We start from the raw sequence: 57,671 nt of genomic DNA, 5'->3' as shown, positions 1-57,671 counted from the left end.
CAAAGAGCACTTCAATACCATCAACATTGAGACCTGGAAAACGGGTTTCCAGATTGCTTTGATAGTTAACTAATTGATCGGCTATATCTTTACAACCTCCTGCGATCGCGTCATCGGGCATATCTGAGATATCTTCCCAGTTACGTTCGACCGATTTGGCGTAAGTTGCAGCCGGGGTCGCGTGGGTGATACGTGCGGTAGTGACAACGCCTGTCGACAAGCCTTTTATTTCGGCCAGGTCGACAATGCTTACCAGCTCGTTATTGTCCATAGTAGAGCAGTCACCGCGCTGTACCTTTTCGCCAACACCAATCACGCCTGCATCGCTCTTAACACCTGACATCATAGCGGTCATAGTGCCGGCGGAATCAGGCGTCTGCGCATCGACATTGTAGGTTTTAACTAATGCTGAATAGGGAAATGTTTCAAAACTGAGTTGATGCTCTTCACCGGGGTTACCTGATAATTGACCTTCGAGAATACGTGCAGCTGTTAAGGTGGAGATACCCATTCCGTCACCGACAAAGAGAATGACGTTCTTTGCGCGCTTTTGGTAAGTCTGCTGCAGTTTTTCGGTTATTTCACTATTAGCACTTTGAAACCAAGTGTTTTTTTGATTCTCTGGTACTACTCCAGCTGAAACGCTCGAGCTGATTGCTAAGGTCACTAAGGTCGACACTAAGCTTTTACGGACATCCATATCATCACTCCCTTGGAAGGTCTTTTAGCGACTGCCTTGTTGCAGTTGCTTTGAAATTTATAATTATTTGATGCAATTGTGCCGTGGAATTGTTACATAATCATGACAAAATTATTGCGCTTAGATTAAATGACCAGATTTTCCCTTGATAAAAGTAGAACCCGAACCTTTTGATCAATAATTGCTCAATTGCGTCGGGAGCTGTAAATACTAAATCTGATGATTTTCTATTTATTTATGTGGATTGAAACCGATGCTGGCTGGACATAAAGCGCTGGTGACTGAAATTAACACCTGTTTTTCATGGGTTTTTCGATGCTTAAATAGATCTCTTAATTAATAGGATAAGTATAAGGATCCAGATAAGGGGGGGAACTGATGATATTCTGTAGTAAGGTCGAGCAATGTTTTTTATAAGATTATTTTCGTTTTAATGCAGCGTTATCACGAAACATTACTCTTTAATAAAGAGTAATGTTCCGGATTTTTGCCGCAGGTAAACATGCCCGTTAAGGGCATATAATTAGTCTGCTGTTATTTTTTTGCTTCGACTCTTTGTGCTTGTTTAACCGCTTGTTTTTTAAGACGGTTATTTTCCAGCTGGGCAACAGCGTCGTTGCCGATATGGGTTTGTCCACGCTGTTTGGCTAAACCTACCTGTTTTTCTCGTTGCGCAAAACGCTGCTTTTGTTCAACAGTTAATTGCTCATGACACTGATGGCAGCAAACTCCTTCCTGATACTTATCCGATTTTTTATCGTCTTCGGTGATCGGTAAACGGCAGCCATGGCATTGGTCATATTGGCCTTTTTCCAGCTTGTGATTTACCGAGACACGATTATCAAAGACAAAACATTCACCTTGCCACATACTTTCTTCCTGCGGCACTTCTTCAAGGTATTTTAATACCCCGCCCTCAAGGTGATAAACCTCATCAAAACCTTGCTCTTTTAAATAAGCCGTAGACTTTTCACAGCGAATGCCACCCGTACAAAACATCGCTACTTTTTTATTGACGGCAGGATCTAAGTTATCTTTGACGTATTGCGGGAACTCTCTGAAGTTGGTTGTTTTAGGATCTACGGCATTTTTAAAGGTGCCGATACTGATTTCATAATCGTTACGTGTATCAACGAGAAGCACATCGGGATCGCTGATTAAGGCATTCCAATCTTTTGGTTTGACGTAGCTACCGGCCGTTCTTTTCGGATCGATACCCTCAACGCCCATGGTAACTATCTCTTTTTTGAGCTTAACCTTAGTACGATAGAAGGGGTTTTCCTCGGTAAAAGATTCTTTGGTAGTGAGCTTGTTCAATCGCGGATCTGATTTCAACCAAGCAATCAGTGTATTGATATCTTCACGGCTTCCGGCCACCGTGCCATTGATGCCTTCTTGAGCTAATAATAAAGTGCCTTTGATATTATTGGCTTGCATCATTTTTAATAATGGTGCTTGAATCTCTTGATAATTTTCTAAACTAACAAAACGATATAACGCACAGACAACTGTATTTGACATGGATTTTCCTCGTAGCTAACTGAAACGTAAATTCAGCGCTTGGGTTTAATAAAGACACTATTATACGAAGATTTTTTAAGCCTGTAAGCAAATCCTTGATGATTTGTTAAAACTATTTCTGTTTGCTTATTCCGTTCTTCTATCACTTGGCTGGTGGTGTGTTAAAAAGGTGCTAATATATTAACTGTTATGGGCGTAAGCCTTAGTTTTAATGTAAAAAATAGTGTCAAAATGAATGCCATGCGATGTGCTAAGTACTCACTCAAATTTTTCTAATGTTAAAGAGCGCTTTTATTGAGTTAACTGCTCAAAAATTCTGTAAGGGTGACGAGATAAACAAGATCCTGAATTCAATCTGTTTACAGTAGAATAAAAATTAAACATTTTTAATGGGAAATAACAATGAAAAGATTAATCATGATTTTCATCTGTACGGTAGGCTTATTAACAGCAGCGATGTCAGTAAATGCAGCAAATGCAGCTAAAGTTGGCTTTGGTTTTGACCAGGGATTTGGTGTTGCAGGGCAGTTTAATAATCTCAATGGATTTGTTGGTAATGATGGTATTAGTGGCGATTATTTGCTCAAGCAAGGTACATTTGCCAACGATCTTTCATTTAATTATTATATGGGTGGGGGGGCATTTTATAAATGGCATCATGATGATATTTTTGGTCTACGCGCGCCACTTGGCCTCACTCTGCCTTTTGCGCCGCAATTTGATGTATTTGCACAGATCTCTCCGAATGTAGGCTACAAAGAAAACAAAGAGGAATTACGTTTTGCTTTAAGCGCCGCGATAGGTGTACGTTATGCGTTCTAACTAAGTGCAAGGTATGTCTATGCAGTTTAGTCATATACAGCTTAATCATAAGCATTAAAAATGGGCTGTGAAATAGCGGTTTACACTGATAATCGCTGTTAACTCTAATAAAATAATGCAACCTCACTCAAGTCGAATGGTAGAAAAATTAACAGGGCGAAAGCCCTTTTTTTGTGTCTGTACCGCCCAATGTTAGGTTTTGTTACAAATCAGAGAGGGCAATAAACGCTTCTCAAAAATTGAAAGTGCTAGAATAGCTGCCAGATTTTTTATTTGTTCTGTTTTTTCCGGAGTATATATGAGTACAGTTAACAAAGTATTGATGGCACCCGATGGCCCTGAATTTTCACAACTTGTTCAGGGTTACTGGCGCCTTGGTTCATGGGATATGGATGCACAGGCGCGTCTAACATTTCTTAAGCAGCATATCGAAATGGGCATTAGCACCGTTGATCATGCGGCTATTTATGATGCCGGACATTGCGAAACTTTATTTGGCGAGGCATTAAAGCTTGATCCTTCCATTCGAGAGCAAATTGAAATTGTTTCAAAATTTGGCATTAATGGTATTGCGACCAGCGCCACTGAAAAACGCGTTTCTCATTATGACAGCAGTAAGGCGGGTATTTTAGCATCGACAGAAAACTCTTTACGGCGTTTAGGGGTCGAGCAGTTGGACGCCTTATTAGTACATCGGCCTGATTTTCTGATGGATGCGGATCAGGTAGCCGAAGCATTTAATGAATTAAAACAGAGCGGTAAGGTGAAACACTTTGGTGTGTCCAATTTTACAACCTCGCAGTTTGATTTATTACAATCTCGTTTGGATGCCCCACTGATAACCAATCAGGTTGAATTTAACCCAATCAATTTTGATGTTGTGGCGGATGGTACATTAGATCAGCTGCAGCAACATCGGGTGCGCCCGATGGCATGGTCATGTCTAGCCGGAGGCGCTATTTTCAGTGCACAAACCGAGCAGGTCAAACGTTTACGTGCAACCCTGTCTGAACTCGGCGAAGAGTTAGGTGCCGATTCGATTGATCAGGTGATTTATGCCTGGATATTAAAACACCCATCAAATCCGGTGGCGTTATTGGGGACAGGTAATATTAAACGTGTAAAGGATGCCGCGGCTGCCTTAACCCTGAAAATGAATGCGGAACAGTGGTATCGTGTTTGGGTCGCATCAAAAGGTGTTAATGTGCCCTAGAGGTTTTGCAGTTCGCTGGTGAATCGCGTGAATTTTTTGCGTAATCGCCTTTTTTTACCCTTTTCTGAGCAGCTAAGTCGACTCAGGAAAGGGTCATAATGTGTTCCTTTAATTTTCCTGCACAAATGTTATTAATCTCTTTTTGAAATCATTAATGCTTTGGCTGAGTTGCAGGCCACACTAAAATAAAGACCATCCTAATTTTGCCGCAAATAGCAATAATATGCCCCCCATTACCCGTTCAAAAAGATAACCGTGGCGAACAAATTTAGCCCGCACATGTCGGTGGGAGAAAAATAATGATACCAGCGAAAACCACAATGCGGTGGTAAGCGCTATCCAAAGCCCATAAATACTTTGCACGGCGAGCGGTGTATCAATACTGACGATAGCAGTAAAGATTGCCAAAAAAAACAGGGTCGCTTTAGGGTTTAATAAATTGGTCATAAAGCCGAGCATAAAAGCGCCTTTGTGATGATTTAAGTCCGAGTCAATAACCACTTGAGGATCTGTCTGATTTTGGGCTTTGCTAGCGAGCATATTAAAGCCGATATAGGTTAGATATAACGCACCGGCAATTTTAGCGACCATAAAGGCCGTTTCCGATTGTGTAATAATAAAACCTATTCCCAGCAGGGTATAAAGTACGTGTATTGAAATACCCGTACCAATGCCTAAGCTTGTGATCAGTGCGCTTTTACGGCCAAAGCTGATACTTTGGCGGATCACCACGGCAAAATCTGGGCCCGGTGCAATAACGGCTAGAAAATGGACCAGAGTAAGCATTAAAAACTCATCAATATAAGGTGCGATCATTGTTTCTCCAAAAAGGGCATTCAGGTTAGTATTATTTAAATACTGATCTGAATAAATCTGTATAGAACTTGTCAGTCAATCCGTTAATATTTTATATAACATATTATTATAGTTTCATTTTTTGTTCGTCAATATAAAGCTACTCTGAAGATCCTAATATACTTAAATATAAGGTAATTGATATAAATGTACTCGATAGAGAATTTTCCGAAAGTGATTCTTGGCTTTGCCGCCTATAGTGGCACAGGCAAAACAACATTAATTGAAAAATTGATACCTCTTCTGGTAGCGGACGGGATCAAAATTGGCTTGATTAAGCACAGTCACCACGATATTGAGATGGATAAACCCGGAAAAGACAGTTATCGTTTACGTAAAGCCGGTGCTTCCCAAGTCGTGCTGGCATCACCTTACCGAAGCATTATTTTTAAGGAAAGATTGCAGCAAACTGAGCCTAATTTAATGGAGCAGTTAAATTGTTTGAATATTAATAACTTAGACTTAGTATTAGTTGAAGGTTTTAGGAATGAAAAATTCGCCAAAATTGAGCTGCACCGGCCAGATTTGGGCAAAGCATTACTTTATCCCGATGATTCGAGCATTATTGCTATTGCCTCGGATCAACCGTTGGCAACATCACTGCCTGCCTTAAATATCAATGATATCGAGCAGATAAAAGTTTTTGTGCTGCAATTTTTATCTTTAAAAAGCGTGGATTCAAATAATAAGTGCATAACTTGAACAGGTAGAAAAAAGGGTTCTGCTCGTTAAGCCTGAAAATAAATCCATAGCCAACAGACCTAAAACAGCAAACTTCAAACGCTACCATACCTTTTACCTGAGCCTAAAAGAGCCTAAATTATTAAAAGCGTATGCTTGTGATAAAGACATTAACGTGAGCGAGTTGGTCAGGAACTTAATCAAATAGATTGCGGAAGTGAAAAGTTAAACAAGAAGAGATAGCTCATGGGAGCTATCTCTTTTTGTTAAAGTTGCGCGTAATAGGCTAAATACGGTCGTCGTTATTGAAGGTCTGCATAAAAGTAGTGAAGGCAGCTTTGTCCATCTTGCTATTTTCGAGATCACTGAGGCTGCTACCTGTCAAAGAAGCATCGACTACAGCTGTGGTTATACTTCCTGTGGTTGCGGTGATTGCTGTCACCAATTCGTATTTAAGCTTAAGCGCCAGATCGGTCGCTTTGATAAGGCTGTCTGCTTGAGCATCAAAGTTGTCTTCGACCAGGTTCTTGATTTCTTGATCGCTTAGTTTCATCGGATTATCCCCTTTTAGAATCAGGGTGATATTTTGGGTGGCGTTGACTGCAGCCAAGGCAGCAAGGGTGGCTCGGTCATCATTGGAGAGACTCTCAAGAGAGGGATCCTGTTCAACAAAGAGTGCGAGGGCCTTATTGGTGTCCGTGGTGCGTATCTTGAATTCATTTTCGTCGTAGTAGTTCATGATACCCATGATATTTGATGAGGAAGGTGCCAACTCAGTGGTGCCATCGGTGCGGTTAGCGGTTAGGCTTTGGGTGATTGATTTGACAGAGACACCGGCACGACCGGCATAAGCCTTGCCGCGCAGGAGCTGTGTTTCGGAGTCTGAGCTGGAGAGCGCCTCGGCTTTCCCTAGGAGCGCAAGCGCCTCATTAAAGTTCCCCTCATTAAGGGCAATTATCCCCTTGTCCACATTTACTTGGGCTTCTTCACTGCGTATGACGGAAGAATCGCTATCATTATTACAGCCGAAAAGGGCCAGAAGCAGAGTGATCAATACAAACGTCTGTCTTTTATCTATTTTCATGGTGTGCTCTCTAATATGTGCAAAATTATATTCGAAGTTGGGCCGGATTATATGGCGCAGGGTAAAATAATCAGTTGCCGCCGGCAGCGCCCGTAACGCCTGTAACGAACGTAACGAGAGGAGCCTTTACTGTTATTAAAATTCGATCTGCGGCAACGTACCCTATCACCGGGCTAGCTGTTAGCTGGGCGGAAAAGGAGCAGTCCAGCCCTGCAACTTGTCGGCCCACCGTGAGCTCCGTGGAAAGGCTAGCCGGATCACTGAAGCTGGGCTGCTCGGCGCAATTATTGTCCTGCACTGACCATTCCATGATCAGTTCGTCATCGGGGTCGTGGGCCAGACCTTTCAACATCAAGGTGCGAGGAGCATCAGCCTTAATCTTTTCCGAAGTTGAATCGATCGAGACTCGAGTGGCAACGTTCGCGACGATCTGAATCTTATGGTTTTCAACACTATCTTTGCCAGATCCACCAGCAAGGGCGGTTAATTGAATGTCATACTCACCACTGATATCTGGAGTGAAGGTGCAGTAACGGGTGCTGTTGATATCATCAGCTCCGACGTTGCATTTGGTTACGTTACTGCCTTTGGGTGCTGCGATACTCCATTCCAGAATACGAACAGACTTGCTTAGACTTCCGTCGAGAGTGATCTCACTGTCAATTTTCCCTGTTTCAGGACCTGTCACAACTGCACTGCCATTAGTACCACTAGTACCAAATATGGTATTATAATACGAACAGCTGGGAAAGCAGCCGGTGACAGAGAGCAAGGCGGCTAGTAGCAGCAGGTTTCGCGGTCTAGTTATCTTCATTGTATGTAATTCCTTTTAATTGACGGTAGACTTTTTTATTTAATAAAGAATCAATCTGTAAAAAAGCGACTTAATTTGCCACGCTTTTACTTAAATTCGCCACGCTTTCAATTAAAAGTACACAAATAATTAAAATATGTTCGGAATTTAGGCTCGCCTATCGGAGAAGATGTTTGGCAAGATAATGGGCAACAGCCTCTTCATCGCAGTGACCTATGACTTTATGATCCGGCAAAGCTGATTTTACTTTATGGTGCACACTGCCCATTACCAGACCTTTCCCTGCTATCAACACTCTGGACAGTTGTAGGGGAAGTAAAATAGGATCCATGGGTAGGAATTGTGAGAATAAGGTTTCTGACATCAAATAAACACAGAGGCCTGCCCATTGAAATAATAGTAAATACAATGTCAGACTCAATGTCCAGTGTTAAAAAACATCAATTCATCGGGTGTAATTCCTTCTAACTGACGGAATATATTTTTATTTTATAAATAATTTAGTTGCAAAACAGTGCGTTAAGTTGCCACGTTTTACCTCAAAGTAAACAAACCATTAAAACATGTCCGGAATTTATGTTTGCTTATTCGAGCAGATTTTTGACAAAATAATGGGCAACAGCCTCTTCATCACAGTGACCTATGACTTCATGATTAGGTAACGCTGATTTTATTTTATGGTGCGCACTGCCCATTACCAGCGCTTTTCCTGCCATCAACACTCTGGACAGTTTTAGGGGAAGTAAAATAGGATCCATGGGCAGGAATTGTGATAATGAGGTTTCTGACATCAAATAAACACAAAGGGCTGCCGATGGAAATAATAATAAATACAATTTTAGCCTCAATGTTCAGTGTTAAAAAACATCAGTTTATCGGGTGTAATTATTTTTAATTGATGGTGTGTGTTTTTATTTTATAAATAATTTATTTTCAAAAACTGTGCGTTAAGTTGCCACGTTTTACCTCAAAGTAAAAAACCATTAAAATATGTCCGGAATTTATGTTTGCTTATTCGAGCAGATGTTTGACAAGATAATGCGCAACAGCCTCTTCATCGCAGTGACCTATGATTTCATGATTAGGTAACGCTGATTTTACTTTATGGTGCGCACTGCCCATTACCAGACCTTTTCCCGCCATAGAAAGCATTTCAAAATCATTCATGCCATCACCAAAAGCGATACAGTCTTTTAGTGCATAACCTTTCATTTTAGCAATAGCGTCAAGAGCATGTCCTTTTGACACTCCGCCATCCATCATTTCAAGACAATTGGGTGAAGAAAAAGTGACATGGGTCTGGCCTGGAAATGCCGCTTTGATTTTATTTTCCCAGATAACCAGTTTTTCGTGGTTTTGATCCTGGTGTTTTATAAAAATTTTAGCGATATTTTCCAACGGTGGATTGTTTATATCAAATAGCCCGTATGAAAAATTTTCCTGCTTACAGGGGTTGTTTGGGTCCTCTTTGCTGATTAGCCAGTCATCATTACGGTAGAGGTGAACTTGAATTTCCGGATCACTTTGGAACATTTCAATCATGCCTTTGATGACATCCGGGGCTATATTGCGCTTGAAAATTATTTCATTCTCACAGTTATGCACACGCGCACCATTGGAGGTGATCATAAATGCCGGAATGCCCAGCTGTTTGCGCATATGTGCAACATCAATATGATGACGACCCGTTGCAAAAATAAAGTCAGTGCCCTGGCGATGCAATTGCGTCAATACCTGCTTAGTAAAGGGAAGGATTTGGTGTTCCGATGTCAACAGCGTGCCATCGAGATCTGATGCTGCAATCTTATACATATAAATTCTCGTTTAGGATTCAAGTAGAGGGAGAGTCTTTTTCTATAATACTCAACCTTCTTAACTTTAAAAGCAACTTGCAAATTTTTCCTGAGTCATTTAATCAATAAACGTCAGATTTGATAAGCAGCATTAAGATTTTAAAGCTTTTTGTAGACGAAACTGCGTGGCATTGTCCGTTAACTGTTTGCACTCTTTACCTAATATGTAATTCTCGGTGAAGGTTTCAAATAACAGATTCATAATCGTTGAATTTTCGCTTTCCCCAATAAAGTCTAAAACACACCCAGCCACCTCTGCCGTTGCAAGTTGATTTTTTTTAACCGCTTTACGGATTAAATAGCGCGACAGAGTATCCGGTGAAAAGGATAAAACCGGGAAGTCATTTAAGTAAGGGCTCTTACGAAACATTTTTTTCGCTTGAGCCCAGCTTGCATCTAATAAAATAAACAAGGGTCGCTTGCCATAGGCGGGTGCCGGGTATTCTGTCAAAAGACGCTCGGGTGTACTGTACTCTGCCGGGAATATAACAATCGGCAACCACTTGGGATCCTGCAGTAAATCCAGCAGTTGCTGGTTTGGCTGAGTGCGCGACCAAATATAGGCAAAAGTATCGGGAATTAAGTCTGCAACCAATCGCCCGGTATTACTGGGTTTTAATATTTCATCATCATACATTAACAGTAAAAATGCGCTGTTTGTATTGACGGTTTTTTTTATCGCACAAATGCATAAATAGGGTAATAACATACAGTTTACACAACGTATTGCCTTGCATCCCCGGGCTAAAAAAGGGCGGGTGGATTGGGCAAGTCGGTGCTGATAAAGTTGTTGGATAGCATGGATGTGCATTAAGTTATTAACCTATTTTGATTATACGAAGGAGGGATTATATACCTAAACTATTTGAATCTAAGACCTGTTTTTATTATAGAAAAGTGAATTATATATCCGGGCTATTTAAATCGTCATATTAAGGCAGAGCCGTCATGTGTTATAAAGGGTTATCAGTTGATCAGAGGTTTATTTATGTTGCAGTTACTCCAGCAGTATTTCGGTTTTTCCACCTTTAGAGCAGGTCAGGAAAAAGTGATTCAGGCTTTATTTGCAGGGCACAGTGCTGCCGCCATATTTCCGACCGGCTCAGGTAAGTCTTTATGTTATCAACTCCCTGCACTACATCTGCCGCATTTAACCTTAGTGGTTTCACCACTGCTTGCTTTAATTCAGGATCAACTTGAATTTTTACAGAGCAAAGGGATCAGTGCAGCGAGTATTCACTCCCTGCAAACCCCGGCTGAATCTTCACAGGTTTATAAGGACATCGCGGGCGGGCAGGTGAAAATTTTGTTTATTTCGGTTGAACGATTAAACAGTGAACGTTTCCGTTTGTTTTTGAAGAAGATTCCTATTTCCCTGCTGGTGGTTGATGAAGCGCACTGTATTTCTGAATGGGGACATAACTTTCGACCCGATTATCTGAAGCTCGCATTATATCGCCGTGAATTTAATATCCCGCAAGTATTGTTATTAACGGCCACGGCAACACAGAAAGTGATCGCGGATATGGGCAATAAATTTGCCATTGACGCCGATAATATTACCCTAACGGGATCTTACCGGGCGAATCTAAATTTGTCGGTGTTAGGCGTTGGCAGTTTTGACAAACTCAACACATTGCTACCCTGGCTCGATGATCGTAAGCAGCAAGCGGGCATTATTTATGTGACCCTGCAGAAAACCGCCGAAGAGGTGGCCAAGCAGTTAAGTTCTTCAGGCGTTCCTGCTCAGGCTTACCATGCAGGGATGAATGGCGAGCAACGGCAATCCATACAGCAGCAGTTTATGTCCGGAGAGTTACCCTTAATAGTTGCGACCATTGCATTTGGAATGGGCATTGATAAAAGCGATATCGGTTTTGTTGTCCATTATGATTTACCGAAATCGATCGAGAATTATGCTCAGGAAATTGGCCGTGCCGGGCGTGATGGGCGACCCGCTGATTGTTTAGTGTTGGCCAATAAAAATAATCTTAATACCCTGGAAAATTTTGTTTATGCCGACACTCCGGAGCCCAGTGCGATTGATTTTGTGCTCAATGAAATAGGGCAGACCAACGGGCAGTGGGAGATGGTTATGAACAGCCTCTCCAGCGAATCGAATATTCGTTTATTGACCCTTAAAACATTATTGGTTTATTTAGAATTAGAAGGTCTGCTGCAACCCGCTTATAGTTATTATGCTGAATATAAATACAAGTTATTAGTACCGGAACAGGTCTTATTAGAGCGCTTTAAAGATGAGCGTTATAATTTTGTGCAGGCAATATTACAAAGCTCCAACAAGGCAAGAACCTGGGCGACCATTGATTTTGAAAAGATGCAATCGCTCTACCCGTCGGATCGCAAGCGCGTTATCACGGCGATTGACTACCTTGATCAGCAAGGGCTAATCGAACTGCAGAGCAAGCAGATGACCCAAGTCTATCGTGTTTTCAAAGAAGCATTAAATGGCAATTTACGTGAACTGCTGGTGCAGCGTTTTAATGAGAAAGAAGGCAATGAAGTGCAGCGTATTCATTTTTTACTGGATTTCTTTGCCAGTGACCAGTGCCTGAATTTGCAGCTCGCCCATTATTTCTCAGATAATAATTTACAGCAGCCCTGCGGTCATTGTTCTGTCTGTGCCGGATATCCTGCCATCATGCCTGCTACCCCCGTTTTACTCCCCCTGAAGAAGACTGATTTTGAAGAATTAAGTGCGGAAATTCGCAGAAAATTAGGAAGTCAGACCACTTCAGTGCTATTGGCACGTTTCTTCTGTGGATTAATCACTCCTGTTTTTACGCGCCTGAAAGTGCGCAGTGTTAAGGGTTTTGCAGTGTTAGAAAAATACCGTTTTGGCGAAGTAAAAGCCTGGGTAGAAGAACACCTTTTATAATAATCAGATTCAAAGCGATAAAGCCAAACCACTGAATTTACATATTTACATATTTAACTGGTTTGGCTGGTTATAAAAACTGTTACTGTTGATGAGAGGGCAGATCACCCGTTTCAAATGAATCTGCAAATTCATGATTGCGGTCGCGGTGTTTTCCTTCATCTTCTCTAATACACAGCACTACATCACGCAGGCATGCATCATCATCTAATGCGTAATAATCCTTTGCTATTTTAGGTGCCGGCACATTTTCGACTTCACCCGCATCAATTTTCTGTAAAAATTCGCTGTAACTTTTACAGGCCTCTTCCTCAAAATATCCCACTACGCGATGTCCTGTTTTTGAAGATAAAATATATAAGAAAGTATAGATAATTAAGAAAATGCCTTGTCCAAGCAGGACTAAGGTACGTTCAATCCAAGTCGGTTTAGCGATATCCAGAAAGATCATTAAATGCATCCGTTCATTTTCTGCTTCATCTAATAATTCGCGTATCCATCCCTGATCATCTCGCATTCGGCGCAATGCTTTGAGGTGGTTGAGCATACCCGCCACCATGCCTGGTACGGCTGCAATGGTTTCTAAAATAACCGCGCGTTTTGCATATTTTTTGCCGTAAAAAAGATTGAGCATAAATTTTAAAGATTGGGTTATTTTATATGCAATATATTCAGATACTTTATTAGGTTTTTGATGTGATAATTCAAAGTTAGACATAAGACTCTCTCAGCTTAAGGTTAAAAGTGATCTACTTCAAAATAATCATTTATTTTATCCAGGTCAATAGGCTCAAACAGCCGGGATAAACAGCAAAAAAAACTATTTTAACAATAATTTTTCAGGCGAATAAAAGCTGTAACATTTGCGCTTGGTTTTAAAGGGACAGAAGAAAAGATGTTACAGGGGCAATTGAATTGTTGGTCTTATGTTAATAATATTAGCTTGTTTGTGGCTGTTCTTTTTGACATAAATATATTGATTTAAATCAAACTATTTATACTAATAAGTCGAAAAAGCGCTGTCTAAGCCTTTATTGTTAGCTTTTTTGTAACCCCATAAGCTCCTTGATGAACAATATGGGGCTATCGCCACAAAAATTTGGACGGGTATGACTTATCGTATTGTCATAAAAGAATTATTCACCAATAAGAATAAACTTAACGTAGAATTAGACAGATAAAAACAGTCTGAATCTAATCGCTAAAAATGGTTTAAATGAGAACCTAAATGAAAACCTAAATGAAAACCTAAATGAGAAGTTAAATGGCACATAAAAAAAGAATTTATATCGCATACACAGGCGGCACCATTGGCATGAAACCCTCAAAAGAAGGCTTCATTCCGGTAGCAGGTTATCTTTCAAAAACCATTGCTAATATGCCGGAGTTTTATCATAGCCAAATGCCTGATTTTGAGATTCATGAATATGATCCGTTGATTGATTCAGCCAATGTATCCCCTTCTGTCTGGCAGGATCTTGCGCAGGATATTCAAGCGCGTTACCACGACTTTGATGGTTTTATTATTCTCCATGGTACCGATACCATGGCTTATACCGCTTCGGCATTATCCTTTGTATTTGAAAATTTATCCAAGCCAGTGATTGTGACGGGATCACAAATTCCATTGTCACAATTACGTTCCGATGCGCGCGCTAATTTATTAAACTCTTTGTATATTGCCGCGCATCATCCTATTAATGAAGTCTGTGTTTTTTTTAATAATCAATTGTTTCGCGGTAACCGTGCAAGCAAACAACATGCCGATGGATTTAGTGCTTTTGTTTCTCCTAACCACCCAGTTTTGCTGGAAGCAGGGATTGAAATCAAGAATATTGCCGGTATTACCCAAAAAGCGGTTAATACCCGTTTACGCATTACTGATATTCGTGCGCATTCGATTGCCATTCTGCACCTTTTCCCCGGCTTAGATTGGAATATTCTGGATACTTTATTAAAAAGCCCATTAAAGGCACTTGTACTGTTAACCTATGGGGTGGGAAATGCGCAGCAAGATGAGCAATTATTAGCGATTCTAAAAGAAGCCACGGATCGTGGTATTTTAATTGTTAATTGCAGTCAGTGTTTAAAAGGCAGCGTGAATATGGAGGGTTATGCCACCGGGCATGCACTGAGTGAGGCGGGCGTTATCAGCGGGCTGGATATGACCACAGAAACCGTTATTGCCAAGCTATATTATCTGCTCAGTCAAGAGTTACCAACGAAAGTGATTCGTGAATTGTTAGGGACTAATCTGCGCGGTGAATTAACTTAATTTATTGCATTTTGTACATAAAAAAACCAGCAATACTGCTTAATGCCGATCAGTTAAGAAAAATATATTGATTTTTAGCTGAACGAGATCAAAATCCGATGTACTCAAAATATCGGATTTTTTATGCAACTATCAACAGCACTTTCCCAAATATCACTAAATAACTCCACTGAATGCTGCCTGAAGGGCTAGGCACAGGAATGTGTCTAATGAGGCTCCGTTGGTGACCCAAAAAATACTTAGTCACCTGAATATAAAAATGACGAAGTCGTCGAATTATTGCTCCCACAAAGTAGATCACCGCCTTAGATAAGTCTATTTGAATAAAAGAAATAAAAGCAATATTCAAAACTGGTTTGCGCAGCAGTGAGGCGCTTTTTTTGAATGACGAATTATGTGAAAACAGGTGAGTAATAGATGACAGATTGCCGACTTTCATTCTCTCAAAGATATAATAGACTGGTAAACGAGAAAAAAATTAGGCAGGATGTATTTTCATTTTATGAAAAATGACGTTTTATTTTACCTATACTTTTTGATATTTTATGGCGCTATTCGGGGTGGCCCTTTTGCTTTCTTCTAGACTCCATTTATCATTTATCTCATATCTCTCTTAGCGAGGTCGCTCATGTCCGATCAATCAATGAAAATGTCAGAGCTAATAAGTGCTCTTAGTCATGCACTAGATATGACAGAAGGACAACCACCAGGCCACTGTGTTCGCTCTTGCTGGATAGGAATGCAACTGGGAAAGGCCAGCGGCCTGCAGGATCATCAATTATGGGAGTTGTACTATACAATTTTGTTAAAAGATCTGGGATGCAGCAGTAATGCTGCCCGCATATGCCAACTCTATGCCACTGACGATCTGGATTTTAAACATGATTTCAAATCCGTGGATGGCAGCCTGACACAAGTCCTCAATTTTGTACTGCAGCATACGGGTGTTCAAAAAGGCTTAGCTGAGCGCTTCAAACAGACGTTATCCGTTATGCGTAACGGCACTCAGTGGAGCAAAGAGTTAATGACAACACGCTGTGAGAGAGGTGCTGATATTGCTCGCCAGCTTCGCTTTAACGAATCGGTAGCTGACGGTATCAGAGGGCTGGATGAGCACTGGAACGGCGGGGGACAGCCTTACGGGCTAAAAGGTAACGCCATTGCACTGTATTCCAGAATCGCGTTGTTATCGCAAGTGATCGATGTTTTTTTCACAGGAACAGGCCAAAATGCCTGCCTCACCGAGGTTAAAAAACGCCGCAATAGCTGGTTTGACCCCTCTCTTGTCGACTGTTTTATTAGTATTGCTGATGATACCTTTTGGACAACTCTCGCAAGCACAAACCTTGCTGAGCAGATCATTCAATTAGAACCAGCACAGTTTCGAGTAACGCTGGATGAAGATTACATTGATGAGATAGCGGCCGCTTTCGGGCAAGTAGTCGACTCAAAGAGCCCTTTCACCGCGGGACACAGTAACCGTGTTGCCTTAATTACCGAATTGCTGGCGAAAGAGCTCGGCTATTCAGAAGAGCGCCGCCGATGGTTAAAGCGCGCCGCTTTATTACATGACGTGGGCAAATTAGGCATCAGTAATAGCATCCTTGATAAGCCGGGGAAATTGACTGACGAAGAATTTACCACTATTAAATTGCACCCTGGGTTTACTGGTGAGATTCTTTCACGTATTAGCGCTTTTACAGGGCTTGCAGATGTAGCACAAGCACATCACGAGCGCATGGATGGCAAAGGATATCCTCTTGGCCTGCAAGCCGACCAAATAACATTGGATACCCGTATTATTACAACGGCAGATATATTTGATGCTATTACGGCAGATCGCCCCTATAGAGGACCGATCCCCGTGCCTGATGCACTGAAAATGATGGCGGAGCATCTTGATACGCAAATTGATCGTCGTTGCTATGAGGCGCTTGTAAAGATATCTGATGAGTTGATTTTTACTGATCACTGACCACTATTTTCTGAATTGACAGCACCATGATGCATAACAGTACTTTGGGACTATAAAACCAATTCTTTTGTACAAGAGCCGAAAAAAGCCTTGCTAAATATGCAGTCTTTATTGTGTCGTTGAGAGGGGTACACCTAATGAAAGCAATGGCTATCGTCTTTATTCATATGCAGTGCATTGCTAGCACCACTATCTGCTCAGGCAAGAGTTATCAACGAAAGTGATTGGTGAATTGTTAGGGACTCATCTGGGTGGTGGATTAACGTAAATTTTTGTGTTTTTTGCATCTGAAAAACAGTCTTTGACGGACTTGTGTAAGTCGATATAGGTCAGTTATAGGGGCTTTAATAGATCTAAATTATTGTTTATTTGAATAATTTAGACAGAGAAAATTAACCTGTTACCCGATTTTTACCCAATGATTTTGATAAATACATATTATGGTCGGCTTGTTTAATAATATCTTTGGGCTTAATTTGCGCAAAAGAGTCGGTATAGCTAACACCGATACTGACGGTTGTTATAATCTCTTTACCCTGCAAGAATAAAGGGGTTTGCGCACAGGCAATCCGGACTTTTTCTGCCAGTGCAAGTGCCGTTTTTTTATCTCTGTCGGGGACAAATACAATAAACTCTTCCCCTCCCCATCTTCCTATCACTCCCTTTTCAGCTATTTTTTCTTTAAATAAATTGGCAAATATTTTTAAGACATTATCCCCCTTAGAATGACCATAGGTATCATTAACTCTTTTAAAGTTATCTAAATCGATAAGCATGCAACTCATGGAGTTGACTTTACCGCAATGCTCGTGAATCCATTTGTAGATAGCATCACGATTATAAAGATCCGTCAGCGAATCATGGAAGGCTTTATGGGCAAGTCTTTTTTCTGCCATCACTTTGTCGGTAACATCGACCATAACAACTTCTACAGCAGGCTCTCCTTGCCATTGAATAGCATGATCATAAATATTAAAAAATCGTTTTATTCCATCAAAACGAATATTCTCGATAATATGACTTTCTCCAATTGCCTCTCCCGTGATGACTTTTTGGTATCGTTCAATAGCGCTAGCATGATGTTCGGTGGGGATAAGATCCAATATATTTAGATTTTCAATCACATCCTGAATGGATTTAGCAGCCATTAGTTCAACCCAGACCTGGTTAACAAGCAGAGGTTTAAAATTTCGATGGATCATAACGCCTTGATCAGAATGTTCAACAAGACGTTCATATCTCGATTTATTGATAAGTTGCTGGGCGCTGATCTTTAAAGAGATATCAAAGATTTGTAATTCAAGTGCGGGTTGCTTTTTCCAATTTATTTGCTGCGCCAATACAAACACTGCAATCTTCTGACCCTGTTTTTTGGTGCAATAAAGAACATTACCATGGGTCTCGAAAGAGCCTGAATTTAAACGCTCAGATTTTATTAATATTTCGTCACTATAGTCCGCAGCAATAAATGCTAAGGGATCAGATTGAGCGGAATACATTTCATCCAGAGAAGAAAAACCTAATATATCGATAAAGTTTTGATCGATGCTGACAACTATATTATCTGCGATAATGATTTGTCCGTAGCAAAAAATGTTGTTCATCTCTAGCATTAAAAACCTTCCTGATTATGCACATGCTTTGGCCATTATAGCGGGTATTAACAGCAAGAAGCTCAATAAAAATGGTCATGAATATTTTATAACATTTTTTCTAACATGGTTTTAAATAGGAGCATTTAGCCAATATAAGGCAAAGAGTTACTTGGGTATAATATACTACCAAAACCTTCTAATTAACTTAAATCAATATTTGTTTGCTTCTCTCTTTGCTGGCCTATGGGTGAACAGGTAAATATTTATAACTTATATTCCGTACTTTATTGTTGCAGTAACTAATTTAAAGTGTTTTTGGAATGATCAGAAGATAAAAACTTTATTTAAAACCAAATGTCCTTTGATTATTTGAATTTAAGTCTTAAAAAATATTACAATTATTTATCTACTTCGATCTACCCTCACAAAAACAGAAAAGCCCCGAAAAACGGGGCTCTAATAAAAAATTTTCTGATTTTACATTTTAAAAGTTTGAAAACTAAAAAGGAATATCATCATCGAAATCCATTGATGGCTCATTATATTGAGTCTGCGTCGGTTGCTGTGGTGCTTGTGCTGGTGGACGCTGATTTTGTGCTGGTTGCTGTTGTGTTTGCGCGGGTGGACGCTGATTTTGCGCTGGTTGCTGTGGTGCTTGTGCCGGTGGACGCTGATTTTGCGTTGATTGCTGGTAGGCAGGGGCCATTTGCGGCGCAGGCTGTTGAGTCGGCGCTTGTTGCGGTGCTTTACCCCAGCTTTGTTGCTCTTGCTGTCCGTTATCCTGCTGTCCGTTACCCTGGAAAGGCTGACTACCGGCTTGGGTTGGATTACGCGCATCCATCATATGGATTTCTGACACCACAATCTCGGTTGTATATTTGTCCTGGCCGTCTTGTCCCTGCCATTTACGCGTCTGTAACTTACCTTCGACGTAAATCTTTACACCTTTTTTAAGATATTCTCCACACATTTCACCCAGACGGTTAAATACCGTCAGGCGATGCCATTCTGTTTTTTCTTTGCGCTCGCCGCTTTGTTTATCTTTCCAGCTTTCTGTTGTTGCCAGTGTTAAATTTGCTACTGCATTGCCGTTTGGCATGTAACGCATTTCTGGATCTTTTCCCAGATTACCGACTAAGACTACTTTGTTTACGCTTCGGTTAAACATCTTTTTGCTCCGCTTACTGCTTTATGTTGTAGATTAAGTATTTGCTAAAATTTCTTGCGCTTTGTTCAATGCAAAGACTTGGTTATTTACTTTAATATAAACTGTTTGTTCTTCAACGATGATGACGACTTCTAAGACCCCCTCCAGCATAATTAGCTGTTCAGTCATTAACTGTGCATGAGTTTCATCCTTGATTAATGCTGTAATAGTATGGGTGCGGACTTTACTTGGATTATTCATACCTAATGAGATAAAAAACCAAATTGCCATTAACCCGGCTAAAAATAAAAATAAGCCACTACTACCGAGTAGTTTATAGGAAAATCCCCCTAAAATCCCACCAAAAAAAGCACCTAAAAACTGACAAGTGCTATAGATCCCCATTGCACTACCCTTGGAGCCTGCAGGAGAGACCATTGAGATAAATGCCGGTAATGATGCTTCTAAAAAATTAAAAGCAGTGAAATAAAATAATATGGACACAAACATCCATATAAGTGATTGAGAGTTAAGTGACATTGCAATTAAACTTGCAGCCATTAACAAAATGGCAAACAGATAAAACTGTTTGTTCATTTGCTTGCGGGCAGCCATGATAAGCATAGGCACTATTAATATAAATGAAACTAGTAACGCCGGCAGGTATAAGTGCCAATGTTGTGCTGCAGGTAATTGCATATTCAGCAGTTGCAGGGGTAATACGACAAACATAGCCGTGAGTGCCATGTGTAAAATGAAAATGCCAGCATCTAAACGTAGCAGTTGCGGATCTTTGACTAATTTTGCAAGCAATGCAGGAATGGCAACGGTTTCGCCTCTGGGGGCTTTACTAACCACGTGCGGCACGACAAAATAGACGATAGCAATACCGGTCAGGGCACCGGCTGCAGTAATAAAGAATAAACCCTGTAAGCCAATTATGGGTGCTAAAACAGGACCTGCAACCATTGCCAATGCAAAGGCAAGGCCAATACTGACCCCAATCATGGCCATTGCCTTGGGACGTTGTTCTTCTCTTGTGACATCGGCTGCCAAGGCTAACACCGCACTGGCAATTGCACCTGCACCTTGAATAGCGCGTCCGGCTGTTACACCATAAACCGTTTCTGAATAGCCAGCGATTAAGCTGCCGATAGCAAAAAGCAGTAAACCGATAAAAATAATCGGACGTCGGCCAAATTTGTCAGACAACATGCCCGCGGGAATTTGTAATAATGCCTGTGTTAAACCATAGGCACCAATTGCAAAACCTACCCAGATCGGGGAATAACCAATCAGTTCCTTCCCGTAAATGGCAAAGACCGGCATGATCATAAACAGGCCTAACATACGTAACGCAAACACCACGGAAAGTGAGATGGCGGTGCGTCTTTCTAGAGGGTTTAGTGCATCAGATTGCATTGAACATCCATTTTTAAGGCGATAGGCAGAAATAAATCGGGCGGCAATAATAACATGATAGCAGCGACATAAGCTTTTATTTTTAGCGCATTTGCAGACAATTTTATTTATACTGCAGCGCTTATACCAATTATATTTATGGAGTCATTTTTGCTCAGCTATCGACATTCTTTTCACGCAGGTAATTTTGCGGATGTGTTAAAGCACATTGTTTCCACATCAATTATTGATTATATGCTCAAAAAAGAGAAAGCTTTTTGTTATCTTGATACTCATGCGGGCTGCGGAGCTTATTCATTTCAGTCTCCCGAAGCTTTAAAAACGAAAGAGTTTAATAATGGTATTTTTCCATTATGGGGACGCTCAGATTTGCCCGTTCCCGTAGCGCGTTATATGGAACAAGTTGTTGAATTTAATGCCCAGAGTCAATTAAAACATTATCCTGGCTCACCCAGTATTGCAGTGCAGATGTTACGCGACATAGATCGCTTGTTTTTATTTGAATTACACCCTAATGAATTTATCAATATGTGCGCTAATTTTTCAGGGAACCGGCAAATAAAAATGGCTAAAAGTGATGGTTTACAAGGCCTGATTGCCAATATGCCGCCCAAAGCGCGGCGCGGTTTTATTTTAATTGATCCCTCCTATGAAATTAAAACTGAATATCACCAAGTAGTTGAAACATTAATACAAGCGCACAAGCGTTTTGCAACGGGTACCTATGCACTTTGGTATCCGGTCGTTAACCGTATGACCATTGATAAAATGGAAAAAGCATTAAAAGCATCGGGTATTAAAAATATTCAACTTTTTGAATTGGGTCTTCAGGAAGACTCGGATCAGATGGGCATGACATCCAGCGGCATGATTGTTATTAATCCTCCCTGGACGTTAAAAAAAGAGATGCAGGCATCATTGCCTTTTTTAGCCAAACTATTAGGTTTTGATAATCAGGGCTTTTATCGCATTGAAACTTTAGTTGCAGAATAATAGCTTTCTTTTTTAGCGCTGTTTTTTAAAATGTAATAATGTTTTTAGTTTAGAATAACGCCCGCCTTCTGGTTTATCCTGGATCGCGGATTTGCCTGCTTTTTCAATATCAATAATGCCAGAGCGGTTTAAGGTTATTTTATAACGCTCGAACTGTTCTGTGTACTTACCCTGATCTAATGCAACCACCACATTTATTTGATAGCGTCGCTCAATGGAGGTGGTTTTAATTTTTTCTTTGTTTGAGGATGCCTCATTTTGCTCATAAAGCTTACCGCTACCGCGTTCTAAAAAGCGCGCAAAAGGTAGCAAACTAAAATCAATCGTCTCTTCCAGCGTGTCATAACCCGCTTGGAAACCCTGTCTCACGACTTTGGTTTCAAGACGAAAATGTAATATCTCCGAACTTTGTTTATTCTGCATATTACGTTTTGCCAACAGCTGCCGGGTTTTGATCGGCAGGTTGGCCGTTTTAATATAATCAAGCCAAATTTTTTGTTTTGCCAGTTCTGTTTTATTGGTCGGATCGATTAATGCTCTGGCCCATTTAGGTTTACCTTTACGGATCCACTGCCAGAGAATGTTTTTAAAATCATCCTTGAAAACTTCCCGCACCCCGTAAATAATTGCGAGAATAAACACCATCAAGGAGGTCAGGGTACTAAAAGCACCCTGCGTTTTAATAATTAAGACCAGTACTACACTCATTATTAGCGCGGTAGCAACACCGGTAACAACTTTACGGGTGATATTACCTAATGCTTGAGTGTCCGTCTTAAAAATCACCCCATACTCAATTAAGCGGCGTAATAGGCGCATTTTATTGGCAATCCGGTTAGGATCGTCAAGTGACGCCTGCGAGTTATAGGCTTTTTCTTTGCGATATAAATTTTCATTTTTACAGATCTGCAACAGTGCAAGACGCTCTTCAGTAAATTCGGATAAACGCGGTTTTTTTGCCAACATGCCCAGTAGTCTTTGTTCTGTATACCAGGATAGATAATTATCCACATTGCCAAAAATCGCCCCCAGTTTAGGATCTTTAGGTGCATGGGCACGGGTTTTGCTTAGTATGACGATACTGTGATTGGCAATTTCTTGTGCTGCATTATAAAAATCCCGTAGCTTGTCACTATCATTGATCTTTATTACGTCATGCGTATCGGTATTAAGTGCGGTCAGATATTGATAAGCAAATAGATTCAGGTGGTTTCGATATTCAACAGCGGAATGTTTCATACGACTGGCAAAACGGCTATGTAATAAGGGTAAATGTAAACCTTGAGTAAAATAGGCGCTTCGAGTTCGAACTCCTGCATTGAAATAATCCATTTCCGAAAGCGTATTTTTATTAATACTCATCTCTTTTGGCAGAGAAAAATAAACATCAATACGACGAAACTCACCTTGATCTATCTGATGAGTGAGTTTGATTGATAAACGCTCTTCTTGTTTAAGCCTGATTTTCTTCAATTATTCCTCTCAATATGAATGGCTAACGGGGGGGGATGTCATACCAAAGCGACTTTTTTTACTTCATTTATGTGGGGGTAAAAGGCATGCCAGCCAGATATAAAGCGATGTTTTAGTTTTATTTTTTTAATAAAATGCTGTTATTAAAAAATTAATTACCGGATCCCTTCTATTTTAAAAGTCTTACTTTTGTAAACTCCATCATTATAGCCTTTTCTTTTGACTTAGATAAATTAATAATGCACGAATAGCCTGATTTTGTTGTCAGTTGCTAACCCCGTTAAGTTCCCTTCAGGGCGGCTAACTGATCCACTTGTGATCAGTTTTGCACGCTGAAATGCTCTCTTTTTTAACATTTTATTGCTACAATCGATGGTTTATGAGATTAGGGTTTAACGTATGCAACTGTCATTATTGACTCAACCTATTTACGACCACTTATATGCTGATATCGAGCAGTTCCGTCAGACTTTTGATCTTCCCTGTAATGATCTTAGTTCATTAGACGTACAAGCGGACGCCCTGCATACTTCGTTAATTATTGAAGAATTAACGGAATTGGCCCAGGCCGATTGTAAAATTGAACAAGCTGATGCGATTGTGGACAGTATTTATGTTCTGATGGGACGCTTAGTCCACCGGGGCATAACCGGGGCGAGTGATCATATTGAGATCAGCTATTTGATTGATCTTTTTTTAAATGTCGCCAAACAGCTTAAGATTAATTTTTTACCTTGTTGGGACGAAGTGCATTCAAGCAATATGAGCAAAGTCTGCCGCAGCGCCCAAGAATATCAAGAAACCGAGCAATTTTATGCGGATCAGGGAATTGAATTGGTTGATAGCATTAAGGGGAATTTTATTATCGCCAAATGCGCACAGGATGTGCAATTGTCGGATAAGAAAATACGTCAAGGTAAGGTCTTAAAGTCTGTTTATTACCGCCCGGCTGATTTAGCGCCGCTGGTTTAAAATAATACCCAAAAAGGGTGAAGAGATTAGCGTTGATAACAGCAATCTTTTCACCCTCTTTATTCACAGCTTATGGCTATTTTTATTAACTGGCGCGCAGTTTTTTGGCTGCTGCAACCATGTTTAGTAATGCAGGTTTAACCTCTTCCCAGCGCCTTGTTTTTAAACCGCAATCAGGATTAACCCAAAGCTGCTCTGCCGGAATACGCAGGGCTGCTTTTTTCATTAAACTTACCATCTGCTCAACATCGGGTATGTTGGGAGAATGGATATCATAAACGCCGGGTCCTATCCCATTAGGGTAACTAAACGCTTCAAAAACATCTAATAAAACCATATCCGAGCGAGAGGTTTCAATGGTAATGACATCGGCATCCATTTGTGCTATTGCCGCAATAATATCGTTAAACTCGGAATAACACATGTGGGTGTGAATCTGGGTTTTATCATTAACACCGTTAGCACAGAGTCGAAAGGCTGCGATTGCCCAGTTTAAATATTGCTGCCATTGGGAGCGATGCAGTGGTAATTTTTCACGCAGCGCCGCTTCATCAATCTGGATAATATTAATCCCTGCCTTTTCTAAATCAAGCACTTCCTCGCGAATGGCCAGCGCAATCTGCATACAGGTGGTCTGCAGAGGCTGGTCATCACGCACAAAAGACCAGTTTAAAATAGTGACCGGACCCGTAAGCATGCCTTTTACCTTTTTCTCAGTCAGAGATTGTGCGTAGCTTGACCATTCAACGGTCATTGCCTTAGGACGTGAAACATCACCAAATAAAATCGGCGGTTTAACGCAGCGGGAACCATAGGATTGCACCCAGGCAAATTGGGTGAAAACAAAACCGTCAAGAAGCTCTCCGAAGTATTCAACCATATCATTCCGTTCGGCTTCACCGTGCACTAAGACATCCAGGCCAAGCTGATCTTGCTCATTAATACAAAATTCAATGGATTCTTTAATGCTTTTTTTATATTGTTCTTCATTGATATCTCCTAAACGTTTGGCCTGACGTAATTGCCGAATATCACTGGTTTGCGGGAAAGATCCTATGGTTGTGGTCGGATAGCTGGGTAAATTTAAATAGGATTGCTGTAAAGCTTCCCGTTGCTTTATAGCCAAGTTACGCTGCCCTAATTCAGGCGTGATATTAAGCACTTTGCTTTTAATATCTTGTTTGTGGACTTGAGGGCTTTGACGACGATTTTCAATACAGAGTTTATTATAAGTAAAGGCCGCTTCAACGCTGCTTAAACCGTCATTTAAAGCCCGGCCAATTAAGCTTAATTCCTGTAATTTTTGAACCGCAAAAGCCAGCCAGGATTTAACTTCGTAATCAAGTTTGTCTTCATTATTTAGATCGATGGGGACATGTAATAATGATGAACTGGGTGCCAGCCACAACCTGTCCTGTAATTTCTGATGTATCGGAAGCAATTGATTTAACGTTTGATTAAGATCTGTTTTCCAAATATTACACGCATTGATAATACCCAGAGATAATATTTTATCAGTCCCTAAATAATCTATCGCAGAATCTATTTCATGTGGCGCATTAACCGCATCAAGGTGTAAACCTGCAATGGGCAGTTCACAGGCCAGTTTTAAGTTATTCTTAAGCTCGCCAAAATAAGTGGTTAAAAGAAGCTTAACCTTGGATTGGCCCAATTTCTGATAACTACTCTGCAGTGCTTCCTGCCATTGCTTAGGGATTTCTAAAACTAAAATAGGCTCGTCGATTTGCACCCAGGTAATATTTTTTTCTGCAAATAATGCCAATAATTCAGCGTAAACTTCCAGCAATTCTGGCAGTAGCGTGAGTTTTTGGCTGTTATCTTTTTCTTTGCCTAACCACAGATAGGTTACTGGGCCGATGATCACCGGTTTAACGTTTTTATTAATCTTCTGCAGCGCTTCAATTTGTAGCAGCAGCTGCTTGGCATTTAACAAGAAAGTTGTCTGCGCATCAAACTCCGGAACGATGTAATGATAGTTAGTATTAAACCATTTTGTCATCTCTCCTGCCTGACTCTCACCCGATTGTCCATGGGAGGCAGCGCAGCATTCCTGTGGCTGAGATCGGCCACGGGCCACCCGAAAGTAATTATCTAAACTATTATCCTGCTCACTTTGTTTGGCACGGCTGGGAATATTACCCACTAAAAAACTCATATCAAGTACCTGATCATAAAGAGAGAAGTCCCCGACGGTATATAAATCCAGCGCTAAGTCTTGCTGATCCAGCCAGTTTTGTTGACGTAAATCGGCAGCGCTTGTTTGTAATTGCTGTTCGCTTAATTCGCCACCCCAGAATTTTTCCAGAGCAAATTTAAGCTGACGTTTATTGCCAATACGCGGGAAACCTAAGTGATGTAGTTTAGCCATTATTTTTATCATCCTTTTAAATAGAGCAGACATTGAAGTTGAGAATGATTGTATTTAGAATTAACTATGAAAAATAATGATGATTTATTACAAAACCATGAGGTAAATTCATAATGATTGAGCTGTCGCATTTAAAAATCATGATTGCACTGCACGAAAAAGGCACCCTAACGCAGGCAGCTGAGGCTTTATGTTTAACGCAATCTGCGTTATCTCACCAGATTCGTCACCTTGAAAAAAAGTTAAACGTAAAATTATGGCAGCGTTGTGGGCGTCGCCTGCGTTTAACGCCGGCGGGTGAGTTATTACTTAAAGTTGGCAAACAAACTGTGCCCACTTTAGTGCAAACAGAAATGACCTTGAAAGCAATGGGGCAAGGGTTACAGGGATTGTTGCGAATTGGTGTGGAATGTTATCCGTGCCATGAATGGTTAACCCAAGTGATCGCGCAGTTTTTACACACTCAGCCAAATATTGATATTGATATTATCAGAAAATTTCAATTTTCCGGGATCAACGGATTAATAAACCAACAGGTTGATTTACTAATCACGCCGGATTTTTATGAGCATAAAGAGTTACAATTTCATCCATTATTTGAATATGAACAAGTGCTGATCGTGCCCACAAAACATGCCTTAGCGAAAAAAAATTATATTGTTGCCGCGGATCTATGTGATCAGATGTTATTTACTTTTCCGATAGAAAAGCAGCGCTTAGATATTTTTCAATTATTTTTATGGCCCGATAAGGTTGAGCCTAAAGCACATAAACAAATTGAATCCTTGGCTATTATGCTACAGATGGTTGAACATCAGCGTGGCGTTTGTGTATTACCTGAATGGTTAGCCGACAGTTACAGTCTTCAATATCATGTTAAAAAAATACGTTTGGGTAAAAAAGGTATTTATAAAACACTCTATGCGGCGATTAAAAAAGAAGATCAAAACGTCTCTTATATTAACGCTTTTATTAAACTGGGGATGGATACACGCTAAACCTTATCATGCAAGGATCAGCATAGGGATGTTTTATGCCAATAGAGATGACCTTCATAATTTATTTCTTGAACTATAATGATCTCGGGTTTAAATCATAAAAAAAGGAAATATTATGAAGGATAAAATGCTTACTTTTCTGGCGTTAATGACGGTGTTTGTTGTTGGCTTTTCTTATGCAGCCGGGTCAGATGGCGGTCAAGGCAAGGGTAGTCAAGGTGCGGGTGGTCAAGGCATGGGCAACCTAAGCCAGATGGCCAATAAAATTAATACGCAGGTCAGGTATCGGCTTACCTATCAGGAAATGGATAAAAATACCGATGGGCAAGTGACAGAAGAAGAATACCAAGCTGTTATTGCGCAACGTAGAGAGAAAAATCCTGGTCTGGGCGCAAATCAAAATGCCAATATGTTCACTTTTAAAGAGCTGGATTTGAATGGCGATGCGCAGCTTAGCCAGGAAGAGTTTAATCAGCATCTAGCAATTACTAATAATAGTCGCAGGTTAAAACAATAAAAAGCAGCACTCAAAATAACTGGGCAGTTATGTTCACTTTTGAAGAGCTGGATTTGAATGGCGATGCGCAGCTTAGCTAGGAAGAGTTTAATCAGCATCTAGCAACTACTAATAACCGTCGCAGGGTAAAACAGTAAAAGCAGCGCACTCAAAATAACCGGGCAGTCCACTACCCGGTTATTTTTATATCCATCAAGCTACGTTTACACTAGTAGTAACGGATCTATTATATATTCATGACCTAATTTCATTATGCCCTTAATATTCTTACAAAAAATTCACCACAGACACTTCATCAGACTGCGAAACTTTGTTTCAATTCTTCTTCTTCTTCAACAGAGTTAAAGGAGGAAAACACAAAATAATAACCAGCTTAGTAACTTTTTTCTTAGCCTTTACTCTGTGTAGCGCAGCGTCTCTGTGTCCTCTGTGGTAATACCTTTAATGTTTTTAAAAAATGTACCAGACACATTTTATCATTAAAATCAATAGCTTATTTAAGTCCGAAGGCACTAAGCCCGCTCTTTTAATAAATAAATTAACTCCAGCGCTTTTTTGGGGGTTAACTCATCGGGATTAATGTTGGCCAATAATAGCAGAGCCTGATTCGTTTGCGCGTCATCAAAAGCTAAGGTTGTCTGCAGCGGTTTTTCATTTAAGTTCGCTTGAGGCTGCGAGCCTAATTCTAATTGACGTAATATATTTTTGGCATTACTCACCACCTCTTTTGGCACACCCGCTAATGCGGCAACCTGCAAACCGTAACTTTTATTAGCGGCACCTTCCTGTACTGCATGCAAAAAGGCAATAGCATCACCATGTTCAACGGCATCCAGGTGAACATTGACTAACTCGGGAATATTTTCAGGTAGCTTGGTTAACTCAAAATAATGCGTTGCAAAAAGCGTGTAGGCTTGGATTTTTTTGGCTAATTGTTCAGCACATGCCCAAGCCAGAGATAAACCGTCAAAAGTACTGGTGCCCCGGCCTATTTCATCCATTAATACCAAACTGTTTTTGGTGGCATTATGCAAAATATTAGCCGTTTCGGTCATCTCAACCATAAAAGTGGAACGTCCACTGGCAAGATCATCCGATGCACCAATCCGTGTGAAAATACGATCCACAGGGCCTATTTTTGCCTGCTGAGCAGGGATGAAACTGCCGATATGTGCCATTAATACCATTAGTGCAACCTGGCGCATATAAGTGGATTTTCCGCCCATATTAGGACCCGTAATAATCAGCATACGACGCTTATCATTAAGCATAACCGGATTGGCAATAAAAGGTGTTTTACTCACTTGTTCAACGACCGGATGACGGCCTTCTTCAATCTCAATACCATTTTCAGCTTGTAAGGTAGGGCGCACATAATTGAGTGTCACAGCGCGTTCTGCAAGGTTATTAAGGACATCTAACTCGGCCAGTGCTTGCGCGGTTGACTGTAAATTTTGCAGATGCGGTAATAACAGGTCGATTAACTGCTCATAGAGCTTTTTTTCTAAGGCGAGCGCTTTGCCTCGGCTCGATAAAACCTTATCTTCATGCTCTTTTAATTCAGCAATAATATAACGTTCGGTATTTTTCAGTGTCTGCCGGCGGATGTAGTGGGCAGGAACAATATCTGATTGTGAACGACTGGTTTCTATATAATAACCATGCACACGGTTATAGCCTACTTTTAAGGTGCTGATGCCGGTTGCCTGACGTTCGCGAGTTTCAAGTTGCTCAAGATAATCGGTTGCGCCTTTGGCAAGATTTCGCCACTGGTCTAACTCTTCATTATAACCCTCTTTGATAACCCCACCGTCGCGAATAATAACTGGTGGATTATCAATGACTGCTTTTTCTAATAATGTCAGCAGCTCTGGGTAAAGTCCCATCTCTTTATTGAGCTTACCGACTAATTCAGTTGGCAGGTCTGCGATCAGGTGCTGGAGTTCTGGTAAGAGTGAAAAAGCGGTACGCAAGCGCGTTAAATCGCGTGGACGGGCAGAGCGTAATGCCAATCGGGCAATAACACGTTCAACATCACCAATCTGTTTTAGGGGGTCAGCCAGGGCACTGCTTAGATCCTGTTCGATTAAGGTTTGGATCATCGTTTGGCGGTAAGTTAGCGTATTAAAATTGCGGATCGGTTGATGTATCCAACGTTTTAATAGTCTGCTTCCCATTGGTGTGACGGTGAAATCCAGTACTTCAGCTAAGGTATTATCAAAGCCGCCGGAAAGGTTCTGGGTTAACTCTAAGTTTTTTCGTGTTGCAGCATCTAAAATAACACTGTCAATATTTTTTTCTAACTGGATCGATTGTAAATGTGGCAAACTGGTGCGTTGGGTATCTTTAATATACTGCAGTAACGCGCCTGCGGCACAAAGCGCAACCTCTGCTTTTTCTACACCAAATCCGATTAAATCCTTGGTGGAAAATTGTTGATTTAATATTTTTTTGCTGGTGGCCAGCTCAAATTCCCATTCAGGGCGGCGACGAATGGTTTGTAGGTGCTCTATTAAATCCATATGTTCAAAGTTTTCAGGATATAAAAGCTCGGCAGGATTAAGGCGTTGTAGTTCTGCTTGTAAGGTTTCAGTATGCTGGAATTGATTAATAATAAAACGACCGCTACCAAGATCTAATGACGCAATGCCAAAGCTATTTTGTAACTGGTAGACCGAGCATAATAAATTGTCCTGACGATCGTTAAGTAAAGCTTCATCGGTAACAGTACCCGGCGTGATAATACGCACCAATTTTCGTTCAACAGGCCCTTTTGAAGTGGCTGGATCACCTATTTGCTCGCAAATTGCAATGGATTCTCCCATTGCAATTAATTTTGCTAAATATCCTTCTACACTATGGTATGGAACACCGGCCATGGGTATGGCATTACCACCGGTTTTACCACGTTGGGTTAAAGAAATACCCAGAAGCTGTGAGGCTTTACGTGCATCATCAAAAAATAATTCGTAAAAATCACCCATGCGATAAAAAAGGAGAGTGTCGGGCACTTCGCTCTTGATGGTTAAAAATTGTTGCATCATTGGGGTATGTTGTTGTAATTGTTGCGCACTTAGCGTCATAATGAATACACTTAATAGATGATAACTTTATATAATAAGAACACTTGAATTTACATTTCCAATTGTATTGGATCTTTATTGGAGAAAACTTATGTTCACTGAAAGAACCGTTCAAGAATTAGCGCAAGTCCTAGGCGACAAACTCAACCAGGCTGGGTTCGTTGTCACGACCGCAGAATCCTGTACCGGTGGTGGTGTAGCATACGCTATTACTGAGATTTCTGGAAGTTCACAGTGGTTTGACCGAGGTTTTGTGACCTATAGCGATCAAGCGAAAATACAGATGTTAGGCGTCGAAAAATCGGTGATTAAAGGCTTTGGCGCAGTTTCTGAGCAGGTGGTTGAAGCAATGGCTGTTGGTGCGGTAACCCATTCTGATGCGGATATCGCGGTGGCCATTAGTGGGATTGCAGGGCCTGAAGGTGGCAGCGATGAAAAACCCGTTGGCACTGTGTGCATCTCTTGGTATAACGTTCATTCGACCAGTAAAACTGAAACATATTTATTTACCGGCGACCGTTCTGAAGTTCGAACGCAGGCGATACGCCTCGCATTACTTGGTTTAATTGAGGCCATTGATATAGAATGATTAGGCGAATACACTGATTACACTGGACGGATGATAAAAACATAAAAAGCACTTGATACTGTGTAAATCAACAGTATACTTAGTCCCAAATACTGAGTGCATATACAGTTAAATAAAAGCATGATCACACAAATCTGGAGATAAAATGAGTCAGGATAAAAACAAAGATAAAGCATTAGCCGCAGCCCTTGGACAAATTGAAAAACAATTTGGTAAAGGTTCAATCATGCGTTTAGGTGATGATGCAGCATCGATGGAAATTGATTCTGTTTCAACTGGCTCATTAAGTTTGGATGTTGCGTTGGGTATAGGTGGCTTGCCCTACGGCCGTTGTGTTGAAGTTTATGGTCCGGAGAGTTCGGGTAAGACAACCCTAACCTTACAAGTTATTGCCGAAGCGCAAAAACAAGGTAAAACCTGTGCATTTATTGATGCCGAACATGCACTTGATCCGACTTATGCCAAAAAACTCGGCGTGGATGTTGACAACCTGCTTATCTCTCAGCCGGATACCGGTGAGCAAGCATTAGAAATCTGTGACATGCTGGTGCGCTCTGGTGCAGTAGGTGTGGTGGTGGTAGATTCCGTTGCCGCGTTAACACCTAAAGCTGAGATTGAAGGCGATATGGGTGATTCACACATGGGTCTGCAAGCACGTTTAATGTCGCAAGCATTACGTAAATTAACCGGGAACATCAAACAGACCAATACTATGGTTATTTTCATTAACCAAATCCGCATGAAGATCGGTGTTATGTTTGGCAATCCCGAAACGACTACGGGTGGTAATGCGCTTAAGTTCTATGCTTCTGTTCGTTTAGATATCCGCCGTATTGGCGCGATTAAAAACGGTGAAGAAATTATTGGTAATGAAACACGCGTAAAAGTGGTTAAAAATAAAGTCGCGCCACCTTTTAAGCAAGCAGAGTTTCAGATTCTATATGGTAAAGGTATTAACCATTTCGGTGAGTTGGTTGACTTAGGTGTTAAACAAGAGTTTGTTGAAAAAGCGGGTTCTTGGTACTCGTACAATGGTGCTAAAATTGGTCAAGGTAAGAGCAATGCAAGCCAGTATTTAAAAGATAACCCGGCATCAGCCGAAGAGCTTGAAGCTAAAATTCGCGAAGCGTTAATGCCGAAAGCAGAAGTCATTGAAGATAAAAAAATAATTGCAGAGAAAAAAGTAACTGAAGATAAAAAAGTAACTGCCTCAGAGGGTTAATTAGCTCAATTAAATTTGTATGGCTGTGCTACAGACTATGCAACAGGGCAAACAAAAAGGCGTGATATTTCACGCTTTTTTTGTTTGCCAGATGACAGTTTGCAATGATTAAGCTAATAGCCATTTTAGTAATAGAAAGAATCAACCTTAGAAACGTTACCAGATAAGATCAATTTCAGACTGTTATTATTATCCTTCCTTTATTGCCATGAATTTTAAAAAGGCGAGGATTAAGACAATGATTTACTTCCCAATAAGCGCTATGTAGATTTTTGCCTCCTATTTTTTACTGTCCCGTCATACCCCAAAAAAACAGTTCAGGTTAAAAATAATAGTGAAAGAAGCACAAATGGTTTCATTATTAATGTAAATTAAATCGATCCTTAGTTCGCTTCTTTGTCCTTTTCAAGTGACATGCTATATTAAACTCTATTTATTTTTAACTTATTTGACGTTTTTTTATTCACCCATCCATAGAATAACGGAACAGATACTTCACATGGAATAACTCATGATCAAATCAACTAATGAAATTCGTCAGGGGTTTCGCGACTTCTTCGTTAATAAAGGGCACCAAAGTGTAAGTACTGGTTCACTTGTACCTCACGATGATCCCACCTTGCTGTTCACCAATGCTGGCATGAATCAATTTAAAGATACCTATCTGGGTACCGAAAAAAGGGCTTATACAAGAGCCACATCCAGTCAATGCTGTGTGCGTGCCGGGGGCAAGCATAATGATTTGGACAATGTGGGTTATACCGCGCGTCATCATACCTTTTTTGAGATGTTAGGGAATTTTAGCTTTGGTGATTATTTTAAGCGTGAGGCGATTGGTTTTGCGTGGGAATATTTAACCGTTGAATTGGGGCTGCCAAAAGATAAGTTGTGGGTCACCGTTTTTGATGAAGATCTGGAAGCCGAAAAAATATGGATCGAAGAGATAGGTGTGGATCCTAAGTGCGTATTACGTATTGGTGCAAAAGATAACTTTTGGTCAATGGGAGATACGGGGCCCTGTGGTCCTTGTAGCGAAATATTTTATGATCATGGTGAAGATGTTTGGGGCGGTCCTCCTGGCACAGCCGAAGAAGATGGCGATCGTTTTATCGAGATCTGGAATATCGTCTTTATGCAGTACAATCGTCATGCCGATGGCACTATGGAAAATTTACCTAAACCTTCTGTGGATACGGGGATGGGACTTGAACGTATTTCTGCGATTATGCAAAACTGCCATTCAAACTACGAGATTGATCTTTTCCAGGGTTTAATCAAAAAAGTTGCCGAAGTAACCGGCGCAAGCGATCTGGAAGACAAGTCGTTACGTGTTGTGGCTGATCATATTCGTTCATGTGGTTTCTTAATTTGTGATGGTGTAATGCCTTCCAATGAAGGACGTGGTTATGTTTTACGCCGAATCATTCGTCGTGCAGTACGTCACGGTCATAAACTGGGTGCGAAGGACATTTTCTTCTTCAAAATATATGACGAATTAATTAATCAGATGGGTGACGCTTACCCGGAACTATCAAAACAACGTTTATTTGTGGAAAAAATATTACGCCGGGAAGAGGAGCAGTTTGCAAAAACGCTGGATCGTGGTTTACAGATCTTAGATAATGAATTGGATCATCTTGAAGGTCAGGTGATCCCTGGTGATGTTGTTTTTAAACTGTACGATACCTTCGGCTTTCCTGCTGATTTGACTGCCGATATCGCCCGTGAACGAGGCTTGACAATAGATGAAGCTGGTTTTGATAAAGCCATGGCTGAGCAGCGTAAACGTGCGCAACAAGCAAATAATTTTGGCATAGATTACAATAAGACCCTTATTATCGATCAAAAAACTGAATTTATTGGCTATGAAACACTGCAAGGTGCGGCAACGGTAACTCATTTAGTTGTGGAGGGTGCTTTTGTTAATGCATTAAAAGAAGGTGATAGTGGACAAGTTATTTTATCAGCAACCCCGTTTTACGCTGAAGCTGGCGGGCAATCTGGGGATGCCGGTAAGTTAATACTTAATAATGGCGTATTTGTGGTCACCGATACTAAAAAATCCGGCGATGCATTTGTGCATAGTGGTTATGTCGGTATGGGCTCCGTGAAAGTTAATGACAAAGTGCATGCCGAAGTTGATACAGCGCGCCGTCAGTCTATTGCGTTACACCATTCTGCTACTCATTTATTACATGCGGCGCTGCGTAAAACCTTAGGTGAGCATGTTACTCAGAAGGGCTCCTTGGTCGACGCGGATAAATTACGATTTGATTTCTCCCATTTTGAAGCGCTGTCTGCGGACAGTTTGTCTGAAGTAACCTTCCTGGTGAATGAGGCAATTCGTAATAACTATGAAGTTGTGACTAAATTAATGGACATAGAAGAAGCGAAGTCTTCTAACGCTATGGCCCTATTTGGTGAGAAATACGATGAAATGGTACGTGTTGTACAGATGGGCGACTTCTCAACCGAGTTGTGTGGTGGTACTCATGCCAAGCGGACAGGTGATCTGGGATTGTTTTTGATTCGCTCTGAGTCGGGTATTGCTGCCGGCGTTCGTCGTATAGAAGCAACCGTTGGATCGGCTGCGGATCAGGTAATTTCAGAGTTACTCTATGAAGTTGATAAAGCCTGTGGTCTGGTTCGGGGAGATCATGTTAATTTAGGCGAAAAAATAGAACAGCTTGTGGATCGCAGTAAATTATTAGAAAAAGAGGTCGCCGAGCTTAAAGCAAAAATTGCGAGTGCAGCGGGCGCTAATCTGATTGATAATGCCATTGAAATAAACGGTGTAAAGGTTGTTATTGCAAATATCGAAGGAATAGATCCTAAATTATTGCGTGATAGTGTTGATCAAATGAAAAATAAAATGCAATCCGGTATTGTTGTTTTAGCGACCGTAGCAGCCGATGATAAGGTCAGTTTAATCGCTGGCGTGAGCAAAGATTTAATCAAAAAAGTGAAAGCTGGCGAGTTAGTTAATCTCGTTGCCGGTCCTGTTGGTGGAAAAGGGGGTGGTCGTCCAGATATGGCCATGGCAGGAGGTAACAATCCTGCTGCGTTAGCTGATGCACTTGCATTAGTAGCACCCTGGTTAAGTGAGCGTTTGTAATAGGTAGATTTGCTATGTAAATAGCTTGAAGATATGGGAAATGACGATGGCATTATTAGTTCAAAAATACGGTGGGACCTCTGTAGGTAACATTGAGCGCATAAAAAGCGTGGCTGAAAAAATTAAAGCAACAAAAGCAGACGGTCACGATGTTGTGGTTGTATTATCCGCCATGTCGGGTGAGACAAATCGTATGATAGCGCTCGCAAAAGAGATAACAGCAAACCCAAGTCCTCGTGAAATGGATGTGTTGTTAACAACTGGCGAGCAAACGACCATTGCACTTTTATCAATGGCATTACATAGTTTAGGCCTTGATGCCGTCTCTATGACAGGTGACCAAATCCGTTTAAAGACAGACTCCTGTCATAGTAAGGCGCGTATTTTAGATGTTGAAACAAAAAATATTAAGGAGCATTTAAAACTTGGACGGGTGGTGGTAGTGGCAGGTTTTCAAGGCCGCTCGGAAACTAATGAGATTACTACGTTGGGTCGGGGAGGCTCGGATACATCTGCGGTAGCTATTGCTGCGGCTTTAAAAGCGGACGAATGCCAAATTTATACTGATGTTGACGGTGTTTATACAACGGATCCGCGTGTTGAACCCAATGCTCGCCGTTTAGATAGGATTACCTTTGAAGAGATGCTTGAAATGGCGAGCTTAGGCGCTAAGGTTTTACAAATTCGCTCAGTCGAGTTTGCTGGAAAATATAATGTACCACTTCGTGTCCTATCAAGTTTTAAAGATGGTGGCGGCACGCTAATCTGTTATGAGGAAAATAAAATGGAATCTCCTGTCATCTCCGGTATTGCGTTTAATCGTGATGAAGCTCGTTTAACCTTATCGGGTGTACCAGATAAACCGACCGTTGCTGCACAAATTTTATCGCCTATTGGTGATGCTAATATCGATGTGGATATGATAGTACAAAATACGCTGGGTAACGGGAAAACAGATTTTACTTTTACTGTGCATCGTGATGACTATGAGCAAACCAAGGAACTATTAGAGAAGGTATGTGTCTTATTACACGCTGATAATGTTCAGGGTAATAAGGAAATAGCAAAAGTTTCAGTTGTGGGCGTTGGAATGTGGAACCATCCGGGTGTTGCTAAAACCATGTTTGAAACACTGGGGCAAGAAGGTATTAATATGCACCAAATTGCAACGTCAGAAATAAAAATCTCAGTTTTGGTTGATAGTAAGTATCTGGAACTTGCTGTGCGGGCACTGCATAAAGCATTTAAACTTGCAGATGACCCGACAGAAGAAAAATAAATTTTGGGATATGGTGCAGTAAAAACACAGGCAAGATAGCCTGTACTGGTCCATACTTGATTTCAATGGATAGATTAATCCTAACAGGAGCTGGGGCATGCTTATATTAACACGCCGAGTTGGTGAAACACTGATGATAGGCGATAATGTTACCGTGACCGTTTTAGGTGTAAAAGGTAATCAAGTAAGAATTGGTGTAAACGCACCGAAAGAAGTATCGGTTCACCGTGAAGAAATTTATATGCGGATTCAAGCCGAAAAAAGCGGTGAATAATCAATAATAATAAGCAATTATAATTTTATTCTCTTTAAAGGGCCTTCGGGCCCTTTTTTTTGATTTTAAATTATTTTTAACCCGCTCGTGGGGAAGCGCTGACCAATTTCATTATATTGCTGGGTTAATTTCAAAGAGGGTTACCCTTTTCTAATATTATGCTTTAACCCTTGCAGGGTATAAAAGCTCGGATTGAGAAGCTAATTAATCAATTTGGTATAATAAATAAGCAAACAGAAGTGAGTTGTCAAAAAGTGTTTGACTTGTTTTTAGAAGGCCGTACTATGTGCACCACAAGACGACGGTGGGGTGGCCGAGTGGCCGAAGGCGCTCCCCTGCTAAGGGAGTAACGGGTTTGTAGCCCGTTCGAGAGTTCGAATCTCTCCTCCACCGCCATTCTTGTAGATTCTTAAAGCGGGTGTAGCTCAGCTGGATAGAGTACCTGGCTACGAACCAGGTGGTCAGGGGTTCGAATCCCTTCACCCGCACCATCTTTTTTTGCAGGAAGTGGTGAGCACTAAGAATCAAATATTAAAAACAAAAGAATATCGTGGCGGGTGTAGCTCAGCTGGATAGAGTACCTGGCTACGAACCAGGTGGTCAGGGGTTCGAATCCCTTCACCCGCACCATTCTTTATAAACTTACTTATGTAAGTTTTTTTGTTTTTAAGGGCTTTATAATATTAAATCCATTAATGTTATACACTATGCGGGTGTAGCTCAGCTGGATAGAGTACCTGGCTACGAACCAGGTGGTCAGGGGTTCGAATCCCTTCACCCGCACCAATTTCAAGAACTCTCTCTGCTCAATATCTGTAATCTTCAATTCCCTATAATATTTATATAATTCATTAAGTTATTACTAAAATAAATTTTATACTGGTCATAAAACAATCAAAAAAATATATCCCAATCTCTTTTTCACATTACTTTTCTTTTTTTGTGTTGCACCTCTCTTTTTATAAAGTCTATGCTTCTATAGCGCTACGGATATATGATTTTATAGAGCATACTCATATATGCTTTTATGGAAATACTGAATGTTTAAACTAACCGTTATGCACTATTCACATTTGAGGTAAAAAAAAGTACACTTAATATGCTGTTAAGGTGCGGTTTAATGCACTCATGTATATTACGTTAGCGTTATATCAAGGGGTTGATAGATAAAAAAAAATATTTTTGAATATTTATTCATTATAAGGCGTTTATTGAAATGTATCGACTAGATCAGTGTAGAAAAGGATAGAAGAATTATGGATATCACTCAGTTACTGTTTACCGCGTTGCAATTGTTAGGTCTAGGGATGGGTTTCGTCTTTCTGTTTTTAGGTTTATTAATGGTTATTGTCAATTTGATGGCAAAATACATTCCCCAAGAACAGCCCGTTGCTGATAAAAAAAGGGCTCAGCAAAGCGCCACAGAATCTGCAATTAATCCCGCAATTATAGCCGCTATTACCACGGCTGTGCATCAATATCATAAAACTAAAACCGCACAATAGGAAATGAAAAATGAAGGAGCAAGTAAATATGTCTAAGCCTCTCGGCATCACTGAAGTTGTCCTACGCGATGCGCATCAATCATTATTTGCAACACGGATGCGCACTGAGGATATGTTACCTATTGCGGAGAAGTTGGATAAAATTGGCTTCTGGTCATTAGAGACATGGGGTGGGGCTACATTTGATTCCTGTATCCGCTTTTTAGGAGAAGATCCATGGGAACGCCTGCGTGCTTTAAAAGCAGCCATGCCTAATACGCCTCAGCAAATGTTATTACGCGGTCAAAATTTATTAGGTTACCGCCATTATGCCGATGATGTTGTTGAAAAATTTGTAGAGCGTGCCCATACCAATGGTGTGGATGTCTTCCGTATATTTGATGCAATGAATGATGTGCGCAATTTTGAAACCGCGGTTAAATCGGCGGTTAAAATTGGTGCGCACGCCCAGGGTGCTATTTCTTATACCACTAGCCCTGTGCACACTGTTGATAACTGGGTCGATATGGCAAAACGCCTTGAGGATATGGGATGTCATTCTTTATGTATTAAAGATATGGCGGGTTTATTAAAGCCCTATGTTGCAGAAGAGTTGATTACAAAAATCAAGGCAAGTACCAATATTCCGTTAGCGTTACATTGTCATGCAACGACTGGCCTTAGCATCGCAACGCACCAAAAAGCGATTGATTCCGGTATTGATATTATTGATTCTGCCATCTCTTCTATGTCGATGACCTATGGACATACTCCAACTGAAACACTTGTTTCAATTGTTGAAGGTGAAGCGCGAGATACGGGTCTAGAACTGCCTAAACTTGCAGAGATATCCGCTTACTTTCGTGATGTCCGTAAAAAATATGTGAAATTTGAAGGTGAATTAAAAGGTGTTGATCCGCGCATCCTGATTGCCCAAGTGCCCGGCGGCATGTTAACTAACATGGAAAGCCAGCTTAAAGAGCAGGGCGCTGCAGACAAGATGGATCAAGTGTTGGCCGAAATCACCGCAGTGCGTAAAGATCTTGGTTATATTCCGCTGGTTACCCCGACCTCTCAAATTGTCGGTACGCAAGCTGTTATTAATGTATTGATGGGCGAGCGTTATAAAAATATAACCAAAGAAACTGCCGGCGTGTTAAAAGGAGAGTATGGCGCAACACCAGCTCCTGTTAATGCTGAGCTGCAGGCGAAAGTATTAGAGGGCGGAACTGCAATTACTTGTCGTCCTGCTGATAACATTGCGCCTGAAATGAAAAATATCCAGGCCGAATTTAAGAAACTTGCCACTGAAAAAGGCATTAAAATTGCGCAACATGAGACTGATGATGCATTGATTTATGCTTTATTTCCTGAAATTGGTCTTAAATTTTTAGAAAACCGTAATAACCCCGATGCATTTGAGCCCGTCCCCAGCGCTGACGATGTTAAACCAGCGGCTAAAACGGCAACTAAGGCGCAACAAGGTGGTGCAGAAACTTATTCAGTGGCCGTTGATGGGCAATTATATACTGTCCAAGTTGGCCCTGAAGGCAGTGTGGAAGGCATAAAAGCAGGACCGCCGAGCGCAACTTTGTCAGCCTCAGCCTCAGCTTCAACCGAAGCGACAGTGATGAGCGAGGAATTACCAGCACCATTGGCGGGTAATATCTTTAAAGTGTTGGTTAGTGAAGGTGAGAAGGTTGAGGAAGGCGATGTGCTTTTGATAATGGAAGCGATGAAGATGGAAACTGAGATTCGAGCACCAAAATCGGGGGTTATCCAAGGCGTTTTTGTCAAAGAAGGTTCTTCTGTTGCCGTGGGTGAAACCCTGTTTAAAATAGCTTAAGGAAGATAACGTGGATGGATTAATAACACTTTGGGCAGATACGGGTATAGCACATTTTACCTTTCCTGATCTGGTCATGATTGCTGTAGGTCTCTTATTATTATACCTCGCAATAGTACGTAAATTTGAGCCGTTGTTGCTATTACCAATTGGTTTTGGCGCAATTTTAGCAAACATACCTAATGCTGGTTTTACCGAACCGGGCGGCATACTTTATTACATCTACCATGTGGGTATTGAAACGGGGGTTTTCCCGTTAATTATCTTTATGGGGGTTGGGGCACTGACGGATTTTGGTGCTTTAATTGCGAATCCTAAAACATTGTTTTTAGGAGCTGCTGCTCAGTTTGGTATTTTTACTACATTATTTGGTGCTATTTTACTTAATTTAGTGCCTGGTTTTGAATTTAGCCTGCAGGATGCTTCTGCTATTGCCATTATTGGTGGCGCCGATGGTCCGACTGCGATTTTCTTAGCATCTAAGCTTGCGCCTGACTTGCTTGGACCTATTGCTGTTGCGGCTTATTCATATATGGCACTGGTACCCTTGATCCAGCCACCCATTATGCGCGCTTTAACGACTCAAGCTGAGCGTGAAATTAAGATGGAACAGTTACGTCCTGTCAGTAAAAGAGAAAAAATTATTTTCCCTCTGGCAGTATTGTTAATGACTATCTTATTTTTACCGGCGGCAACACCGCTTGTTGGGATGTTCTGCTTAGGTAACCTGATGCGTGAGTCAGGCGTTGTTGAGCGTTTAAGCAACACCGCACAAAATGAGCTTATTAATATAGTGACTATCTTTTTAGGCTTGGGCGTAGGTTCAAAGTTATCGGCAGATAAGTTCTTAAATCTGGAAACCTTAGGTATTTTAGGATTGGGCGCGATTGCCTTTTCTATCGGCACCGCATCGGGTGTGCTAATGGCAAAACTGATGGGCAAATTTTCCAAAGATAAAATAAACCCATTAATCGGTGCGGCAGGGGTTTCAGCTGTTCCAATGGCTGCACGAGTTGCAAATAAGGTTGGTTTAGAGGCAAACCCTCATAACTTCCTGTTAATGCATGCGATGGGCCCCAATGTTGCGGGCGTACTTGGTAGTGCCGTTGCCGCGGGTGTGCTTTTAGCAATCGTAGGGTAACTTACTGCTTCTATTAAGTTTTTTATAAAGGCCACTTTATTAAGTGGTCTTTTTTATGGGTAAAGGAGTTTCATTTGTGGTCTGAATTAATTGTTTTGTTGGTCAGTAGTTTTGTTTCTGCCACTTTATTTCCCGGAGGATCTGAATTTTTACTGATTTATTATATAAAAAATAATCCAAGTGACCTTTGGTGGTATTTTAGTGCTGTGACGCTGGGCAACAGTTTGGGTGCACTTAGCAGCTATTTTTTGGGTTTCTATGTTTGTGGTGGAATGGAAAAAGCGAAGTCTAAATACTTGAAAACGTGGATATTTTGCAAAAAATATGGCCTATGGGCCTTATTATTAAGCTGGTTGCCCGTTGTTGGCGATTTTATTCCTTTGGCGGCAGGCTGGTTAAAACTGCCCATCTTTCGCTCTATTTTATTGATAACATTAGGCAAAGCGTTGCGTTATGCTGTTATCACATTCGCTACACTGTCATTAATCTAAGCATTTCTTTATATTTTCCCCCGGAACAACAGTTATTTATATGTTGTTCGGCGCTTATTATTTTTTTGAACTTGTAAATGGTATCTTTATTAAGGTACTCTGCTGAGACTTTTCGTTATTTCAAAGGGTAAGCTCTTGTCTCTCAATTTTAATCAGCGTTTAGCTGTTTTTGAACAACAATCACAATCTCTTGAAGGTTTTGGCCGTGGTATTGAACGCGAAGCTTTACGCGTGACGCCCGATGGGGGCTTATCGCAAAATAGCCATCCCTATGCTTTTGGCAGCGCTTTATGTCACAGTACGATCACCACTGATTATGCTGAAGGCCTATTAGAGTTTATCACCCCCGTCGCTAAAGATGTCGATCAGCTATTTGCCTATTTAAACGATGTTCACCATTACGCGGCTAAAAATTTAGAAAATAATGAAACATTATGGCCTATCAGTATGCCCTGTTTTATTAATAATGAAGACTCAGTTGAACTTGCCCAGTTCGGTTCATCTAATGTTGGAAAAATGAAAACCGCCTATCGTCAAGGGTTAAAAAATCGTTATGGCAGTATGATGCAGGTCATCGCTGGTGTGCATTATAACTTTTCATTTCCGGATGGTTTTTGGGACGCCTGGGCTAAAGCCAATCAATCACCTTTAACGGGAAAAGAGGCTCAGTCTGCAGGTTATATGGGGTTAATCAGGAATTACTTGCGTTTTGGCTGGGTTATTCCTTATCTGTTTGGGGCATCTCCGGCACTTTGTAAATCCTTTTTACAGGGTAAAAAAACACACTTCAAATTTAAAGAAACGGGCTCAGGAACAATTTATTTACCTTATGCAACGTCGTTGCGTATGAGTGATTTAGGTTATACAAGCAGTGCTCAATCTTCACTTGATATTTGTTATAACAGTCTTGATAATTATATCGGCTCAGTGCGCAAAGCTTTAACGCAAAAAAATTCAGACTTTGTTCATTTAGGTATTAAAGAAAATGATGAATATATTCAACTAAATGACAATGTACTACAAATTGAAAACGAGCTTTATGCTTCGATTCGTGCAAAACGGGTGCAGAAAGAGGGTGAAACACCTTTGCAGGCATTAGATGCGCGCGGTATTGAGTATGTTGAAATCCGTTCTTTAGATGTAAATCCATTTTCTGAAGTAGGTATCACAGAAGAGCAGGTAAATTTCTTGGATCTGTTTCTTACCTGGTGTGCGATGACTCCCTCTGAGAGTATCTCTAAATTACAATCGCAGCACTTTTCAGAAAACTTAAATAAAGTGGTGACAGAAGGCCGCCGGCCTAATTTAATGCTGGAAATCGATGGAAAAGAGCAAAATGTAGCGGCTTGGGGGGATTGGTTAACGGGGCAGTTAAAAGAACTTGCTGTTGTCATGGATAAAGAAAGTGCTTCAGATCGTTATCAGAATGCCATTGCCCACATTGCGCCTCGCTTTGCTTCGCCAGAATTAACCAGTTCTGCGCGAATTTTAGAAACCCTTAAAGAGGGGGATTTAGATAACGGCCGGTTAGCATTGAATTTATCGAAAACTTATAAAGAAAAGTTAATAAAGCAGAACTATCAGGTTTGGTCTGATGCTTTCTTTGAAAATGAAAAAATAATTTCTGAGAAAAAACAGAAAGAAATAGAAGAAAGTGACAATCTGGATTTTGATGGATACCTGCAGAACTATTTTTTAAATGCGCAAAAAAAATAGTAACGATGGGATTATAAAAACTTAAGTTATATGCCCAAATGACTGAATATGCAGGAATCTGGCTCTTCAAGTCATTTGGGTGTAGCGATTTATAAAGCTGATGGATCTGTTTTAAAGTGCACTGTTAACAGTACTATGCTGCTGGCATAATTGACGTTGCATCCTTACAAATAGACTCTAAGATTAAGCGATTGCTGTTACTTAGCATAATAGATTTTTATAGGTTGGTGAAGCGTATTTTTGGAAGGATATTTAATGAAAATTAAACAGACAATAATATATATTATTAGCGTTCTGATGTTAACGTCATGTGCCAGCCCACCCCCTCGTAATCCAGATAATCTTTGTGATATTTTTACTGAAAACAGAGATTGGTATAATGCATCTAAAAATATGAATGAAAAATGGGGCACCCCGATTCATGTTCCTATTGCAATGATGTATCAAGAGAGTAGTTTTAAGCACAATGCTGCGCCACCGATGCAATACTTCTGGTTTATTCCCATTGGCAGAGCAAGTGATGCCTATGGTTATGCCCAGGCTAAAAAGATGACTTGGGATGACTATCAGCGCGAAACCGGCAATGGCTGGGCAGATCGTGATGATTTTGACGATGCCATCGATTTTATGGGCTGGTTCACCTATAAAACTCAGAAAATAAATGGCGTGTCTAAATGGGATGCTTACGGGCAGTACCTCAATTATCATGAGGGCTGGAGTGGGTATAAACATGCCAGTTATAGAAAAAAACCTTGGTTAACACAGGTCGCTAAGAAAGTGGATAACCGTGCCAAACAATATGCCGGACAATTAAAAACCTGTCAGGACAATTTAGATTCCAGTTGGTTATGGCGGTTATTTTTTACTTAACCGTTGATTAAATATATTTTTAAAAAGGAGTTCCAATGCCATTATTAGATAGTTTTACCGTTGATCATACGATTATGAATGCCCCTGCGGTTCGCATAGCGAAGACCATGCAAACCCCGAGCAAAGATACGATCACCGTCTTTGATTTGCGTTTTACGGTGCCCAATGAAGATCTCTTGTCGGAAAAAGGGATCCATACCCTAGAGCATCTTTATGCGGGATTTATGCGCAATCATTTAAATAGCCCTGATGTTGAAATTATTGATATTTCACCCATGGGTTGTCGAACTGGATTTTATATGAGTTTGATTGGGAGCCCAAGTGAGACTGAGGTTGCCAATGCCTGGTTGGCCGCGATGCGTGATGTGTTAGCTGTAGAGCATCAGGAAGAGATTCCTGAGCTTAATAAGTACCAATGCGGGACTTATGCGATGCACTCGCTTGCTGAGGCAAAAACCATTGCTCAAGCGGTTATTGATGCCGGCGTCGGCACTAATAAAAATGCAGATATCACCTTATCGGATGAACAATTAAAGCAGCTTTAAGCGCTGCCGTTAATTGAAGAATACGAATATAGCAATCTAGATTGTTATATTCGTATAAAAAGTAGTAGCGCTGTTATTATGGATTATCAGGACAGACTATCTATTGTTTTTTGTAAAGCTGGGGCATCACCCTGACCAGTTTAACCTTATTGTTTTCCACTTCTAAGATTTCCATAGGATAACCGCAGATACGCGCACTGATATGTCCTTTAGGTATTTCTTCAAGATATTCTAAAATCAGACCATTCAAAGTACGAGGTCCATCTGTTGGCAGCTTCCAACCCATTTCTTTATTGATATCGCGAATACCCAGACTACCTTCAATAATATAAGAATTATCTTTTTGCTTGTAAATTTCCTGCGAGCTGTGGGGCTCCTGTGTGGTCGTAAAGTCACCAACTATTTCTTCTAAAATGTCGGCAAGTGTTACTAACCCCTGAATATCCCCATATTCATCTACCACTAAACCGATACGCTCCTTATTATGCTGAAATTTAATCAGTTGGGTATTTAAAGCAGTGCCTTCGGGAATAAAATATAATCCTCTCACACTACGTAACAGGCTTGTTTTTGTGAAATCCCCTTTAAGGAGAATCAGGAGAGAATCGCGCGCATGCACAAAACCTATCGCATCATCAATGGTATCCCGGTATAAAAGTGTCATTGTATGAGTACGATGTTGTAATTGTTTGAGAATAGTCTCCCAATCATCGTTAATATTGATTGCGGCAATCTCATTACGTGGGATCATTATTTCGTCAACGGTGACTTTTTCAAGCTCCAGAATACTCAGCAACATCTGCTGGTGATGCGCTGGAATCATTGAGCCTGCCTCATGCACCACTGAGCGTAATTCATCGCTTGATAGCGCTTGATCATCCGTATGGTTAACATTGACACCAAAAATTCGTAACAGGGTATTGGATATACCATTGATTAACCATACCAGTGGGCTGAGCAATTTTTGTAACGGGCGCAAAATAAATGAACTTGGAAAGGCGATTTTTTCGGGGTAGAGCACGGCTAAGGTTTTTGGGGTCACTTCGGCAAAAATCAAAATAATTAAAGTCAGTATACCGGTCGCTATAGCAATGCCGGCATCACCAAATAAACGTTGACCTATGATGGTTGCAATCGCCGACGCTAAAATATTAACTAAGTTATTACCTATTAAGATCAGGCCAATAAGTTTGTCCGGTTCTTTAAGTAAATTTTCAACGCGTATTGCTACTTTGTTTTTACCCTTTGCAAGGTGCCGTAAGCGATAGCGATTTAATGACATCATGCTGGTTTCTGAGCTAGAAAAATAAGCTGAAATAATAATTAAAATTCCAAGGGTGATCAGTAATCCACTAGTGGGTATGACGTCCAAATGTCCTCTCTTTGTATTCAATAAAAATTAACGGGTTTTAGGTCTGCGATAGTAGCGAAAAAATGAGCATAAAACAAAAACGATTATTTTAATCGGTTAAAAATAGTCATTGAACGGCTTTTTTGTCCCATTTATCAATCTATAAGTTAATTTTTCATTATTTCTATTAACAGATGATAATAGATCGCCCGTACATTTAAGCAAACTTCGTTAAACATACTTTTATTAATTTTATTTAATGTCGAACAAAAAGTGCTGCCTGAGTCGTTCAGAGGTACATGTATTATGCCACAGACAGACAATTAAATGTTTCGTTAATCAATACCCGCCTGCTGGGTATCAGTTATTGCCAGCCTGACAGGCACTGCAAATATTATTTTCAATAAAAGCGGTGCGCGATCAGGTTATTTCTCACTGAGAACAGTTAAATGTTGTTTAGCTAAGTATAATTTCACGGACAAATCGACTGCCAAAATAGGCGAGAGTTAAGAAAGAGGAGGCAACAATAGTGATATAAACAATCAATTGTCCCCGCCAACCTTTTGTATAATGTCCCCATAATAAAATCGCATAAATTATCCATGCGATTATCGACAGGATAGCTTTATGTGCCTTTCCCTGTGCAAACATATCTTCCAAGAAAATAAATCCGGTTATCAGGGTACAACTTAATAAAATAAAGCCAATAAAAATAAACTGAAATAAGCTTTTTTCCAGAGTCATCAAAGGTGGCATATTAGTCATTGCTAAGGGCCGTTTATGATTTTTTAATCGATAATTAATGTAGGCAAGTTGTAATGCAAAAAGGCTGGCAATACTAAGGATTGCATAGGCTAACAGGGCCAAAATAATATGCGATCCGATGGCCGGATGTATTTCTAAATGGGTAATAAAATGGCTTGGAAAATACGCAACAGCAATAAAGTTAATAATATTAAATCCATATATCACCGGTAACAAAACGCCCGTATTAAGGCGCTTACCCATTATTGCTGTCAGTAATGCGATTAAAAATCCAATTAAAGACACAACATTTAACATCGGCAGGTTTTGCCCGTTAAGTAAGAAAATATTTTGATATAACCAGACTACGTGGGTAGAGAGCGCGATGATTGTTGATCCAATAAAACACTTGTAAAAAGGTTTTGTTCGATTAAATAATATATTGACCGCTAAGCCACCACCGATCAAATAAAAAGTCGCGACAATTAATGCCCAGTAATCCATATCAACTCACTCTTGTTATTTATATTGCAGTTATTATAATAACCCATCAATTCGTTATCTTCTAGGGTAACAATTCGGCCTAGCGTTTGATCTTGGCATTTTGTCATAAAGCGTTTAAATATCAACATATTACACCTGACCTTTTGACGTTTTAAGGCGATCGAATTTCACTCTGTTTGATTCTTCCCCTATTGTACCCTCAGCTTTGGGCTTAAAATAGTGAAAATCTCTTCTTTATTAATTACTTGAGGGGGTGGCAGTCACTGTAAATATTATGACACAGGATAGCCCTAACCTGGCGAACAATTAAGATTAAATCCGCTGTTATTTACAAATTACCTCATCTATTTTGCCGCAGGTGATTTGTGATGGGCTATTGAAATTAGATGCTGCCGATTTAATTCTATTATTAAGCCGTCTTCAGGAACGCTTTGTCGATTCTAATTGCTTGTTATTGCCCGCCCCAGTCACGGTGAATCTGCATATTCAGGTAGTATGGGTATTAATAAGTGCGTATAATAAATTTTATTTTTAGCAACGAGAGCTGAGTATGTTTGAGAATTTAACCGAACGACTGTCGAAAACCCTGAAAAATGTCAGTGGCAAAGGACGCTTAACCGAAGATAATATTAAAGATACCCTGCGTGAAGTGCGCATGGCTTTACTCGAAGCCGATGTTGCGTTACCTGTTGTTCGTGATTTTATAGAAGCGATAAAGACACGTTCTGTTGGTCAAGATGTTGCTAAAAGTTTAAGCCCCGGTCAAGCCTTTATTAAAATTGTTCAAAATGAGCTTGAATTGGCAATGGGGGAAGTTAACGAATCATTAGATCTTGCCACTCAACCCCCCGCTATTTTATTGATGGCAGGCTTGCAGGGAGCGGGTAAAACAACCTCGGTTGCTAAACTTGGCCGATTATTAAAAACCCGCGATAAAAAAAGTGTGTTAGTGGTCAGTGCCGATATTTATCGTCCTGCTGCGATCAAACAACTTGAAACACTTGCTGCTGAAGTGGGTGTCGAATTCTTTCCAAGTGATATTACGCAAAAACCCATTGATATTGCTAATGCGGCGATAGCTTACGCTAAAAAGAAATTTATTGATGTTGTGATTGTCGATACCGCCGGTCGTTTGCATGTCGACGGCGAAATGATGGATGAGATTAAAGATCTTCATCGTGCCATTAAACCGATTGAAACACTCTTTGTTGTTGATGCGATGACCGGTCAAGATGCAGCCAATACCGCTAAATCTTTCAATGAAACATTACCCTTGACGGGGATTATATTAACTAAAGCCGATGGTGATGCACGCGGTGGTGCAGCACTTTCTATCCGTCATATTACGGGTAAACCGATTAAATTTATTGGTATGGGCGAAAAAGTAGATGCGTTAGAGGCTTTTCATCCAGACCGAATTGCCTCACGAATTTTAGGTATGGGTGATGTTCTTTCATTAATCGAAGAACTTGAAACTAAGGTCGACAAAGAAAAAGCGGAAAAATTAGCGCGTAAAGTTAAAGCCGGTAAGGGGTTTGATTTAGAAGACTTTCGTGAGCAGTTAATACAGATGAAAAGTATGGGTGGCATGACGGGCATGATGGATAAATTGCCGGGCATGGGGAAAGTGCCTAGCGGTGTTAAAAATCAGGTTAATGATAAAAGTACAGATCAGATGGAAGTGATCATTAATTCGATGACCAAAAAAGAGCGTGGCAAACCAGAAATAATTAAAGGTGGTCGTAAACGCCGGATCGCAGCAGGCTCTGGTACACAAATCCAAGATGTGAATAGATTATTAAAACAATTTATGCAAATGCAGAAAATGATGAAAAAGATGTCGGGTAAAGGTGGTATGCGTAAAATGATGGGCAGTATGCAGGGTATGATGTCTGGCGCAGGTGCCCCTCCCGGGCGGAGATGATTTTAGAAACAAATCAGCGCATTAATATTTTTTTATAGTCTACTCAATAAGCTCAAGTTGATTGTTTTCACCGTCTTCTTGGGCTTTTTTGATCCACTGAACTGTGATTCTAGTCGCTTAACTGCGGTGAAAGTGTGATTTATATTGTTCTTTTGCCTGATAAGAGTATAATTTTGCAGCTTTCTACAAAAGCAGGTGGTCAGAATATTCTGGCTTACGACGTTTAATAATAAATAGAGGACGATATGGTAACTATTCGTTTAACTCGTGGTGGCGTTAAAAAACGCCCATTCTACCAAGTGGTAGTAACTGATAGCCGTAGCCCGCGTGACGGTTGTTTCCTTGAAAAAGTAGGCTTCTTTAACCCTACAGCACAAGGCCAAGCAGAAAGATTACGTTTAGATACAGATCGCATCAACCATTGGGTTGGTCTTGGCGCACAGCTAAGTGATCGTGTTGCTAAACTTGTAAAAGATAACGCAGTAGCTGCTTAAATTGCAGTTAGGTGAGGGGAGATCGGTGAGCAAAAAAGCAGAACCAATTGTAATCGGTAAGTTTGGTGCGGTTCATGGTATCAAAGGCTGGTTGAAAGTTCACTCCTACACCGATGATCCTGAAAGCATTTTTGAATATAAGCCTTTGTTAATGAAGTCAAAAGGGCAGTTTCAAGAAGTTAATATAGCTGATTGGAAACGTCACAGTAATGGTTTTGTTGCAAAAATAGTAGGATTTGATGTTAGAGAAGAAGCACAAGCCTTAGTCGGTTTAGAGCTGCTCGTTGACTCAGATAAGCTTCCTAATTTGGAAGAGGATTTCTATTGGCGTGATTTAATCGGGTGTCAGGTTAAAACTGACAATGGTTACGATCTGGGTGTTGTCACCGAGATCATGGAAACAGGCTCAAATGATGTGCTTGTTGTAAAAGCCAACTCGAACGATGCTTTCGGACAGAAAGAGCGATTAATCCCGTTCATCGACAAGCAAGTAATTTCCAACGTGGATATTACAAGCAAATTAATTCAAGTTAATTGGGAACCTGATTTCTGAATACCCTAGGAGAAAAGTGATGTGGATAGGGGTTGTAAGCCTCTTCCCGGATATGTTCCGGGCCATTAGCGACAATGGGGTAACAGGTCGAGCGGTAAAAAATAAGCTGCTTTCTATTCAATGTTGGAATCCTCGTGATTTCACCTTGGATAAACATAGAACGGTTGATGATCGTCCCTATGGTGGTGGGCCTGGCATGTTAATGATGGTGAAACCTTTAAGGGATGCCATTTTAGCTGCCAAAAAGGCTGCAAGGGAAGCAGGGCACGAGGCAAAGGTGATTTATCTTTCTCCTCAAGGTAAGCGTTTAGATCATTGTGGCGCGCAGTTATTATCAGGCTCTGATGCTTTGATATTAGTGGCTGGGCGTTATGAGGGTGTAGATGAGCGTTTAATAGAAAGCCTGGTTGACGAAGAATGGTCAGTTGGTGATTATGTTTTAAGTGGTGGTGAGTTGCCAGCCATGATTTTAATTGATGCTGTGGTGCGTTTTGTACCCGGTGTGTTAGGTCATGTGTTATCAGCCGAGCAGGACTCCTTCGCGGATGGATTGCTTGATTGCCCCCACTATACGCGACCTGAGGTGCTAGATGGAAAGCAAGTGCCAAGTGTATTATTAAGCGGTGATCATGAAAAGATTCGTCTTTGGCGATCAAAACAAGCACTGCAACGCACGAAACAAAGAAGGCCCGATTTATTAAATAACCTAGCTCTGACTGACGAGCAAGCTAAATTGCTTGCTGCACTGGAAAGTGACTCCGACTGACCAGCGATGTTATTGGCTAACTAGGTAATAAAGGTATTAAAATGAGCAATATTATACAAGCAATTGAAAAAGAACAAATGCGTAGCGATATGCCTAAATTTGCACCAGGTGATACTGTTATTGTACGTGTTCGCGTAAAAGAAGGTGAAAAAGAGCGTCTTCAAGCATTTGAAGGTGTTGTTATTGCTAAGCGTAACCGTGGTTTACACTCTGCATTTACCGTTCGTAAAATGTCGTCGAATGGTGAAGGTGTTGAGCGTGTATTCCAAACTCACAGCCCAATTGTAGGAAGCGTTGAAGTTAAACGTCGCGGTGTGGTTCGCCAAGCTAAACTGTACTACTTACGTGAACTTACTGGTAAGAAAGCGCGTATTAAAGAGAAGCTTGGCAAGAAGAAGTAATTTCTTGTCAAATTGTCATACAGCAAGGCCTGTTTAGATTGGCTTTAGCTTTAAAAGCTCGCTGATTGCGAGCTTTTTTTTGTTCTTAATTAATCTAAAACATCAAAATGCATAAACAACTTTATCGTTATCTGGTTATTTTTATCGGTGGCCTGAGTATTTTACTGGGCTTGTTGGGTATTATTTTGCCACTCCTGCCGACGACACCTTTTTTTATTTTGGCACTCAGCTGTTTCGCTCGTAGTTCCCCTTATTTCCATCAAAAGTTATTAAAGACTCCCTACTTAGGTGCAACTTTGCAAGATTGGGAAAAACATAAAAAAATTGATAAAAAGCGTAAATTACAGATCTATTTAGTAGTGCTAAGTAGTTTTCTGCTCTCTATATTAATATTAAGAGAGTCTTTTTTATTACAATTATTACTGCTTTTAATACTGTCTTTTTTACTGTTTTTTATTCACCGCATTGATGAAAAATAATCCCTGAGCAATAGGATAAACTATGTTCTCACCATGCTTTAACCATGTTTTAACTACGCAATAAAGGCAAACGTTCACTTTCAATATTGGGGTTAAATACCGGTAAGGTAATGATAAAACGCGTAAATAAACCCAGTTGAGATTCAATTTCTATATTGCCATGGTGCTGCTTAATAATTTGTGAACAAATAGTTAAGCCAATTCCCAGACCAAAGTGCCCTTCTCTTTTTGTGGTGTAATTCAGTTCAAATATTTTATCCAGATTATGTGCAGGCACCCCAGGCCCATTATCTTCAATAATAACTTGAATGCTGGGTGCTTCATCATAAGGCAAGTAGACAGTTGATATCTTTATAATCCCGGTGTCACCCGTTGCATCTATCGCATTCGATATTATATTTGTCCATACCTGTTCTAACTCGATAGGGTGGCACTCAATTTTAGGTAATTGTTGGTACTCTTTAATGACGCTGTGATGCTTCAATTTATTTTCAAAGATAATTAACGTCTCTTCCAAACCCTCATGAATATCAGCCAGCTCTGATACTGGACTATCTTGGGCTGCATAATGCTTTAAACTTTTTACCAAGTCCGCAATGCGTGAGGCACAGGCATTACTACTGCGTAAAATACTACCCACTTGATAGAATTTATCTAATAATAAAATACTTTCTCGTAAATTCCGGTTATTTTCCAGCGGGATTTGCTTATCGTCTAAGTCCATATTGATTAAATATTTGGCGAGCTTTTTATCCTTTATTTTAGGCAGTAGTTGCTTCGTTCTTTGGCGGATTTCAGAGGTGGACAAAGGGACTAAGCTCAAACCCTGCTGCAGGGTTCGCCGTGCAAGTTGAAAAAATGGTGAATTATCATTACAACAGAGCAGGGTGAAGATAAGCTCTTTTAATGAATCGGAGCCACGTAAAATGGCGGCGACGGGATTATTAAGTTCATGGGCAACACCAGTGACTAATTGCCCTAATACCACCATTTTTTCACTTTCGATAAGTTGATTGTAAGCAACGTCTAAAGATTCCAGAGTTTCTTGCAGGGCAAGTTCCGTTGAGATGCTATGTTGTAAACGGCGGTTGAAATTACGCAGCAATAAATTAGTGAAAGGGGCTAAAAGTGCTGTGTTTGATTGCATAATTTGTGAAAAAATAGTGTTATCAACTTTTAATACTTCAGTTTCAACCAGGGTAATACCTGTGCTAAAAGCAGGTTCCCCGGTTAAAAAGGACATACCACCCACCATAGTACCCTCCTGCATAATAGTAATATCCTGGATCTCTCCATGGGCATTACGTTTCTTAAGTAATACCTCACCCTTGGTAATAAACCAAAGAAAACAATTTTTTTCACCTTCACGAGTCAGTATATGGTTTGCGCTATAGTGACGGCGAATTTTATATTGATCACCTGTTTCTAATACTTTATATAAGGATTTGATCACCAAATGGGATAGTTCAGAGTCTGAATAAAGTGAATAATCAAGAAACTTTTCTTTGAAATTGGAGGGGTTAGACAGTTCTGGTTTATCTAATAAACGGGTTGTATCAACAATACTATTTTTGGAGGATGACGGGTGCTGCTGATGGTTTATTTTATAATGGCTTACCTGCTGTTGAATAATAGAGATCAGTTCCTGCGCTTGATAAGGTAAAGTTATAAAGTAATCAATATGTCCCTGGTTGATATAATCAATGAGCTCTGTGGCGCAAGGGGTGGCAGCATAAACAATTTTCCCCATTGTGCTGGATTGCGATCTCTTGAAAATGGACATTGCATTGCCGTCTGCCAATGTTTGCGCACAAAGTATCAACACTATATTTTGCTTGTTTTGTAAGATCAACTGCTCTGCTTGAAATAAGCTTGTCGCCTGCAGTAATGTTAAACGTATGTTTAAGGGGTGAAGATCTTCGATAATTTGAGCAAGGCGCTGCGGATCACTATCTATACACAACATAGTTAACATAGGCACAGTCTCCATAATTAATATATTACTAAGTATATAACGAGTTAGGTATGAAATAAGCTTCTCAGCGCTTATTTTAGACTGTTATAAAAATGAAGTTTTTTGTAAATATGCTTTTGGAAGGATTATGATAAACTTAATGATTTTATTTAAACACATTGTCCAACAATAAAGAGATCACATGAAAATAACATTACCTGAGTATGACAAGGCGCAAGTATTAGTAGTTGGCGATGTCATGTTAGATCGATACTGGCATGGGCCAACGGCTAGAATATCCCCAGAAGCGCCAGTGCCGGTGGTTAAAGTTGAGCAGATTGAAGAGCGTCCGGGCGGCGCTGCCAATGTGGCATTAAATGTCGCAGCACTCGGTGGTAAAGTCAATTTGATTGGTCTGGTCGGCGATGATGAAGCTGCCAATGTACTGGTGAAAAATCTTAAATCAGTGCATGTAAATACCGATTTTGTGAGCGTGCCTAATTTCCCGACTATTACCAAACTAAGAGTCTTAAGTCGTCATCAGCAATTATTACGTTTGGATTTTGAAGAGGGATTTGAGGGCATAGACAGCACAGATATTTTAGAAAAAATGCATGCTAGTCTAACGCGCCAGCCAAGTGTGGTTATCCTATCGGATTATAATAAAGGCTCGTTGGCTGATGTACAGAAAATGATTCAGTTGGCCAAAAAATTCAATTCAGTGGTGTTAGTGGATCCAAAAGGATCTGAGTTTGAAAAATATCGTGGTGCAACCCTATTGACTCCAAACCTTGCCGAATTTGAAGCGGTTGTGGGTAAGTGTCATTCTGAGAAAGAGTTGGTTGAACGTGGACTGGCATTGATCAAGGAATTGGATCTTGACGCTTTACTTGTGACCCGCAGTGAGCATGGTATGACGTTATTAAGAGAGGGACAAGAGCCGTTGCATCTGCCAACGCAGGCGCAGGAGGTTTATGATGTTACCGGTGCGGGTGATACTGTTATTTCTGTTTTAGCTTCGTCATTGGCCGCGGGCAGTTCATTTGAACAGGCCTGTACCTTAGCCAATGCAGCTGCAGGCGTGGTGGTCGGTAAAATAGGCACCTCAACGGTTAATACTATTGAATTGGCGAATGCGGTTTATAGTCAGCAGGAGATAGGTTTTGGTGTGCTTTCAGAAGAACAACTAAAACTGGCGGTCAAACTTGCTCAGCATCGTGGAGAGAAAGTGGTGATGACCAATGGCTGCTTTGATATCCTTCATGCGGGTCATGTTTCCTATTTAAATACAGCACGCGAGCAGGGTAATCGTTTAATTGTTGCGGTAAACAGCGATCAATCGGTGCGCAACTTAAAAGGGCAAGGGCGTCCTGTGAATCCTGTTGATCGTCGTATGGCTGTATTGGCCGGGTTAGGGGCAGTTGATTGGGTCATTGAATTTACTGAAGAAACACCACAGCGCCTGATCGCTGAGATCTTGCCGGATCTGCTTGTTAAAGGTGGAGATTATTTGCCAGAAGATATTGCCGGTGGAAAAGAAGTGATTGCTAACGGTGGTGAAGTACGTGTTTTGCAGTTTGAAGAGGGCTGTTCAACCTCTGAAATTATTAAAACGATTCGTAACAATAGTTAGTATTAACCATGCCTAATATTAACTATGTTTAATTTTAACTATATTTAGTTTTAACAGCAGCCATTAATAGCGTTAAAGTGAATAAAAAGGGAGGCAGATTGTCTCCCTTTTTGACTAGATTTTTTTTGAAATTTGATTTTTAAAATTCAGTTTATGGCATTAAGCAAATTTTAGAGATAAATGAGCGGCCTTTAATATTTTTCCAACACTGTTGGATCGACTTCAATTAAATTGTTAGAAATATCGATAATATCTTGTTCGGCCAGAGTACCTGCAGAAAGTTTAAGCTGTAACATATTGATAATATAGTCATAACGTGCATTAGCTAATAGATTTTCAGATTCGTATAACGCGCGTGTCGCATCTAATACATCAACGATAGTACGTGTACCCACTTCAAAACCCGCTTTTGTTGCATCCAGGGCACTGCGTGAAGAGAGCACTGTTTGTTCATAAGCACGAAGAGAGCTGATTGATGCGCCAACATTGTTATAACCTCTATTGATCTGTGCTTCTGTGCTACGGAATGTTTGTACTAAATCTTCACTGGCATAAACATAATTATATTGTGCTTGTTTGACCTGTGAGTTAATACTGCCCCCGGTGTAAATCGGCACATTTAAGCTTAGTCCGATAGTGCCGTTACTAATGTCTGTATCACTAACGCTACTATTATCATAGGATGTGTTTTTGTAACCTACTCCAGCGGTTAAATCTAAGGTGGGTTTATGGCCAGTTTTGGCTAAATCGATTTGCATTTTAGCCAATTCTTTAACAATGCGTTTGCTATGCAAGGCTAAGTTGTACTCTAATGCTTTGCTGCGCCAGAGAGACACACCACCTTCAATTTTCTGTGCGCTAAAAGTGTTCGTATTTAAATACGACACCTTGAGGACATCTTCCCCGGTTAATTCGCGCAATGCATAATAAGTATTAGCTAGATTATTTTCTGCAATAATTTCATCGGCTGTTGTTCTGTCGTAGGCAGCTTGTGCTTCATGTACATCGGTGATCG

General features: G+C 40.6%; 49 protein-coding genes and 4 tRNA genes (2 of these 53 only partly in view). 33 read left to right on the top strand and 20 right to left on the bottom strand.

Annotated elements, in window-relative coordinates; translation table 11 throughout:
* Together PING_RS17595 and trhO are read right to left on the bottom strand one after the other, a co-directional pair.
* On the bottom strand, window positions 1–700 hold the 5' end (the start) of the coding sequence (locus PING_RS17595; RefSeq protein ID WP_011771644.1) for an alkaline phosphatase. Its footprint begins 884 nt before the window's first position; only the first 700 of its 1,584 coding nucleotides appear in the window; the start codon lies at window positions 698–700; its stop codon lies beyond the left edge, outside the window.
* Between the two features lie 534 nt (window positions 701–1,234).
* Window positions 1,235–2,221, bottom strand: a complete 987-nt coding sequence (gene trhO / locus PING_RS17590; protein WP_011771643.1) for an oxygen-dependent tRNA uridine(34) hydroxylase TrhO — start codon at window positions 2,219–2,221, stop codon at window positions 1,235–1,237.
* A gap of 402 nt (window positions 2,222–2,623) precedes the next feature.
* Between trhO and PING_RS17585 the strand changes: the two genes are divergently transcribed.
* Together PING_RS17585 and PING_RS17580 are read left to right on the top strand one after the other, a co-directional pair.
* Window positions 2,624–3,043, top strand: a complete 420-nt coding sequence (locus tag PING_RS17585; protein ID WP_011771642.1) for a hypothetical protein — start codon at window positions 2,624–2,626, stop codon at window positions 3,041–3,043.
* Window positions 3,044–3,341: 298 nt separating this feature from the next.
* Entirely contained in the window at window positions 3,342–4,256 is a 915-nt protein-coding gene (locus tag PING_RS17580; RefSeq protein WP_011771641.1) for an aldo/keto reductase, read from the top strand.
* 180 nt (window positions 4,257–4,436) lie between these two features.
* On the opposite strand, the gene PING_RS17575 is transcribed toward PING_RS17580, so the two are convergent.
* Complete coding sequence (locus tag PING_RS17575; RefSeq protein WP_011771640.1) at window positions 4,437–5,072, bottom strand: LysE family translocator; 636 nt, start codon at window positions 5,070–5,072, stop codon at window positions 4,437–4,439.
* A gap of 186 nt (window positions 5,073–5,258) precedes the next feature.
* Between PING_RS17575 and mobB the strand changes: the two genes are divergently transcribed.
* A complete protein-coding gene (mobB, locus tag PING_RS17570; RefSeq protein ID WP_011771639.1) occupies window positions 5,259–5,813 on the top strand; it encodes a molybdopterin-guanine dinucleotide biosynthesis protein B in 555 nt (184 codons plus the stop codon).
* Window positions 5,814–6,078: 265 nt separating this feature from the next.
* Here mobB and PING_RS17565 read toward each other — a convergent pair whose 3' ends face one another.
* The 6 genes from PING_RS17565 to PING_RS17540 all read right to left on the bottom strand — a co-directional run bounded on the left by PING_RS17565 (window position 6,079) and on the right by PING_RS17540 (window position 10,354).
* Window positions 6,079–6,876, bottom strand: a complete 798-nt coding sequence (locus tag PING_RS17565) for an outer membrane protein assembly factor BamD (protein ID WP_011771638.1) — start codon at window positions 6,874–6,876, stop codon at window positions 6,079–6,081.
* A gap of 70 nt (window positions 6,877–6,946) precedes the next feature.
* Window positions 6,947–7,690 carry a hypothetical protein gene (locus tag PING_RS17560; RefSeq protein ID WP_011771637.1) on the bottom strand — a complete coding sequence of 248 codons (744 nt, stop codon included), beginning with the start codon at window positions 7,688–7,690 and terminating at the stop codon, window positions 6,947–6,949.
* A gap of 157 nt (window positions 7,691–7,847) precedes the next feature.
* Window positions 7,848–8,054, bottom strand: coding sequence for a hypothetical protein (locus PING_RS20790; protein ID WP_232279385.1), 207 nt, complete (start codon window positions 8,052–8,054; stop codon window positions 7,848–7,850).
* Window positions 8,055–8,274: 220 nt separating this feature from the next.
* Entirely contained in the window at window positions 8,275–8,526 is a 252-nt protein-coding gene (locus PING_RS21160; RefSeq protein WP_041766674.1) for a hypothetical protein, read from the bottom strand.
* Between the two features lie 175 nt (window positions 8,527–8,701).
* Window positions 8,702–9,502: a Cof-type HAD-IIB family hydrolase gene (locus PING_RS17545; protein ID WP_011771636.1), complete on the bottom strand. Its 801-nt coding sequence runs from the start codon at window positions 9,500–9,502 to the stop codon at window positions 8,702–8,704.
* Window positions 9,503–9,634: 132 nt separating this feature from the next.
* The gene (locus PING_RS17540; protein WP_011771635.1) at window positions 9,635–10,354 is read right to left on the bottom strand and encodes a tRNA-uridine aminocarboxypropyltransferase; all 720 of its coding nucleotides are present in this window, start codon (window positions 10,352–10,354) and stop codon (window positions 9,635–9,637) included.
* 177 nt (window positions 10,355–10,531) lie between these two features.
* On the opposite strand from PING_RS17540, the gene PING_RS17535 reads away from it, so the two are divergent.
* A complete protein-coding gene (locus PING_RS17535) occupies window positions 10,532–12,442 on the top strand; it encodes a RecQ family ATP-dependent DNA helicase (RefSeq protein ID WP_011771634.1) in 1,911 nt (636 codons plus the stop codon).
* 82 nt (window positions 12,443–12,524) lie between these two features.
* On the opposite strand, the gene PING_RS17530 is transcribed toward PING_RS17535, so the two are convergent.
* On the bottom strand, window positions 12,525–13,160 hold the full coding sequence (locus PING_RS17530; RefSeq protein WP_011771633.1) for an alternative oxidase: 636 nt from the start codon (window positions 13,158–13,160) through the stop codon (window positions 12,525–12,527).
* A gap of 546 nt (window positions 13,161–13,706) precedes the next feature.
* Here PING_RS17530 and ansA point away from each other — a divergent pair.
* Complete coding sequence (gene ansA / locus PING_RS17525; RefSeq protein ID WP_011771632.1) at window positions 13,707–14,717, top strand: asparaginase; 1,011 nt, start codon at window positions 13,707–13,709, stop codon at window positions 14,715–14,717.
* Window positions 14,718–15,345: 628 nt separating this feature from the next.
* Window positions 15,346–16,692 (top strand): HD-GYP domain-containing protein, encoded by a 1,347-nt coding sequence (locus PING_RS17520; protein WP_011771631.1) that lies wholly within the window; start codon window positions 15,346–15,348, stop codon window positions 16,690–16,692.
* Window positions 16,693–17,084: 392 nt separating this feature from the next.
* On the opposite strand, the gene PING_RS17515 is transcribed toward PING_RS17520, so the two are convergent.
* The 3 genes from PING_RS17515 to PING_RS17505 all read right to left on the bottom strand — a co-directional run bounded on the left by PING_RS17515 (window position 17,085) and on the right by PING_RS17505 (window position 20,856).
* Window positions 17,085–18,305: a sensor domain-containing diguanylate cyclase gene (locus PING_RS17515; RefSeq protein WP_011771630.1), complete on the bottom strand. Its 1,221-nt coding sequence runs from the start codon at window positions 18,303–18,305 to the stop codon at window positions 17,085–17,087.
* A 481-nt stretch (window positions 18,306–18,786) separates the two neighbouring features.
* A complete protein-coding gene (gene ssb, locus PING_RS17510) occupies window positions 18,787–19,455 on the bottom strand; it encodes a single-stranded DNA-binding protein (RefSeq protein ID WP_011771629.1) in 669 nt (222 codons plus the stop codon).
* A 33-nt stretch (window positions 19,456–19,488) separates the two neighbouring features.
* A complete protein-coding gene (locus tag PING_RS17505) occupies window positions 19,489–20,856 on the bottom strand; it encodes an MFS transporter (protein WP_011771628.1) in 1,368 nt (455 codons plus the stop codon).
* A gap of 150 nt (window positions 20,857–21,006) precedes the next feature.
* Between PING_RS17505 and PING_RS17500 the strand changes: the two genes are divergently transcribed.
* Window positions 21,007–21,849, top strand: a complete 843-nt coding sequence (locus tag PING_RS17500; RefSeq protein WP_041766672.1) for a 23S rRNA (adenine(2030)-N(6))-methyltransferase RlmJ — start codon at window positions 21,007–21,009, stop codon at window positions 21,847–21,849.
* Window positions 21,850–21,861: 12 nt separating this feature from the next.
* On the opposite strand, the gene PING_RS17495 is transcribed toward PING_RS17500, so the two are convergent.
* Window positions 21,862–23,322, bottom strand: coding sequence for a hypothetical protein (locus tag PING_RS17495; RefSeq protein ID WP_011771626.1), 1,461 nt, complete (start codon window positions 23,320–23,322; stop codon window positions 21,862–21,864).
* Window positions 23,323–23,721: 399 nt separating this feature from the next.
* Between PING_RS17495 and PING_RS17490 the strand changes: the two genes are divergently transcribed.
* On the top strand, window positions 23,722–24,294 hold the full coding sequence (locus tag PING_RS17490) for a nucleoside triphosphate pyrophosphohydrolase family protein (RefSeq protein WP_011771625.1): 573 nt from the start codon (window positions 23,722–23,724) through the stop codon (window positions 24,292–24,294).
* 85 nt (window positions 24,295–24,379) lie between these two features.
* Here PING_RS17490 and metE read toward each other — a convergent pair whose 3' ends face one another.
* Window positions 24,380–26,683 (bottom strand): 5-methyltetrahydropteroyltriglutamate--homocysteine S-methyltransferase, encoded by a 2,304-nt coding sequence (metE, locus tag PING_RS17485; protein ID WP_011771624.1) that lies wholly within the window; start codon window positions 26,681–26,683, stop codon window positions 24,380–24,382.
* Between the two features lie 113 nt (window positions 26,684–26,796).
* Here metE and PING_RS17480 point away from each other — a divergent pair, with 113 nt between their 5' ends.
* Complete coding sequence (locus PING_RS17480; RefSeq protein ID WP_011771623.1) at window positions 26,797–27,681, top strand: LysR family transcriptional regulator; 885 nt, start codon at window positions 26,797–26,799, stop codon at window positions 27,679–27,681.
* Window positions 27,682–27,796: 115 nt separating this feature from the next.
* Window positions 27,797–28,198 (top strand): EF-hand domain-containing protein, encoded by a 402-nt coding sequence (locus PING_RS17475; RefSeq protein WP_011771622.1) that lies wholly within the window; start codon window positions 27,797–27,799, stop codon window positions 28,196–28,198.
* A 512-nt stretch (window positions 28,199–28,710) separates the two neighbouring features.
* Here the strand turns inward: PING_RS17475 and mutS are convergent.
* A complete protein-coding gene (mutS, locus tag PING_RS17470) occupies window positions 28,711–31,281 on the bottom strand; it encodes a DNA mismatch repair protein MutS (protein ID WP_011771621.1) in 2,571 nt (856 codons plus the stop codon).
* A 91-nt stretch (window positions 31,282–31,372) separates the two neighbouring features.
* Between mutS and PING_RS17465 the strand changes: the two genes are divergently transcribed.
* From PING_RS17465 to luxS, 16 genes are all read left to right on the top strand, one after another.
* On the top strand, window positions 31,373–31,870 hold the full coding sequence (locus PING_RS17465; protein ID WP_011771620.1) for a CinA family protein: 498 nt from the start codon (window positions 31,373–31,375) through the stop codon (window positions 31,868–31,870).
* A gap of 145 nt (window positions 31,871–32,015) precedes the next feature.
* Window positions 32,016–33,092: a recombinase RecA gene (recA, locus tag PING_RS17460; RefSeq protein WP_011771619.1), complete on the top strand. Its 1,077-nt coding sequence runs from the start codon at window positions 32,016–32,018 to the stop codon at window positions 33,090–33,092.
* Window positions 33,093–33,603: 511 nt separating this feature from the next.
* Entirely contained in the window at window positions 33,604–36,207 is a 2,604-nt protein-coding gene (gene alaS, locus PING_RS17455; protein ID WP_011771618.1) for an alanine--tRNA ligase, read from the top strand.
* A gap of 46 nt (window positions 36,208–36,253) precedes the next feature.
* Window positions 36,254–37,486, top strand: a complete 1,233-nt coding sequence (locus tag PING_RS17450; RefSeq protein WP_011771617.1) for an aspartate kinase — start codon at window positions 36,254–36,256, stop codon at window positions 37,484–37,486.
* A 97-nt stretch (window positions 37,487–37,583) separates the two neighbouring features.
* The gene (csrA, locus tag PING_RS17445) at window positions 37,584–37,760 is read left to right on the top strand and encodes a carbon storage regulator CsrA (protein ID WP_011771616.1); all 177 of its coding nucleotides are present in this window, start codon (window positions 37,584–37,586) and stop codon (window positions 37,758–37,760) included.
* A gap of 303 nt (window positions 37,761–38,063) precedes the next feature.
* Window positions 38,064–38,156 (top strand) — tRNA-Ser (locus PING_RS17440).
* A gap of 18 nt (window positions 38,157–38,174) precedes the next feature.
* Window positions 38,175–38,251: transfer RNA gene (locus tag PING_RS17435), tRNA-Arg, on the top strand.
* A gap of 62 nt (window positions 38,252–38,313) precedes the next feature.
* A tRNA-Arg gene (locus tag PING_RS17430) sits at window positions 38,314–38,390 on the top strand.
* Between the two features lie 79 nt (window positions 38,391–38,469).
* A tRNA-Arg gene (locus PING_RS17425) sits at window positions 38,470–38,546 on the top strand.
* Between the two features lie 470 nt (window positions 38,547–39,016).
* Window positions 39,017–39,265 (top strand): oxaloacetate decarboxylase subunit gamma, encoded by a 249-nt coding sequence (locus PING_RS17420; protein WP_011771615.1) that lies wholly within the window; start codon window positions 39,017–39,019, stop codon window positions 39,263–39,265.
* 28 nt (window positions 39,266–39,293) lie between these two features.
* Window positions 39,294–41,090: a sodium-extruding oxaloacetate decarboxylase subunit alpha gene (gene oadA / locus PING_RS17415; protein ID WP_041766668.1), complete on the top strand. Its 1,797-nt coding sequence runs from the start codon at window positions 39,294–39,296 to the stop codon at window positions 41,088–41,090.
* A gap of 10 nt (window positions 41,091–41,100) precedes the next feature.
* A complete protein-coding gene (locus PING_RS17410) occupies window positions 41,101–42,231 on the top strand; it encodes a sodium ion-translocating decarboxylase subunit beta (RefSeq protein WP_011771613.1) in 1,131 nt (376 codons plus the stop codon).
* Between the two features lie 74 nt (window positions 42,232–42,305).
* Window positions 42,306–42,722, top strand: a complete 417-nt coding sequence (locus tag PING_RS17405) for a YqaA family protein (RefSeq protein ID WP_011771612.1) — start codon at window positions 42,306–42,308, stop codon at window positions 42,720–42,722.
* Between the two features lie 135 nt (window positions 42,723–42,857).
* Window positions 42,858–44,438 carry a glutamate--cysteine ligase gene (gene gshA, locus PING_RS17400; RefSeq protein WP_011771611.1) on the top strand — a complete coding sequence of 527 codons (1,581 nt, stop codon included), beginning with the start codon at window positions 42,858–42,860 and terminating at the stop codon, window positions 44,436–44,438.
* A gap of 255 nt (window positions 44,439–44,693) precedes the next feature.
* Window positions 44,694–45,308 (top strand): transglycosylase SLT domain-containing protein, encoded by a 615-nt coding sequence (locus PING_RS17395; protein WP_011771610.1) that lies wholly within the window; start codon window positions 44,694–44,696, stop codon window positions 45,306–45,308.
* Between the two features lie 35 nt (window positions 45,309–45,343).
* Window positions 45,344–45,853, top strand: a complete 510-nt coding sequence (gene luxS / locus PING_RS17390) for an S-ribosylhomocysteine lyase (protein ID WP_011771609.1) — start codon at window positions 45,344–45,346, stop codon at window positions 45,851–45,853.
* Between the two features lie 100 nt (window positions 45,854–45,953).
* On the opposite strand, the gene PING_RS17385 is transcribed toward luxS, so the two are convergent.
* Together PING_RS17385 and PING_RS17380 are read right to left on the bottom strand one after the other, a co-directional pair.
* Window positions 45,954–47,225, bottom strand: a complete 1,272-nt coding sequence (locus PING_RS17385) for an HlyC/CorC family transporter (RefSeq protein ID WP_011771608.1) — start codon at window positions 47,223–47,225, stop codon at window positions 45,954–45,956.
* Between the two features lie 435 nt (window positions 47,226–47,660).
* The gene (locus PING_RS17380; protein ID WP_011771607.1) at window positions 47,661–48,452 is read right to left on the bottom strand and encodes a cytochrome C assembly family protein; all 792 of its coding nucleotides are present in this window, start codon (window positions 48,450–48,452) and stop codon (window positions 47,661–47,663) included.
* A 550-nt stretch (window positions 48,453–49,002) separates the two neighbouring features.
* On the opposite strand from PING_RS17380, the gene ffh reads away from it, so the two are divergent.
* From ffh to PING_RS17350, 6 genes are all read left to right on the top strand, one after another.
* A complete protein-coding gene (gene ffh / locus PING_RS17375) occupies window positions 49,003–50,376 on the top strand; it encodes a signal recognition particle protein (RefSeq protein ID WP_011771606.1) in 1,374 nt (457 codons plus the stop codon).
* Window positions 50,377–50,621: 245 nt separating this feature from the next.
* On the top strand, window positions 50,622–50,870 hold the full coding sequence (gene rpsP / locus PING_RS17370) for a 30S ribosomal protein S16 (RefSeq protein ID WP_011771605.1): 249 nt from the start codon (window positions 50,622–50,624) through the stop codon (window positions 50,868–50,870).
* Window positions 50,871–50,895: 25 nt separating this feature from the next.
* A complete protein-coding gene (gene rimM / locus PING_RS17365) occupies window positions 50,896–51,423 on the top strand; it encodes a ribosome maturation factor RimM (protein ID WP_011771604.1) in 528 nt (175 codons plus the stop codon).
* A gap of 19 nt (window positions 51,424–51,442) precedes the next feature.
* Window positions 51,443–52,189 (top strand): tRNA (guanosine(37)-N1)-methyltransferase TrmD, encoded by a 747-nt coding sequence (trmD, locus tag PING_RS17360; RefSeq protein ID WP_011771603.1) that lies wholly within the window; start codon window positions 51,443–51,445, stop codon window positions 52,187–52,189.
* Window positions 52,190–52,230: 41 nt separating this feature from the next.
* Window positions 52,231–52,590 carry a 50S ribosomal protein L19 gene (gene rplS / locus PING_RS17355; protein WP_011771602.1) on the top strand — a complete coding sequence of 120 codons (360 nt, stop codon included), beginning with the start codon at window positions 52,231–52,233 and terminating at the stop codon, window positions 52,588–52,590.
* Window positions 52,591–52,697: 107 nt separating this feature from the next.
* Window positions 52,698–53,069, top strand: coding sequence for a DUF454 family protein (locus PING_RS17350; protein ID WP_011771601.1), 372 nt, complete (start codon window positions 52,698–52,700; stop codon window positions 53,067–53,069).
* A gap of 49 nt (window positions 53,070–53,118) precedes the next feature.
* Here PING_RS17350 and PING_RS17345 read toward each other — a convergent pair whose 3' ends face one another.
* On the bottom strand, window positions 53,119–55,044 hold the full coding sequence (locus PING_RS17345; RefSeq protein WP_011771600.1) for an ATP-binding protein: 1,926 nt from the start codon (window positions 55,042–55,044) through the stop codon (window positions 53,119–53,121).
* Between the two features lie 181 nt (window positions 55,045–55,225).
* Here PING_RS17345 and hldE point away from each other — a divergent pair, with 181 nt between their 5' ends.
* Window positions 55,226–56,656 carry a bifunctional D-glycero-beta-D-manno-heptose-7-phosphate kinase/D-glycero-beta-D-manno-heptose 1-phosphate adenylyltransferase HldE gene (gene hldE / locus PING_RS17340; RefSeq protein ID WP_011771599.1) on the top strand — a complete coding sequence of 477 codons (1,431 nt, stop codon included), beginning with the start codon at window positions 55,226–55,228 and terminating at the stop codon, window positions 56,654–56,656.
* 191 nt (window positions 56,657–56,847) lie between these two features.
* Here the strand turns inward: hldE and tolC are convergent, their stop codons facing one another.
* A protein-coding gene (tolC, locus tag PING_RS17335) for an outer membrane channel protein TolC (protein WP_011771598.1) crosses the window boundary here: on the bottom strand, window positions 56,848–57,671 show its 3' portion. It continues 511 nt past the right edge of the window; only the last 824 of its 1,335 coding nucleotides appear in the window; its start codon lies off the right edge, out of view — the gene reads right to left on this strand; its stop codon occupies window positions 56,848–56,850.

Origin of the sequence: Psychromonas ingrahamii 37, assembly GCF_000015285.1 — a bacterium.
In the GTDB taxonomy this organism is placed as follows: Bacteria; Pseudomonadota; Gammaproteobacteria; order Enterobacterales; family Psychromonadaceae; genus Psychromonas; species Psychromonas ingrahamii.
This window is presented reverse-complemented; position numbering and strand designations above follow the sequence as displayed.

Bases quoted from the DNA above. Each gene is read 5' to 3' on its own strand.
- rplS (WP_011771602.1), top strand. From the start codon at position 52,231: ATGAGCAATATTATACAAGCAATTGAAAAAGAACAAATGCGTAGCGAT.
- PING_RS20790 (WP_232279385.1), bottom strand. From the start codon at position 8,054: ATGTCAGAAACCTTATTCTCACAATTCCTACCCATGGATCCTATTTTA.
- mutS (WP_011771621.1), bottom strand. From the start codon at position 31,281: ATGACGCTAAGTGCGCAACAATTACAACAACATACCCCAATGATGCAA.
- oadA (WP_041766668.1), top strand. From the start codon at position 39,294: ATGTCTAAGCCTCTCGGCATCACTGAAGTTGTCCTACGCGATGCGCAT.
- PING_RS17475 (WP_011771622.1), top strand. From the start codon at position 27,797: ATGAAGGATAAAATGCTTACTTTTCTGGCGTTAATGACGGTGTTTGTT.
- PING_RS17565 (WP_011771638.1), bottom strand. From the start codon at position 6,876: ATGAAAATAGATAAAAGACAGACGTTTGTATTGATCACTCTGCTTCTG.
- PING_RS17395 (WP_011771610.1), top strand. From the start codon at position 44,694: ATGAAAATTAAACAGACAATAATATATATTATTAGCGTTCTGATGTTA.
- PING_RS17535 (WP_011771634.1), top strand. From the start codon at position 10,532: ATGTTGCAGTTACTCCAGCAGTATTTCGGTTTTTCCACCTTTAGAGCA.
- ffh (WP_011771606.1), top strand. From the start codon at position 49,003: ATGTTTGAGAATTTAACCGAACGACTGTCGAAAACCCTGAAAAATGTC.
- PING_RS17505 (WP_011771628.1), bottom strand. From the start codon at position 20,856: ATGCAATCTGATGCACTAAACCCTCTAGAAAGACGCACCGCCATCTCA.
- ansA (WP_011771632.1), top strand. From the start codon at position 13,707: ATGGCACATAAAAAAAGAATTTATATCGCATACACAGGCGGCACCATT.
- PING_RS17490 (WP_011771625.1), top strand. From the start codon at position 23,722: ATGCAACTGTCATTATTGACTCAACCTATTTACGACCACTTATATGCT.
- alaS (WP_011771618.1), top strand. From the start codon at position 33,604: ATGATCAAATCAACTAATGAAATTCGTCAGGGGTTTCGCGACTTCTTC.
- csrA (WP_011771616.1), top strand. From the start codon at position 37,584: ATGCTTATATTAACACGCCGAGTTGGTGAAACACTGATGATAGGCGAT.
- PING_RS17585 (WP_011771642.1), top strand. From the start codon at position 2,624: ATGAAAAGATTAATCATGATTTTCATCTGTACGGTAGGCTTATTAACA.
- PING_RS17350 (WP_011771601.1), top strand. From the start codon at position 52,698: ATGCATAAACAACTTTATCGTTATCTGGTTATTTTTATCGGTGGCCTG.
- PING_RS17515 (WP_011771630.1), bottom strand. From the start codon at position 18,305: ATGCTAGAGATGAACAACATTTTTTGCTACGGACAAATCATTATCGCA.
- PING_RS17520 (WP_011771631.1), top strand. From the start codon at position 15,346: ATGTCCGATCAATCAATGAAAATGTCAGAGCTAATAAGTGCTCTTAGT.
- rpsP (WP_011771605.1), top strand. From the start codon at position 50,622: ATGGTAACTATTCGTTTAACTCGTGGTGGCGTTAAAAAACGCCCATTC.
- metE (WP_011771624.1), bottom strand. From the start codon at position 26,683: ATGGCTAAACTACATCACTTAGGTTTCCCGCGTATTGGCAATAAACGT.
- PING_RS17580 (WP_011771641.1), top strand. From the start codon at position 3,342: ATGAGTACAGTTAACAAAGTATTGATGGCACCCGATGGCCCTGAATTT.
- PING_RS17380 (WP_011771607.1), bottom strand. From the start codon at position 48,452: ATGGATTACTGGGCATTAATTGTCGCGACTTTTTATTTGATCGGTGGT.
- recA (WP_011771619.1), top strand. From the start codon at position 32,016: ATGAGTCAGGATAAAAACAAAGATAAAGCATTAGCCGCAGCCCTTGGA.
- PING_RS17345 (WP_011771600.1), bottom strand. From the start codon at position 55,044: ATGTTAACTATGTTGTGTATAGATAGTGATCCGCAGCGCCTTGCTCAA.
- PING_RS17465 (WP_011771620.1), top strand. From the start codon at position 31,373: ATGTTCACTGAAAGAACCGTTCAAGAATTAGCGCAAGTCCTAGGCGAC.
- PING_RS17575 (WP_011771640.1), bottom strand. From the start codon at position 5,072: ATGATCGCACCTTATATTGATGAGTTTTTAATGCTTACTCTGGTCCAT.
- PING_RS17560 (WP_011771637.1), bottom strand. From the start codon at position 7,690: ATGAAGATAACTAGACCGCGAAACCTGCTGCTACTAGCCGCCTTGCTC.
- PING_RS17540 (WP_011771635.1), bottom strand. From the start codon at position 10,354: ATGCACATCCATGCTATCCAACAACTTTATCAGCACCGACTTGCCCAA.
- PING_RS17530 (WP_011771633.1), bottom strand. From the start codon at position 13,160: ATGTCTAACTTTGAATTATCACATCAAAAACCTAATAAAGTATCTGAA.
- luxS (WP_011771609.1), top strand. From the start codon at position 45,344: ATGCCATTATTAGATAGTTTTACCGTTGATCATACGATTATGAATGCC.
- PING_RS17545 (WP_011771636.1), bottom strand. From the start codon at position 9,502: ATGTATAAGATTGCAGCATCAGATCTCGATGGCACGCTGTTGACATCG.
- PING_RS17480 (WP_011771623.1), top strand. From the start codon at position 26,797: ATGATTGAGCTGTCGCATTTAAAAATCATGATTGCACTGCACGAAAAA.
- trmD (WP_011771603.1), top strand. From the start codon at position 51,443: ATGTGGATAGGGGTTGTAAGCCTCTTCCCGGATATGTTCCGGGCCATT.
- PING_RS17450 (WP_011771617.1), top strand. From the start codon at position 36,254: ATGGCATTATTAGTTCAAAAATACGGTGGGACCTCTGTAGGTAACATT.
- ssb (WP_011771629.1), bottom strand. From the start codon at position 19,455: ATGTTTAACCGAAGCGTAAACAAAGTAGTCTTAGTCGGTAATCTGGGA.
- mobB (WP_011771639.1), top strand. From the start codon at position 5,259: ATGTACTCGATAGAGAATTTTCCGAAAGTGATTCTTGGCTTTGCCGCC.
- hldE (WP_011771599.1), top strand. From the start codon at position 55,226: ATGAAAATAACATTACCTGAGTATGACAAGGCGCAAGTATTAGTAGTT.
- trhO (WP_011771643.1), bottom strand. From the start codon at position 2,221: ATGTCAAATACAGTTGTCTGTGCGTTATATCGTTTTGTTAGTTTAGAA.
- PING_RS17420 (WP_011771615.1), top strand. From the start codon at position 39,017: ATGGATATCACTCAGTTACTGTTTACCGCGTTGCAATTGTTAGGTCTA.